The sequence below is a fragment of the Xanthomonas theicola genome (assembly GCF_014236795.1).
Classification (GTDB): domain Bacteria; phylum Pseudomonadota; class Gammaproteobacteria; order Xanthomonadales; family Xanthomonadaceae; genus Xanthomonas_A; species Xanthomonas_A theicola.
The window spans coordinates 4,532,672-4,589,894 of record NZ_CP049017.1 but is presented as its reverse complement, the minus strand read 5'-3'; the positions used below and the strand labels follow the sequence as shown (position 1 = coordinate 4,589,894).

47 protein-coding genes and 4 pseudogenes (1 of these 51 only partly in view) are annotated in these 57,223 nt (G+C 69.7%); 21 read left to right on the top strand and 30 right to left on the bottom strand.

Annotated elements, in window-relative coordinates:
• Positions 1–86 precede the first annotated feature (86 nt).
• Positions 87–468: pseudogene (locus G4Q83_RS21390) on the top strand (EamA/RhaT family transporter); the annotation flags it as partial.
• Positions 469–561: 93 nt separating this feature from the next.
• Here the strand turns inward: G4Q83_RS21390 and G4Q83_RS21385 are convergent.
• Entirely contained in the window at positions 562–2,190 is a 1,629-nt protein-coding gene (locus G4Q83_RS21385; protein ID WP_128420229.1) for a dihydroxyacetone kinase subunit DhaK, read from the bottom strand.
• Between the two features lie 147 nt (positions 2,191–2,337).
• On the opposite strand from G4Q83_RS21385, the gene G4Q83_RS21380 reads away from it, so the two are divergent.
• Positions 2,338–3,258, top strand: a complete 921-nt coding sequence (locus G4Q83_RS21380; protein ID WP_128420230.1) for a DUF808 domain-containing protein — start codon at positions 2,338–2,340, stop codon at positions 3,256–3,258.
• Between the two features lie 98 nt (positions 3,259–3,356).
• Here G4Q83_RS21380 and G4Q83_RS21375 read toward each other — a convergent pair whose 3' ends face one another.
• The gene (locus G4Q83_RS21375) at positions 3,357–4,943 is read right to left on the bottom strand and encodes a GGDEF domain-containing protein (RefSeq protein WP_128420231.1); all 1,587 of its coding nucleotides are present in this window, start codon (positions 4,941–4,943) and stop codon (positions 3,357–3,359) included.
• Positions 4,944–5,088: 145 nt separating this feature from the next.
• Between G4Q83_RS21375 and G4Q83_RS21370 the strand changes: the two genes are divergently transcribed.
• Positions 5,089–5,715 carry a ParB-like protein gene (locus G4Q83_RS21370; RefSeq protein ID WP_128420232.1) on the top strand — a complete coding sequence of 209 codons (627 nt, stop codon included), beginning with the start codon at positions 5,089–5,091 and terminating at the stop codon, positions 5,713–5,715.
• Here G4Q83_RS21370 and G4Q83_RS21365 read toward each other — a convergent pair.
• Positions 5,676–6,251, bottom strand: a complete 576-nt coding sequence (locus G4Q83_RS21365) for an MgtC/SapB family protein (RefSeq protein WP_246432194.1) — start codon at positions 6,249–6,251, stop codon at positions 5,676–5,678. The genes G4Q83_RS21370 and G4Q83_RS21365 overlap by 40 nt on opposite strands.
• 47 nt (positions 6,252–6,298) lie before the next feature.
• Positions 6,299–7,225: a carbohydrate kinase family protein gene (locus tag G4Q83_RS21360; protein WP_128420233.1), complete on the bottom strand. Its 927-nt coding sequence runs from the start codon at positions 7,223–7,225 to the stop codon at positions 6,299–6,301.
• Positions 7,226–7,432: 207 nt separating this feature from the next.
• On the opposite strand from G4Q83_RS21360, the gene G4Q83_RS21355 reads away from it, so the two are divergent.
• On the top strand, positions 7,433–8,020 hold the full coding sequence (locus tag G4Q83_RS21355) for a Rossmann-fold NAD(P)-binding domain-containing protein (protein WP_246432193.1): 588 nt from the start codon (positions 7,433–7,435) through the stop codon (positions 8,018–8,020).
• Between the two features lie 112 nt (positions 8,021–8,132).
• Here the strand turns inward: G4Q83_RS21355 and G4Q83_RS21350 are convergent, their stop codons facing one another.
• A complete protein-coding gene (locus G4Q83_RS21350) occupies positions 8,133–8,702 on the bottom strand; it encodes an SDR family NAD(P)-dependent oxidoreductase (RefSeq protein ID WP_246432192.1) in 570 nt (189 codons plus the stop codon).
• 213 nt (positions 8,703–8,915) lie between these two features.
• Here G4Q83_RS21350 and G4Q83_RS21345 point away from each other — a divergent pair, with 213 nt between their 5' ends.
• A complete protein-coding gene (locus tag G4Q83_RS21345; RefSeq protein ID WP_128420235.1) occupies positions 8,916–9,236 on the top strand; it encodes a DUF6172 family protein in 321 nt (106 codons plus the stop codon).
• 560 nt (positions 9,237–9,796) lie between these two features.
• Here G4Q83_RS21345 and G4Q83_RS21340 read toward each other — a convergent pair.
• From G4Q83_RS21340 to araD1, 14 genes and pseudogenes are all read right to left on the bottom strand, one after another.
• A complete protein-coding gene (locus G4Q83_RS21340) occupies positions 9,797–11,377 on the bottom strand; it encodes a M4 family metallopeptidase (RefSeq protein ID WP_128420236.1) in 1,581 nt (526 codons plus the stop codon).
• Positions 11,378–11,776: 399 nt separating this feature from the next.
• Positions 11,777–12,208, bottom strand: a pseudogene (gene tnpA, locus G4Q83_RS21335) (IS200/IS605 family transposase).
• Between the two features lie 320 nt (positions 12,209–12,528).
• Positions 12,529–13,512, bottom strand: a complete 984-nt coding sequence (locus G4Q83_RS21330; RefSeq protein WP_185817191.1) for an IS5 family transposase — start codon at positions 13,510–13,512, stop codon at positions 12,529–12,531.
• A gap of 214 nt (positions 13,513–13,726) precedes the next feature.
• The gene (locus G4Q83_RS21325) at positions 13,727–13,888 is read right to left on the bottom strand and encodes a hypothetical protein (RefSeq protein ID WP_158255078.1); all 162 of its coding nucleotides are present in this window, start codon (positions 13,886–13,888) and stop codon (positions 13,727–13,729) included.
• A gap of 720 nt (positions 13,889–14,608) precedes the next feature.
• Positions 14,609–16,702, bottom strand: coding sequence for a beta-galactosidase (locus tag G4Q83_RS21320; RefSeq protein ID WP_221893097.1), 2,094 nt, complete (start codon positions 16,700–16,702; stop codon positions 14,609–14,611).
• A gap of 68 nt (positions 16,703–16,770) precedes the next feature.
• On the bottom strand, positions 16,771–19,503 hold the full coding sequence (locus G4Q83_RS21315; protein ID WP_128421793.1) for a DUF5695 domain-containing protein: 2,733 nt from the start codon (positions 19,501–19,503) through the stop codon (positions 16,771–16,773).
• 294 nt (positions 19,504–19,797) lie between these two features.
• The gene (locus G4Q83_RS21310; protein WP_128421916.1) at positions 19,798–22,839 is read right to left on the bottom strand and encodes a TonB-dependent receptor; all 3,042 of its coding nucleotides are present in this window, start codon (positions 22,837–22,839) and stop codon (positions 19,798–19,800) included.
• A gap of 87 nt (positions 22,840–22,926) precedes the next feature.
• Positions 22,927–23,292, bottom strand: a complete 366-nt coding sequence (locus tag G4Q83_RS21305; protein ID WP_185817292.1) for a hypothetical protein — start codon at positions 23,290–23,292, stop codon at positions 22,927–22,929.
• Positions 23,289–24,206: a galactofuranose ABC transporter, permease protein YjfF gene (yjfF, locus tag G4Q83_RS21300; RefSeq protein WP_343068503.1), complete on the bottom strand. Its 918-nt coding sequence runs from the start codon at positions 24,204–24,206 to the stop codon at positions 23,289–23,291. The genes G4Q83_RS21305 and yjfF overlap by 4 nt, the downstream gene beginning before the upstream one ends.
• Positions 24,207–24,311: 105 nt before the next feature.
• Positions 24,312–25,367, bottom strand: coding sequence for an ABC transporter permease (locus G4Q83_RS21295; protein ID WP_185817291.1), 1,056 nt, complete (start codon positions 25,365–25,367; stop codon positions 24,312–24,314).
• Positions 25,364–26,878, bottom strand: a complete 1,515-nt coding sequence (locus G4Q83_RS21290; protein ID WP_185817290.1) for a sugar ABC transporter ATP-binding protein — start codon at positions 26,876–26,878, stop codon at positions 25,364–25,366. The genes G4Q83_RS21295 and G4Q83_RS21290 overlap by 4 nt, the downstream gene beginning before the upstream one ends.
• Positions 26,879–26,890: 12 nt before the next feature.
• Positions 26,891–27,883: an ABC transporter substrate-binding protein gene (locus G4Q83_RS21285; RefSeq protein WP_128421897.1), complete on the bottom strand. Its 993-nt coding sequence runs from the start codon at positions 27,881–27,883 to the stop codon at positions 26,891–26,893.
• 97 nt (positions 27,884–27,980) lie between these two features.
• The gene (locus G4Q83_RS21280) at positions 27,981–29,420 is read right to left on the bottom strand and encodes an aldehyde dehydrogenase family protein (RefSeq protein ID WP_128421896.1); all 1,440 of its coding nucleotides are present in this window, start codon (positions 29,418–29,420) and stop codon (positions 27,981–27,983) included.
• A 34-nt stretch (positions 29,421–29,454) separates the two neighbouring features.
• On the bottom strand, positions 29,455–30,462 hold the full coding sequence (araD1, locus tag G4Q83_RS21275) for an AraD1 family protein (RefSeq protein WP_128421895.1): 1,008 nt from the start codon (positions 30,460–30,462) through the stop codon (positions 29,455–29,457).
• Between the two features lie 153 nt (positions 30,463–30,615).
• Between araD1 and G4Q83_RS21270 the strand changes: the two genes are divergently transcribed.
• The 3 genes and pseudogenes from G4Q83_RS21270 to G4Q83_RS23870 form a co-directional block, all read left to right on the top strand.
• Positions 30,616–31,614, top strand: coding sequence for a LysR family transcriptional regulator (locus G4Q83_RS21270; protein WP_128421994.1), 999 nt, complete (start codon positions 30,616–30,618; stop codon positions 31,612–31,614).
• 153 nt (positions 31,615–31,767) lie between these two features.
• Positions 31,768–32,531 (top strand): IS5 family transposase gene (locus tag G4Q83_RS21265; RefSeq protein WP_246432165.1). Its coding sequence is split into 2 segments (ribosomal slippage): positions 31,768–32,083 and positions 32,083–32,531, totalling 765 coding nucleotides; the frame shifts between segments, so codons are not numbered across the junction.
• Positions 32,532–32,586: 55 nt separating this feature from the next.
• Positions 32,587–33,015, top strand: a pseudogene (locus G4Q83_RS23870) (hemagglutinin repeat-containing protein); the annotation flags it as partial.
• A gap of 77 nt (positions 33,016–33,092) precedes the next feature.
• On the opposite strand, the gene G4Q83_RS21255 reads toward G4Q83_RS23870, so the two are convergent.
• Positions 33,093–33,890, bottom strand: coding sequence for an SDR family NAD(P)-dependent oxidoreductase (locus tag G4Q83_RS21255; protein ID WP_128421915.1), 798 nt, complete (start codon positions 33,888–33,890; stop codon positions 33,093–33,095).
• A 174-nt stretch (positions 33,891–34,064) separates the two neighbouring features.
• Here G4Q83_RS21255 and G4Q83_RS21250 point away from each other — a divergent pair, with 174 nt between their 5' ends.
• Positions 34,065–35,789: an IlvD/Edd family dehydratase gene (locus tag G4Q83_RS21250; RefSeq protein ID WP_128421914.1), complete on the top strand. Its 1,725-nt coding sequence runs from the start codon at positions 34,065–34,067 to the stop codon at positions 35,787–35,789.
• Positions 35,790–35,813: 24 nt separating this feature from the next.
• On the opposite strand, the gene G4Q83_RS21245 is transcribed toward G4Q83_RS21250, so the two are convergent.
• The 6 genes from G4Q83_RS21245 to G4Q83_RS21220 form a co-directional block, all read right to left on the bottom strand.
• The gene (locus G4Q83_RS21245) at positions 35,814–36,197 is read right to left on the bottom strand and encodes a hypothetical protein (RefSeq protein WP_128421618.1); all 384 of its coding nucleotides are present in this window, start codon (positions 36,195–36,197) and stop codon (positions 35,814–35,816) included.
• A gap of 96 nt (positions 36,198–36,293) precedes the next feature.
• A complete protein-coding gene (gene purD, locus G4Q83_RS21240) occupies positions 36,294–37,583 on the bottom strand; it encodes a phosphoribosylamine--glycine ligase (protein ID WP_128421619.1) in 1,290 nt (429 codons plus the stop codon).
• 267 nt (positions 37,584–37,850) lie between these two features.
• Positions 37,851–39,437: a bifunctional phosphoribosylaminoimidazolecarboxamide formyltransferase/IMP cyclohydrolase gene (purH, locus tag G4Q83_RS21235; RefSeq protein ID WP_128421620.1), complete on the bottom strand. Its 1,587-nt coding sequence runs from the start codon at positions 39,435–39,437 to the stop codon at positions 37,851–37,853.
• Between the two features lie 267 nt (positions 39,438–39,704).
• Entirely contained in the window at positions 39,705–39,977 is a 273-nt protein-coding gene (gene fis, locus G4Q83_RS21230; protein WP_128421621.1) for a DNA-binding transcriptional regulator Fis, read from the bottom strand.
• Positions 39,978–40,092: 115 nt separating this feature from the next.
• Positions 40,093–40,623, bottom strand: a complete 531-nt coding sequence (locus G4Q83_RS24925; protein ID WP_386272672.1) for a DUF3426 domain-containing protein — start codon at positions 40,621–40,623, stop codon at positions 40,093–40,095.
• Positions 40,624–41,047: 424 nt separating this feature from the next.
• Complete coding sequence (locus G4Q83_RS21220; protein WP_128421622.1) at positions 41,048–41,416, bottom strand: helix-turn-helix transcriptional regulator; 369 nt, start codon at positions 41,414–41,416, stop codon at positions 41,048–41,050.
• A gap of 167 nt (positions 41,417–41,583) precedes the next feature.
• Here G4Q83_RS21220 and G4Q83_RS21215 point away from each other — a divergent pair, with 167 nt between their 5' ends.
• Entirely contained in the window at positions 41,584–42,051 is a 468-nt protein-coding gene (locus G4Q83_RS21215) for a hypothetical protein (RefSeq protein WP_128421623.1), read from the top strand.
• A 55-nt stretch (positions 42,052–42,106) separates the two neighbouring features.
• On the opposite strand, the gene prmA is transcribed toward G4Q83_RS21215, so the two are convergent.
• Complete coding sequence (gene prmA, locus G4Q83_RS21210; protein WP_128421624.1) at positions 42,107–43,027, bottom strand: 50S ribosomal protein L11 methyltransferase; 921 nt, start codon at positions 43,025–43,027, stop codon at positions 42,107–42,109.
• Between the two features lie 184 nt (positions 43,028–43,211).
• On the opposite strand from prmA, the gene G4Q83_RS21205 reads away from it, so the two are divergent.
• The 5 genes and pseudogenes from G4Q83_RS21205 (at position 43,212) to G4Q83_RS21185 (ending at position 46,743) form a co-directional block, all read left to right on the top strand.
• The gene (locus G4Q83_RS21205; RefSeq protein ID WP_128421625.1) at positions 43,212–44,144 is read left to right on the top strand and encodes a hypothetical protein; all 933 of its coding nucleotides are present in this window, start codon (positions 43,212–43,214) and stop codon (positions 44,142–44,144) included.
• Positions 44,141–44,497: a hypothetical protein gene (locus G4Q83_RS21200; RefSeq protein ID WP_128421626.1), complete on the top strand. Its 357-nt coding sequence runs from the start codon at positions 44,141–44,143 to the stop codon at positions 44,495–44,497. The genes G4Q83_RS21205 and G4Q83_RS21200 overlap by 4 nt, the downstream gene beginning before the upstream one ends.
• Before the next feature lie 881 nt (positions 44,498–45,378).
• A pseudogene (locus G4Q83_RS21195) lies at positions 45,379–46,233 on the top strand (IS3 family transposase); the annotation flags it as partial.
• Positions 46,234–46,310: 77 nt separating this feature from the next.
• Positions 46,311–46,496, top strand: coding sequence for an IS3 family transposase (locus G4Q83_RS24920; protein WP_185817229.1), 186 nt, complete (start codon positions 46,311–46,313; stop codon positions 46,494–46,496).
• 100 nt (positions 46,497–46,596) lie between these two features.
• Positions 46,597–46,743, top strand: a complete 147-nt coding sequence (locus tag G4Q83_RS21185; protein ID WP_158255077.1) for a hypothetical protein — start codon at positions 46,597–46,599, stop codon at positions 46,741–46,743.
• 155 nt (positions 46,744–46,898) lie between these two features.
• Here G4Q83_RS21185 and pncB read toward each other — a convergent pair whose 3' ends face one another.
• Positions 46,899–48,083, bottom strand: coding sequence for a nicotinate phosphoribosyltransferase (gene pncB, locus G4Q83_RS21180; protein ID WP_128421757.1), 1,185 nt, complete (start codon positions 48,081–48,083; stop codon positions 46,899–46,901).
• A 650-nt stretch (positions 48,084–48,733) separates the two neighbouring features.
• Positions 48,734–49,579: a glycosyltransferase family 2 protein gene (locus tag G4Q83_RS21175; RefSeq protein WP_128421758.1), complete on the bottom strand. Its 846-nt coding sequence runs from the start codon at positions 49,577–49,579 to the stop codon at positions 48,734–48,736.
• Positions 49,580–50,069: 490 nt separating this feature from the next.
• Between G4Q83_RS21175 and G4Q83_RS21170 the strand changes: the two genes are divergently transcribed.
• From G4Q83_RS21170 to G4Q83_RS21150, 5 genes are all read left to right on the top strand, one after another.
• Positions 50,070–50,360: a hypothetical protein gene (locus G4Q83_RS21170; RefSeq protein ID WP_128421759.1), complete on the top strand. Its 291-nt coding sequence runs from the start codon at positions 50,070–50,072 to the stop codon at positions 50,358–50,360.
• The gene (locus tag G4Q83_RS21165; protein ID WP_128421760.1) at positions 50,357–51,508 is read left to right on the top strand and encodes a phosphotransferase enzyme family protein; all 1,152 of its coding nucleotides are present in this window, start codon (positions 50,357–50,359) and stop codon (positions 51,506–51,508) included. Before G4Q83_RS21170 ends, G4Q83_RS21165 begins: the two co-directional genes overlap by 4 nt.
• A gap of 116 nt (positions 51,509–51,624) precedes the next feature.
• Positions 51,625–53,805 carry a TonB-dependent siderophore receptor gene (locus G4Q83_RS21160; protein WP_128421761.1) on the top strand — a complete coding sequence of 727 codons (2,181 nt, stop codon included), beginning with the start codon at positions 51,625–51,627 and terminating at the stop codon, positions 53,803–53,805.
• 54 nt (positions 53,806–53,859) lie between these two features.
• A complete protein-coding gene (pnuC, locus tag G4Q83_RS21155) occupies positions 53,860–54,441 on the top strand; it encodes a nicotinamide riboside transporter PnuC (protein WP_128420124.1) in 582 nt (193 codons plus the stop codon).
• A 290-nt stretch (positions 54,442–54,731) separates the two neighbouring features.
• Entirely contained in the window at positions 54,732–55,469 is a 738-nt protein-coding gene (locus G4Q83_RS21150; RefSeq protein ID WP_128420125.1) for a UTRA domain-containing protein, read from the top strand.
• A 264-nt stretch (positions 55,470–55,733) separates the two neighbouring features.
• Here G4Q83_RS21150 and G4Q83_RS21145 read toward each other — a convergent pair whose 3' ends face one another.
• On the bottom strand, positions 55,734–56,915 hold the full coding sequence (locus G4Q83_RS21145; protein WP_128420146.1) for an aminotransferase class V-fold PLP-dependent enzyme: 1,182 nt from the start codon (positions 56,913–56,915) through the stop codon (positions 55,734–55,736).
• A 112-nt stretch (positions 56,916–57,027) separates the two neighbouring features.
• On the opposite strand from G4Q83_RS21145, the gene egtB reads away from it, so the two are divergent.
• Positions 57,028–57,223 carry the 5' portion of an ergothioneine biosynthesis protein EgtB gene (egtB, locus tag G4Q83_RS21140; protein WP_128420126.1) on the top strand. It continues 1,094 nt past the right edge of the window, so 196 of the gene's 1,290 nt are visible here — the first part of the coding sequence; it begins with the start codon at positions 57,028–57,030; its stop codon lies off the right edge, out of view.

Sequence of the window (57,223 nt, the reverse complement as noted above, 5' to 3'; positions counted from 1 at the left end):
CGTTTTCTTTCCCCGACCGGATCCACTGCGCGTGGCGTTCGTTCTCCCGAGTGCGGTGTGCAGCGTGCTGGTCTCGGCGCTGCTGAATGATCGACGTACTGCTCAAGCGCATCGCCCAGGCCGGCACGCCGTTCGCTGCGTCGCTGCTGTCGGCGTTCGCGCTCGCCTTCGTGCTGCTGCTCGGCGTGCAGCGGTGGCGGCATCTGCGCGAACACCAGGCACTGGCCTGGCGCAACCTCGGCGCCGGCATGCGGCTGGGAACGCTCAACTTCGGCAACATCCTGTTCTACATGCGCGCGCACCAGGCGCTGCCGGACGGCCCGGCGGCGGTGTTGGCGGCGATGAACCTAGGCGTGATCGGCCTGGACGCATTGCTCGGCATGCCGGCCTTCGGGCGAGCAGACCCGCGCCTGGAACCGCGCCGGGTTGCTGCTGGCGCTGCTGGCGATCGTGCTGATCGCCCTCGGCGCCCTCGGCGCGCGCCGGATCGGCGGCGGTTCTGTCGCGGCTGAAGCCGCTTCTACAGGCACGCGTTTGTCCGGCTGGGCGCATTGCCGGCGTTCATCGATCCCATGCGGCGAATGCACGCGCCACCGCCTCGGCGCCGGGATCGACCACGCCGCGCAGCGCGTCCGCGGGCACCGCGGCCGAGCGGCCGGCACGGGCCCGGGTCAGTTGCGCGGTGGCATCGGCGCCGGCACGTGCCGCGCGCGCCGCGGCGGCGAAGCCATCGCCCTGCGCCAAGGCCTCCAGCGCCGGCAGCAGCGCGTCGAGCATGGTGCGATCGCCGCGCTGCGCGCCGCCGTAGTGTTGCATCCGCGCCACGCCGGCCTGCAGCGCCGCCACCCAGCCGCGCCCGGCCTCCAGGTCGGTGGCTGCGGTGGTGAACAGGATCGACAGCAGCACGCCGCTGGAACCGCCCATGCTGCGCTCGATCGTCGCCGCCAGGCCGTGCGCCAGCGCCGCGTCGGTCCCCGTCGCCAGCGCGTCCGCGTGCAGCGCCTGCTGCAGCGCGTGGGCGCCGGCGGCGAAGGTGCTGCCGGCATCGCCGTCGCCGGTCTGCGCATCCAGCGCGTCCAGCGCCGCCTGCGCGGCGAGCAGCGCCTGCGCGACCCGCGCCAGCGCCGCGCCGCGCCGCGCGTCGCGGGCGCCGTGCCGGTGCGCGTCGCTGCGCGACAGCGCCGGGGCGAAGTGGACGGGCGCGTGCGGCACGCGCACGCCGGGCCAGCCCAGGGTCTGCACCGGCGCCTGCAGCGCGGCGAGCACGTCGGCATCGGCCGGGGCCAGGGTGATGGAGAAGCCGTGCATGTCCATCGAGGTCATCAGCGCCGCCGGCAGCGTCGTCAACGCCACCCGCGCCACGCCGATCCGCTGCAGCGCCAGCCGCGCCAGTACGCCCAGTTCCTGGGTGGAACAGCCGCCCAGGTCGTTGAGCATCAGCACCAGCGGGGCACCGGCGCCGTAGCGCGCATCGGCCCGCGCCAGCAGCGGCTCCAGCACCAGCGCCAGCGCGTCCTGGACCGTGTCCGGCTGCACCTTGCGCGCGCCCGGTTCGTTGTGGATGCCCAGGCCCAGTTCCGGCGCGCGGCGGCCGGCGTGCTGGCCCGGCACGGTGCAGCTGGACAGGGCCATGCCCAGCGACAGCAAGCGGTCGGCGAAGGCCTGGCTGCGGCGCGCCAATTCCGCCAGCGCCACCCCTTCGCGCGCCAGGTGGCCGGCGTACTTGTGCACCAGCACGGTGCCGGCGAGGCCGCGCGGCTGCGCGGTGCCGGGCAGGGCGATGTCGTCGGCGACCAGCACGCTGGCCACGTCGATGCCTTCGGCGCGGGCGCGCTCGGCGGCCAGGCCGAAGTTGAGCCGGTCGCCGGTGTAGTTCTTGATCACCAGCAGCACCCCGGGCGCGTCGGCGCAGGCGCGGATCGCGGCCAGCACCGCTTCCACCCCCGGCGAGGCGAACAGGTCGCCGGCGATCGCGCCGCTGAGCATGCCGGGGCCGACGAAGCCGGCGTGGGCCGGTTCGTGGCCGGCGCCGCCGCCGGACAGCACCGCGACCTGCGCCGGGTCGCGCTCGGCCTGCAACACGATGCGGGTGCCGCTGGCCGGGTCCGAGCGCAGCAGCGGCTGCAGCGCGGCGACGGCGTCGAGCACGTCGTCGACGATGGCGCGGGGGGCGGTGAGGAACTGGTCCATAGAGGTTTCTTCGCGGCGGCAGGTGTCTGCCGCGTACGCTAGCCGAGCCGGCGTGATGCGCGGCTGAGGCCGGGCACGGCGCCGCTCGCCCACCGGGCGCGCGGAATCGGCGAGAATCCCCGCTCCTCCCCCGCATGGAATCCCCGCATGGCCGGCGCCAGCCTGTTCACCCTGCTCGACGATATCGCCTCGCTGCTCGACGACGTGTCCATCCTGACCAAGGTGGCGGCGAAGAAGACCGCCGGCGTGCTCGGCGACGACCTGGCGCTGAACGCGCAGCAGGTCACCGGGGTCACTGCCGACCGCGAGCTGCCGGTGGTGTGGGCGGTGGCCAAGGGCTCGCTGGTCAACAAGGCGATCCTGGTGCCGGCGGCGCTGGCGATCAGCGCCTGGCTGCCGTGGGCGATCACCCCGCTGATGATGATCGGCGGCGCATTCCTGTGCTACGAGGGCGTGGAGAAGCTGGCGCACCGCTTCCTGCACTCCAAGGACAAGGACGCGCTGCGCCACGCGCAGCAGCTGCAGGCGCTGGCCGACGCGCAGGTGGACGTGGTCGCGCTGGAGAAGGACAAGGTCAAGGGCGCGATCCGCACCGATTTCATCCTCTCCGCCGAGATCATCGTGCTGTCGCTGGGCGTGGTCGCCGGGGTCGACTTCACCCAGCAGGTCCTGGTGCTGGTGGCGATCGCGCTGGCGATGACGGTCGGGGTGTACGGCCTGGTCGCCGGCATCGTCAAACTCGACGACCTGGGTCTGTACCTGACCCGCAAGGGCGCCGCCGCGGCGTCGATCGGCCGCGGCATCCTGTGGCTGGCGCCATGGCTGATGCGGGTGCTGTCGATCGCCGGCACCGCGGCGATGTTCCTGGTCGGCGGCGGCATCCTGGTGCACAGCATCGGCCCGCTGCATCACGCCATCCAGGGCATCGCGCCGCAGGGCGCGTGGGGCGGGCTGGTCAGCGGCCTGGGCAATGCACTGGTCGGCATCGTCGCCGGCGCGCTGGTGCTGGGCGCGGTGTTGTTGTTCCAGAAGCTGCGGAACTCCGGACCCGGGACTGGGGACTCGTGAAACGCGGGCGCGGCGGGTGCGGATGGACTGCGACTGCGCGTTGCGGCCCACCGCCGACCGGATCACGCTCTTGCGAGTCCCGGTCCCGGGTCCCGGCCTCAATCCGCCGACACCACGCGGTTCTTGCCGGCCTTCTTGGCCTCGTACAGGGCGCAGTCGGCGCGCTTGACCACCGCGTCCTGGGTCTCGCCGGCGCGGCGCAGCGCCACGCCGGCGCTGAAGCTGACGAACACCCGCTGGTCCTCGTGCACCACCGCGCGCTGGGCCAGGGCGCGCTGCACCCGGGCCACCGCCGCGGCGGCTTCGAAGATGGTGCAATCGGGCATCAGCAGCAGGAATTCCTCGCCGCCGAAGCGGGCGATCGCGTCGCTGCCGCGCAGCGTGGTGCGTGCCACCTCGACCACGTGGCGCAACGCGGCGTCGCCGCCGGGATGGCCGTAGGTCTCGTTGAGCTTGCGGAAGTCGTCCAGATCCAGCATCGCGATGCACAGCGGCTGCGCGCCGCGTTCGGTACGCGTCAGTTCGCGCGTGAACAGTTCGTCCAGCCCGCGCCGGTTGAGGCTGCCGGTGAGCTGGTCGACCCGCACCAGCCCGCTGACGTCCTGCAGTTCCTGCTCCAGGCGCAGGATGCGCTGCTCGGCCGCTTCCACTTCCTGGCGCGCGGCGATCAGGTGGTCGCGCGCGCGCAGCGCCTGCTGCTGCACGTGGCCGGTGTCCTGCAGCACTTCCTGCAGCAGGCGGTTGAGGTCGGCGATGCTGCGCGCGTCGCGCACGGTCTGCGAATAGTCGGCGATGCGGTCGTGGAACTCGCCGGTGCTGATCGCCATGCCGTCCAGGTTCTCGACGAAGGACACCATCATGTCCTTCATCGCCTCCTTGGATTCGGCGATGCCCTGCTTCAGCAGGCCCTGCTTGTAGATCACCTCGCGCAGGCTGCCGCGCGCTTCCTCGATCGAATAGCGGTCCAGCGGGCCGCCGATCAGGTCGCGCACCACCGCGATCTGGCCCTGCAACCAGCTGGTGTCGTCGAGCAGTTCGCCGACGTTCTCCAGCAGCAGGTCGAACAGGCCCAGCAGCAGGGTCTGCTGCTCCTGGCTGTCGCTGGCGCGCAGCGACACTTGGTGGCACAGCTCGCGCACGCGCTGCGCGACCGGTTCCAGCGGCTGGCCGGGACGCCACTGGCGCAGCGCCTCGCCGGCGGTCTCCGACGCGTGCGCCAGTTCCGGCAGGTTGTGCAGCAGCGCGGCCAGCGCGCCGGCCACCGCCTGGCGCAGCAGGTCGCGCAGCCGTTCGGTGTCGCTGGGCCCGGCCAGCGGATCGCCGACATCGATGGTGCGGATGTACTTGTCGATCAGCTGGCGCAGCGCGCGGCCATAGCTGGGCCAGTCGCCGCTGGCGGCCGCCGATTGCAGTCGCCGGCCCATGTCGCCCAGCTCGCCGTGCAGGCTGCCCATGCCATTGGCGAAGGCGCCGAGCAGGTCCAGCGGCTCGTGGGCGTGGTTGAACAGGCGGATCAGCGCCGCGGTGACCGCGGCCGGATCGGCGTGCTCGCCCGGCGCGGGATGCGCGGCACCATGCCCGCGCGGCGCCACCGTGGAGGCGGCCGGCGCCGCCGGCTCGCGGCGGCGCGGCGACAACAGCTTGCGCAGTCCGCCGACGGGTGGCTCGTCGCGTTGATCCGGCATGCTGACGCCTCCTCCCAAGTAAACGCGCCGCCCGTGGCGACATCAGGAACAGGATATCGGCGCCGATGGCCCGCGCTTAAGCTAGCATGACGTCGTCGCATGGGCGCGGGCGCGACACCATCGATCCACGGAGACCCAGAACGCCATGGCCACTGCCCGGGAACCGATCCTGCAACCCGTACCGATCCTGTCGCTGCGTCCCACGCAGATGACGGTGGGGATGCGCGAGGTGAAGGAAAAGCGCAAGCGCTGGCGCGCCCACAAGTCCAAACGCAAACAGGCTGAACTGCTCGGCAAGCACATGATTCCGGTCGTGCTGGGGCCGGACGGCAAGTATTACGTCGTCGACCACCACCATCTCGCGCGGGCGTTGCACGACGAAGGGGTGAAGGACATCCTGGTCAGCGTGATCGCCGATCTCAGCGTCGTCGACAAGGCCGCGTTCTGGGGCGTTCTGGATCATCTGCACTGGGCCTATCCCTATGACGCCAAGGGTGAACGCCGTCCCTTCAAGGCGATCCCGACGTCGATCGCGGACCTGAAGGACGATCCCTACCGCAGTGTTGCCGGCGAGGTCAGGCGCGCTGGAGGCTTTGCCAAGGACACCGCCCCATTCAGCGAATTCCTGTGGGCCGACCTGTTCCGCCGCCAGCTGCCGCGCCGCGAGGTCGAAGCCGATTTCGCCCGCGCCGTGGAAGCCGCGCTCGCGATCGCCAGGAGCAAGGACGCGAGCTACTTGCCGGGCTGGTGCGGCCCGCTGTCCGACGACTGATCGGGAGTCGCTGGCGCAGGCTCCGCTTTGCCGCCGAGGACCTTGTGCAGGACGCGTTCGACGCGGCCGCCGAACAGCAGAATGACGAACGCGATGACCAGGGACACGGCCACGATCCGCCAATGGCCGGCGCCGCACATGATGCCGACGCACGCCGTGAACCAGGCGCAGGCAGCGCTGGTGAGGCCGTGAACCCGGACATGCTTCTGGGTCTGATAGATCACCCCGGCCCCGAGAAAACCGATGCCAGTCAGGATGCCCTGGATGACGCGGCTGCCGGCATCGGTGAAGCCGCCGTTGCCGATCGGATCGGCCAGCACGACCACCATCGCGGTGGCCAGGCCGACCAGTCCCAGCGTGCGGATCCCGATGGGTTTGCCGTGCAGATCGCGGTTCAACCCGATCGCGGCGCCGGCCAGGGCGGCGGCTCCGAGACGCAGGGCAATGTCGGACAAGTCGATCAATGGACGTTTCCCGGCCGATGTCTCGAGGTCGGCAGTCGGCTCATCATATAGACACCCGGCGTTCGGTTTCATGCCGAACGCGCAGGAAAGGCGATCCGCCCTGGAATGGACGATGCCCCTCAGAACGCGGCGCGGACCTCGTCCAGGCTGGGCGGGTTGGCGCCGGCGCGGGTGCAGTTGATCGCCGCCGCCGCCACGCAGAACGCCAGCAACGGCTGCAGCGCCGCCGCCGACCGGCCCAGCGCGGCGAGCGCGGCCAGGTCGGGCAACTGGTGCAGCAGGGCGGCCTGGAAGCTGTCGCCGGCGCCGACGGTATCGGCCACCCGCACCGCGCGGCCAGGCACGCGCGCCTCGGCATCGCCGCTCCAGGCCACCGCGCCGGCACCGCCCAGGGTCATCACCACCAGCGAGGGGCCGTGCTGCAGCCAGCCGCGCGCGATCGCGAACGGGTCCTGCTGCGGGTACAGCAGCTCGATGTCCTCCTGGCTGACCTTGACCACGTGCGCCAGCGCGATCCAGCGCGCCAGCCGCGCCCGCCACACCGCCATGTCCGGCTCCACCGTCGGCCGCACGTTCGGGTCCAGCGAGATCAGCCGCCGCGTGCGCTCGCGTTCGGCCAGGGCCTGGAAGGTGCTGGCGGTGGTCTCGGCGACCAAGGTATAGGAGCCGAAATGCAGGCCGCCGACCGCGGCATCGAGCACCGGCAGGTCGGCCATGGTCAGCGCGCGATCGGCGCAGCCGGTGCCGTAGAACGAATAGTTGGGTACGCCGTGCGCGTCCAGCGCGACCATCACCAGGGTGGTCGCCTCGGCCTTGTCGACGCAGTGCGCCAGCGCCACGCCTTCGCGTTCGAGGGTGCCGCGCAGCTGGCGGCCGAGCGGGTCGGCGGACAGGCCGGCGAACAGCGCCGACGCCGTGCCCAGCCGGGCCAGGCCGATCGCCACGTTGAACGGCGAACCGCCCTGCCGCGCGGTCATGCCGACCGAGGTGCCGGCGTAGCCGTCGATGAAGATGTCGTACAGGGCCTCTCCACACACCACGAACATCGAACGGCTCCTCGGTTGGCTGCAGCGGCGCCGGGCGGCGCGATGGCCGGCCATTGTGGCGTACAAGCCGCGGCGCGGCGACCGCGGCGACCGTGCAGCGACGGCGCCTTGCCTGCGCACCTACGATAGTCGCGGCTTCTCCACCCCGCACAGAGACGCTCCGATGAGATCCTGCTCGCCGGCGCCACCGGCCTGGTCGGCCGTCACGTGCTGGCGCAATTGCTCGCCGCGCCGGCGTGCGGCGCCGTGGTCGCGCCGACCCGGCGCGCGCTGGGCGCTGTCCACCCCAAGCTGTACAACCGGCTCGTGGACTTCGACCGGTTGCCGGCGCAGGCGCGGTGGTGGCGAGCCGACGCGGCGATCTGCGCGCTCGGCACCACGATGCGCCAGGCGGGCTCGCGCGAGGCGTTCCGCCGCGTCGACCATGCCTATCCGCTGGCGATCGCGCGGCTGGCGCGGCAGCACGGGGCCACGGCGTTCGCGCTGACTTCGGCGATGGGCGCCGATCCGCATGCGCGTTTGTTCTACAACCGGGTCAAGGACGAACTGGAACGCGATCTGCAGGCGCTGGGTTACCCCGCGTTGGCGCTGATACGGCCGGGGCTGATCGGCGGCGAGCCCGCGCAACCGCGTGCCGCCGAACGCGCCGCCGCCGTGCTCGGGGTGCTGGGCCCGCGGTTGCCGCGGCGCTACCGGATCAGTCCCGCCACCTGCATCGCCGCCGCGCTGGTCGCCCACGCCGTGCATCCGCGCGCCGGGGTCCAGGTGGTGGATGCGGCGCAGCTGGCGCAATGACCTGCGGCGGCAGCGTTCCTGCAGCTGTTGGCATGCGGTCGGGGCGTGCGCGAGCGCATTCGGGCGGACGCGCGCGGTCCGGTCGCGGAAAGCGGTCGGGCTGGAGCCCCTCCTACAGGGTTGCCGGGGATGCGGAGGACCGCTGTCGGCGCGGTTTCAACCGCGACGGGCGGAGGCGTTGGGTTGCCCGGTCGCGGCAGCGGTCGGGCTGAGCCGGCTTGCACGGTCGCCGGCGCGCCATGCGCGTGACTTCGTACCGGTGTCGGGCGCCCAGCGACGGCCCGCCGTCCACCGCCAGTATCTGCCCGGCGCTCCAGCGCGCCTGCGGCGCGGCCAGGAACAGTACGGCGTGGGCGATCTCCTCCAGCGTGCCGGGACTGCCGAACCCAATGCCGCCCGGAGGCGCCGGTACAGCGCCGGCCGTTGCTCCCGGCGCTGGTCCCATCGGCCGCCGGGGGAACGCGATCGAGTCGGGCGCGATCGCCTTGGCCCGGATCCGCTCGCGCGCCAGTCCGGCCGCCCGTGTAGTCGTGTCGCGGTGGAGCGCGGGCTTCGCCGCCGAGTACGCCGGCACCCGCGGCGTCGGCCGCAGTGCGTCGATCGAGCTGATGTTGAGGATGCCGCCGTGGCCGCTGGCGCGCCGCAGCGGCAGTGCGGCGTGATTGCAGCGCACCGCGGCCATCAGGTCGATGTCGAATCCGGCCTGCCAACTGGCGTCGTCGTCGCCATGGCCGTAAGCGGAGGCGTTACCGGCGTGCGCCGGGCGCCGATCATCGGCCAATCCGCAGCAAGGCCGGGTTCTGGCACCATGGCGGCCCGCCGTGCACGCACGGCCGCCGGCAGGCCCGCGCGCTTGCGCCGCCGCCGCGCTCCCTCTTTCCAGGACCCTCCCGCAATGAAGAAGACCTACCAGCTCCGCATCGAAGGCAAGCATCCCGATCGTCTGCTCGACGCCAGCAAGCACGACATCCGCAAGTACATCCGCCGCGAACGCCGCAAGACCCTGCCGGCCGGCGCCGACTACTGGGACTTCGACACGCTGTTCGGCGCCGACGAGGCCAGCGCCGCGGTGGTGCCGCCTGCCGAGCTGCTGCGCGCGATCGACGCACTGGTCGCCGCTGGCGGCAGCCAGTTCTACGTGGAAATCCGCAGCAAGGCGGGCAGGCGCACGCCGCGGCCGAAGGGCGATGCCGCGGCCGATCCGTTCGACGCTTGAGGGCGGGCCGCGCATCGCCGACGGCCGCGACGCGGATGGCCTGGGGCCATCCGCCGCGACGGACGGGACCGGCGAGTGCCTTGCGATCGCGCGCGACGAGCGCCTTGCACGATGGCCGGCGCCGCGGTCCCTGGCGGCAGCCGCGCCCGGTCCGCTCGGGCCAGCGGCCGCGAACCGGCGCCGCGGCCGCGATCGATCCTGCATGGCGACCCGCCGCCGCCCTGCGCATTGGCCGCGCGCCGCGCATCCTTCCTGCTCGGGCGCTTGCCGTTGATCCCGCCGGTCTGCGGCGCCGTTCCGGGAACGGCCGGCGCGGGCGCGGCCGGTTCGAAACCGGCGATGCGCTCACGCGGCACGCGCAGCTGCTGGCGCTTTTCGATCAGGCCCCCGGTCGCTGCCGCGGCCGTGGACGACCGGGACGTCCGAACATGCCCTGCCATGCGAGCAGATGCCGCAGCAAGGCGAGCGAGGGGCCGGACCGGACGCCGCCGCAGACCCGCACGACCGACGCACGGCCATCCGGACAGATGGCCGTGCGTCGGTCGTACCGGGGGCGGCGCTTACTGGTTGCAGGTCACCCCAACCGAAGCGAACGCGGCGCGCACCGAGGCCACCGAGCGGTCCAGGTCGCTGGCCGCGGTCTGCACGCCGCAGGCGCCGCTGTTGAAGTCGGTGCTCGGGGTCCAGTACAGGCGGTTGGCGCGCGCGAACACCTCGAAGGCGGTGCGCGTGTTCCAGCCGGGGGTGGTGACCAGCATGTAGAACGCCTTGTTGTAGACGCCGGAGGAATAGTGCACGTCCAGCCCGTCGCGGTAGTTGGCGGCGTTGTCGATCGATTTGCCGTCCTGCGTCGGATTGGCCATGTAGCGCAGCGCGCCGTTGGACTTGAAGATTTCCGGGCCGACCATGAAGTCGTTGCTGCCCCTGAGGTAGTACTCGGTCGCCTCGCCGGCGATGTCCGAAAACGCCTCGTTGATGCCGCCGGGCTGGTCGTAATAGACGAGGCCGGAATTCTGCTCGGTGAAGCCGTGCGAGACCTCGTGCCCGGCGACGTCGGCGCTGACCAGCGGGTAGAAGCGGGTGTTGCCGTCGCCGAAGGTCATCGCCGAACCGTCCCAGAACGCGTTCTCGTAGCGCGTGCCGTAGTGCACCCGCATCACCAGCTGGAAGCGCAGCGGCGCCACCCCGGCATAGTTGCGGTACATCTTATCGACGATGCCGCCGAAATAGTGCGCATCGTTGATCGGCGAGTAGGCGCCGTTGATGGCCTTGTAGGTGTTGCGCGGGCAGGTGAACTGGTAGGGGGCGCTGGAGAACCCATAGCTGCCACCGAGGTCCACCGTCTTGACGTTGCTGTTCTGCATGCGGCAGCTGTCGTCCATCTCCAGGAAGCCGTGGATGCTGCCGAGGGTGCCGTATTCGTACTGACCGGTCTTGGCGTTGCCGCCGGGGCCGGTGGCGTCGCGCTTGGTCAGGCCCTCCCATTGCCGCAGCACCGCGCCGCTGCGCGCGTCGACGATCACGAACGGTCGGGTTGGTGCGCCGCCCTGCGGCGCGTCGGCGAAGAACGACACCACATAGGCCATGCGCGCGCGATCGTCGTCGTCCAGGTAGATCATCTGCGGCGCCTGCGCGCGCTCGACCCGGCGCGCGGCCAGCGCGTCGCCGAGCGCGGCGCGCTTGGCCACCTCCAGCGCGCGGCTGGCCGGCAACAGCGTCGCGGCGGCGGCCGTCGCGGTGGCCGGCAGTTCCCTGGCCAGGCCGGCGACCGAGTGCCCGAACAGGCTGCGCACGCTGCCGTCGCTGCGCTCGCTGACGATGACCTGCTCGCCCCAGACCGGCACGCCGCGGAAGGTCTGCTGGTAACGGCTGTGCACGGTGCCGTCGCTGTCCGTGCTGCTGGTCAGCAGGGTCAGCGCGGACTCGGCGTCCAGGCCGACCACCTCGGCATGGCGCACCGCGGCGGCGGCGGGCACGCCGCCGAGGCTGGTGGTGGCAGTCTTGTACTGCGTGTTGAGCGTGCCGAGATGCTTGCTGTGCAGATCCACGCGCTCGGCCGCGGTGGCGGAGGTGGCGGCGAGGGCGATCAGTAACGACGGCAGCAGCGCCAGCGGGCGCTGGCAGCGGATGGACTTGGTCATCTTCGGCTTCCTTGATGAATAAGAGGGACTGTCTTGCCAGCGCGGCAGCGCCTGGCTGCCACGTGTCGTTGCGATTTGCGCGTCAGGATCACGGCGGCGTTGCGACCGCGTGATGGCGCGGTGCCGTGTCCTGGCAGCGAACATAACAGTGCGATGACAGACCACGGTAGACAGCTTATGTTCACGTTTGCGATATGGAATGGCGAATCCGGATGGGCGCTTCGTCCACGGGCCGCCCGACGTCCTCCCGGTTTTGAGTAGCGCAGCGGTTTGGAGTCCAATTCCCTATCCGAGTAAATATCCCCCGGCAAAGCCGGGGGCTTTAGAGATGTGAGCCGCTCAAAGCGGCTGCGGGAGCGCTACGCGCCTCCCTTGTTAGGGCCACCTGAAGGTGGCCGACTACCTCAGCAACTGCAATTGGTCCAAGCGCCGATCTTCCGCCTCTTGGTTCTGGATGTATGCCCCGATCAACCCTTCATCCCAACCTACCCTCGTAACGAAGTAACCTCGCGCCCAGAAGCTCTGCCCTACAAAGTTCCGCTTCCGCTCCACATACACCCGCGCTAGGTGGATGGCGCTCTTGCCCTTGATATAGCCCACCACCTGCGACACCGCCTACTTCGGCGGAATCTTCAACAGCATATGGACGTGATCTGGCATCAGATGGCCCTCCTCGACCCGGCTCTCCTTCTGCTCGGCCAATCGCCGGAACACCTCTCCTAGATGCTTCCTCAGACCCACATACAGTGTCTTACGGCGACACTTCGGTATGAACACAACGTGGTACAGACACTCCCACCTGGTGTGACTTAAGCTCTCAAACTCATCCATCTCGGTTTCTCCGTCTCGTGTGCTTGGCCGCTCACGTTGCGGAGTCTCCGGGATGGACTCCCGGATACGTCAAACTTCTACTGCCTCCCCGGCAGAGCCGGGGGAACTCTCAGGTTGGTTTAGTGTTAACAGGCCCTAATTCGCCCCCATGCTTAATTCGTCGATAGCATCGCCCAGGCTGCCCGTGAAGATTTTTATTCATTTAGGGATAGTCTGATCAACGCGGTCGGAGGATGAGGCAAGCCATATCGACCACGCCCACGGCGCTCAGACCCTCGGTTTTTCGCCGTTTCCGGCGCATTTCCGGGGTATTTCCCGGATTACAGGCACACCCTCCCCACGACAGGCAGCAACTGCTTTCGCTTCAGCCACAGGTTCGACAGCGCAAACAGCGTCAGCACTTGCGCCGTGTTCTTCGCCAGGCCGCGATAGCGCACCTTGACGTAGCCAAACTGGCGCTTGATCACCCGGAACGGATGCTCCACCTTCGCCCTCAGGCTGGCCTTGGCGTGCTCCCAGCGCTGTGCCCACTTCAATTCGCGCTTGCTCTTGATCTGCTTCAGCTTCGAGGGCTTCTCCGCGATCAGATAGCGCAGCTTGCGCTTGCTCGCCATCTCCTCGCGCTTGGCCAGCCCGGTGTAGCCGCTGTCGCCGCATACCGTGTCTTCCTTGCCGTGCAGCAGCTTGTGCGCCTGGGTGATATCTGCGGCGTTGGCCGCCGTGCATTCCAAGTGGTGCACCAGCCCGGACTCATCGTCCACGCCGATGTGCGCTTTCATCCCGAAGTAGTACTGATTGCCCTTCTTGGTCTGGTGCATTTCCGGGTCGCGCTCGCCGTTCTTGTTCTTGGTCGAGCTGGGCGCGGCAATGATCGTGGCGTCCACGATGGTGCCGCCGCGCAGGCTCTGGCCCTTGCGCGATAGGTGCGCGTTGACCCGGTTGAACAGCGTGCGCGCCAGATCGTGCGTCTCCAGCAACCGGCGGAAGTTGAGGATCGTGGTCTCGTCCGGCACCTCATCCAACCCGCCGATCCTGGCGAAACGGCGCATCGACGCCGTGTCGTACAAGGCTTCTTCCGCGCCCGGGTCGCTCAGTGCGTACCACTGCTGCAGAAAGTGGATGCGCAGCATTGTCTCCAGCGGGTACGGCTGACGGCCCGGATGGCCCGACTTCGGATAGTGCGGCGCGATCAGCGCCAGCAGGTCTTTCCACGGCACCACCTGATCCATCTCGGCCAGCAACCTTTCGCGCCGCGTCTGCTTGCGCTTGCCGTTGTACTCCGCGTCGCCGAAAGACAATTGCATCGTCGTTGTCCTGTTGGGCTTTGTACGATTGTCGCAGGATCAGAGGGAGTTGTTCAGACCATCCCTAGGCATGCATTCCTCACCCAGATCGACGAGGACCATGCTGGAGGCGTCATCGCAGGTCGCCCGCACCTCGATCTTGGACGCTTGGCCGCGCAAGCGCTTTTTATTTTTCACAAATCTCTGCAAATCCGCTTGTAGCACGGGCTGAAATTCAGCCCAAATTGTTTCCGCAACTTGCATAGGCTTTTCCGGCAGATGCTGCGTTGGGCCAAAGCACGCAGAGAGCCCCCGCCATCGCCAGACATGCAATAAGTGAAATTTCCAAAATACTGCGAAAACTGGAAACGCTAGGGTCTGCAAATTCGAGATTCATCGACAACTCCCTTTGCATTGATCCTCTGCGCTTGAAGGGCATCAGAACAGCGGCTGGCTGGCGAATTCATTTTCTCTCGTCGTTTCCGCTTGCGTAACCATACTACCCGTGCCTTCAATTGTCGAACGCTGTTCGGGCGAATGATGCTGCGGTTCTCGGCGAACGCTGGCAGCTCGGTGCTGGTTGTCGCTGTGAGGCTGCTCTTCGTACCGGGCACGTTCGCCAGGCGCGTGGGCGGGCGACTGCGACGCCATCCTGACCAGCCCACAGGACAAGCAGATGCGGGGCGACTGGCGAGCCAGTATGGAGCGACAGCGCACACCCTGTCGTGTCTGTTACGGCCGAACTCACGGTTCCGCTTCAAAGCGTGGCGGCAATAGGCGCGGGTGATGGCGGCAAATCCGTGACAATCGCGGCATTGGGACTGGCTACGGACATGCCAGACACGCTTGGAATGTCGGCCAGCCGTTACGCTACGGCAGTCGGCAGAATGCGCGCTTGTCCTGATATGACGCAGAAGTTGTCTCTTTGCACGAAGCGGCCCGCTCCAGCCTGACGAGCTCGCGCTTCCGCCGCGCAACGCGCATTGACCGGCACGATCGGCTCAGGCGGTCCCGCGCCGGCCGGCCCCGCGGCCAGCGCGACGAGGACGATCATCGCCCAACGCAACAGCTTCGGCGGGGACACCCCTGCGATCGATCAGCCATTCCGGCAAGGCGGTCATCGGCGCGGCGATGCCTTGCCCTCCTCGGCGATCACCACGCCCCAGGCGGGTATGCTCATCGTCGCCCCCTTGGCAAGCGTGCGGCCCGACAGCAGGTCGCGCGCGTCGCCATGGGCATAGGCCACCGTCACCGGCTCGGAGGAATAATTGAACAGGAAATGCAGGGGCCGGCCGGCGCGGCTGGTGGCATGCTTGATCCGGACGCTGGCTGGCAGTTGCTGGTCGGCGCCATACAGGCCGAGCCGCTTGAGCTCCTCGGTCAGGATCGCGGCCTGCACCTTATCGTCGAGCACCGTGCCCTCATAGATCAGGCTGCCCTTGCCATAGCCGTGGCGCGTCACCGCCGGCCATTGCCCGAAGAAGGGATGGTCGTAGGTGGCGAGCGCCTCGGCACCCTCCAACTTCAGGAACTCGGCGATCGTCGACGCGCTATTGCCCCGGCCGACGTTGAACGGATCACCCTTGAACTTCAGCGGGTTCGGCAGGGTCGAGACCTCCTGGTAGCTGACTCCGGCCACCTCGCGCAGCGGCCCTGGCGCGGTGTCGGTACGGACCATCGATTCGCCGTTCGCGACGCCGCTCTTGAAGGTCATCACGACATGGCCACCCTGCCGGACGAAATCGCCGATCTTCGCGAGCAGCGCATCGTCGGCGATGTAGAGCGCGGGCACGATCAGCAGCTTGTAGCCGGTGAAGTCGGCCTCGTTGGCGGCGATGAAGTCGGTGCCGACGTTCGCCTTGTACAGTGCCTGGTGGAACTGGCGCATCACCCCGAAATAATTGGGATCGCCATAGGGCATGAAGGTCAGCGCGTTCATCGAATCGACGCTGTAGAGGATCGCGACCTCGTTCTTCTTCGTCAGGTCGACCAGTTCGGGGCCGACGCGCTTCAGGTCGTTGCCGACCCGCGACACCTCGGCATAGGCGCGGTTGGGCTTCAGGTCGTGGCCGAGCACGCCCTTCCAGTAGATCTCCTGCCCGTTGTGCAGCGACGCCCAGTGCCAGTAGGACACCATGTTGGCGCCGTTGGCGACGTTGGCGAACACGTCCTGGTACATCTGCCCGTCGTAGGGCGGCAACTGGCGCCGCGCGTCCCAGCCGGTGGTCTGGGCGTTGGTCTCGACGACGAAATAGTTCTTCTTCTTGACCGACCGCGCCAGGTCGCCCTGCAGCGTCTGGGTCCAGCCGTCATAGGCGCCCTGCCATTCGAAATAGATGTCGGTGCCGGTGACGTCGGTGGCCTTGTCCATGGCGTGGGCGTCGACCTCCGGCTCGGTCTGGTGCGTGTGGTTCTGGAACACGAACTGGTCCGCGCGTGCATTGCCCCGCACCAGCTCCGCCTGCCAGGCGATGAAGCGCGAGGCGCGGAACTGCTGGAAGCGCGACCAGGCGAGCTTGTAGCTGGGGTTGTTGGCCTTGTCGCGGGTGGGCATGTTCTCCCATTTGTCGACGTTCTGGCCCCAATAGGTCAGCAGCCACGCGTCGTTGAGCGCCTGGGTGGTCCCGTAGCGCGCCTTCAGCCATTCGATGAAGTCGCGGTGGACGCTGGGATTGGACGACCCGTAGGCGCTGGTCTCGTTGTCGAGCTGCCAGCCGATCACGGTCGGGTTGTCGCGGTAATGGCGCGCCAGCGCGACGACGATCCGCTCGGCGTAACGCCGGTAGTTGGGATCGTCGATGTTCATGTTCTGGCGCATGCCATAGCCCGTCTCGCCGCCGCCGAGCGGGCGGGCGAGGATGTCGGGGTGCTTGGCGTACATCCAGACGGGAATCGAATAGGTCGGCGTGCCCAGGATCACCTTGATCCCCGCCTTGCCCATCGCCGCGACGATCCGGTCCATCCAGGCGAAGTCGATCTGCCCTTCCACCGGCTCCCACGTCGCCCAGGTCGACTCCCCCATCCGCACGACGCTGATCCCCGCCTGCTTCATCAGTGCGATGTCCTTCTCCAGCCGGCCTTCGCGAATGGAGACGGGGACATATTCGTTGTAATAGGCCGCGCCGTACAGGATCGTGTCCAGCTTGACCGGGTGCGGCGGCTGCGCATCGGCGAACGCGGGGATCGGCAGCAGCAAGGCGAGGATTGCCAACCAGCGACGGAAAGGGCACATGTCGATCATCATCCTTTTTGAGTGTCGTGGAAACCGGAGCGGCGCCATCAGTGAACGGCCAGCGTGATGGTGCGTGGCCCCGTGGCGAGAGGCACGGTGTAGGCGCCGCGCTCGAGCCGGCCATCGACGACCATCATCGGCGTCGCACCCGCCACCGTCGCCTCGACGAGCACCCGCGCCGCGGGGGTGAAACGGTCGACTGGATCGAGCGTCAGCGTAATCCGCCGCAGCGCCGGGTCCCAGGTCGCGCTCGCGATCTTGCCCGCTTCCAGCGTGATCCACTGCCCGGCGGGCGCGACGAACAGCCGCGACCGGCTGGTGTCGCGCGGCACGATGCGCACGACACCCTTCGCCTCCGTCACGTCGCCGCCGAAACCGAGCCAGCCGAGCGTCGGGTCGTTCACAACATAGGTCGCAGCGGCATAAGCGTGGCCGAAGAAGCCCATGCCGAAGTCGCCGCTGTACGGATCGGGCTTCATGATGTCGGGCCAGGCATGGAACGCAGTCGAGGAGAATCCATCGCGATCGATGTTGGCAATGCCGCCCATCGTCCCGCCATAGGCGACGCGCAGCAGATGGAGGTCGGCAGGATTGCGGCGGAACGCATCGAACAGCGGTACGGCGTTCAGCGCCGATCCGTAATGGTGGATCTGCCGCTCGGTCCGCTCCCACTTGCCTGCGGTGCCGAAGTCCCAATAGCGCCGCGCGTTGCCGTTATAGCCCCAGTTCGGCACCGTCGGGGTGTAGGCGAGGATGACGTCGCGCGTCTGGTCGGCCTGCGTCTGATAGCCGAAGTAGCGCATCCAGGCATAGACTTCGGGCTGGCCGGTCGAATCCCACGGCATCTCCGACCCGAACGGGTACTTCAAGCTGCGCCAATGCGTCGCGCGCGCCTGCATCAGCCGGGTGAGCGTGTCGGCTTCCGCGGTCATCCCCTCACGCTTCAGGTCCTTGAGGATGTCGACGAAGACGTCGCCTTCCATCAGTCCGAACTCGGCGTAGAGGCCCGCATCGCGCATCATCGCCACGATCGTCAGGTTCGCTTGGGCGAGGTACCAATGCCAGTCGTGGCGGGTGACGAGTCCGTCGTGGTTGCGCGCGAGCCGGTACATCACCCAGTAGGCGGCGGCAAGGTGCGGATAGTTGTACGAGCGGTCGAGCCGATCGGCCTCCTTCTTGTCCCACGCCCAGCGCCATTTCTGGTGATCCTGATCGGGATAGAGGCCGGGAAACTTGACGGGGTCGTAATAGAACAGGCTCTTGCGCACCGCACCGGCATGCTTGCCGTCGGCGATCTGGAGCCGACCGACGACGGTCTCGTCGATCAGCCGTTCGATCTTCGCGATCTCGCCGGCATCGGGATTGTCGAGCTGCTTGGCGACCGCCGCGACCCAGGGGCCGGCGCCGCCCTCGTCGCTCATCCCCGCGATCCACACGCGGTGGTCGACGGTGACGATCTTCTCGGCCTCGCGGTCGTAGCTCAGGATCGCCGGCGACCGACCGAACGGGTCGTCCTTCCCCTCGAACCATTGTTTCGTCGTCGAGAAGCGGCCGAGATCGGCCATCGCCTGCGCCAGCGGCTTGGTGACGAAATAGTTCACCGTCTGCCGCTCGCCATTGGCGTAGTGCAGCGTCAGCCGCACCCGGCCCCATCCGCGTCCCCGCACCGCCAGGCGCGTCCAGCCGCCACGCGCGCCATCGGGGGTCACGGTCATGGCGCCCGCCGGATGAACGTCGATCCCCGCGATCGGACTGGGCGCCTTGACGAACAACTGCGCACGCTGGTCGGTCGGCACGACATAGCCGGGGACACCGATGGTCACCGGCCGGCCGTGTGCGGCCAGCGTCGCGTCGATCGCGGCGACCCCAGCGGTCTCGGCCAGCCGCACACCGACCTCGATGCTCTCGCCGGCGCGCAGCGTCCGTGCGGTCGGCGCGTTCCACTGCTCGCCGGCATCCTTCCACTCGCGATCCGCGAAGCCCGCCGAATGCACCGTCCAGGCGTAGAAGCCCTCGAACGACTGCGATCGCGGCGTCTTCTCGGTGAATACAGCCCCCGCCGCCTCTTCCTGCGGCATCTTGAGCGGGACGTACGCTTCCAGCGGGCTGTCTTTCGCCGGCAGCACCAGCAGTGCCGGCCCCCGGCCGTTCAGCCGCGTGACCTGCAGATAGCCGGCATCGCGTCCGATATAGGGGTCGACGAAGCTCGCCTGGGTATGCGCCTGGTCGAGGTTGCGGTCGGTCAGGATGTTGTCGAACACCATCGGCATCGCCAGCGCACCGATCTCCAGCGGGGCACCCGATGTGTTGGTGATGCGGAAGCGCAGCGCGAGCAGCCCGTCTTCATCCACCCAACGTCGCTCGACCGCAAAGGGCGGCGCTGCACCCATCGATGCGGTGATGTCCGCCGCGGCGATCACCTTGCCCGTGACGGGAAGTGTGCGGATGACTTTACGCGACCATGCCGAGGCGAAATCGCGCCACGCCCCACCCGGCGCCCGCACGCGCAGGTCAAGGTCGCCGATATGGTTGAAGCCGTCTCCCGCCCGCGCCGCCGCGCGCGATGTCGGCACGAAACTGAAGTCCGGCTCGACCGAAGGCGACAGCCGCTCCAGCGTCTGCGTATCGGCACGCAGGACGATGCGGAACGGGCCGACGCGGTGCTCGGTCGCGCGCGTTCGGGCCGATTGTCCCGCTGCCGGCGCGTCGGCGGCCCATGCCGCGACGATCGAACAGGACAGCAACAGCCACGCGGCGCCAGACAGTATCTTCATCTTCATTCTCCCTTCCCCTGCATAATGGTGTCGGTCCATCCCGACGGACTAGGCGGTTTCGTGACCCCATACGCGCAACCGACCAGGCTTGATCGGCGGCACTGGCACCTGTGGGCAGATCGCGGGACGCGAGTCTTCTCGAAATGCCCTTGTTTGCGCCGTCACGCCCCGCGCCAATTGCCTTTCCCATCGCCGTCGATCTATCCCGGATGACGGGCGACGACAATCCATACCATGGTTGCGTTGCCTGCCGAAGGTCGTCCAACGCCAGCTCGGCAAATACTCGCACATGGCCGCGGATCAAAACTTGGCGCCGATCTCGAACGTCACGGTGCGCGGCACGTAACTGATATCGCCGGTCTTGTTGATGGTGATGTTTGGATCCAGGCGACCGTTGCTCCCAAAGCCGTTGTAGACGTACGAGGCATAGTTCTTGAAGTTGAAGGCGTTGAGCAGGTTGATGCGTGCCGACAGCTTGAAGTCGTTGTACACGGTGAAGTCCTTGCTGGCCTGGAAATCGACCGTGCGATAGCGCCAGATCTTGCCGCCGAGCAGGAACTTGCCGCTGCCCGGCGGCACCACGCCGATCTGCTGGCAGGTGCCGCCATCCGCGTCGACCTTGCCGTAGCAGGCGATGGTGTTGATCGGCTCGGGCGTGGCCAGCACCACCTTGGCGCCGAAGGTGACGCCCCACGGGCCGTCGATCGAGCCGGAGGCGACGAAGCGGTGCGCCGCCACGGCATTGGACTTCACGAACGGATAGTCGTGGATCGTCGCCTTGTCGAGCGCGTACGGTTCGTCGATCTGGCGGTTCTGGCGCGCGCTGGTGTGAGTGTAGGCCAGGGTCAGGCCCCAGCCCGATTCCTTGGTGTACGGCTTCTCCGCCGACAGCAGCACCTGGCTGCTGCGCTGTTCCAGCCCGTTGTCGCCGATGATGGTGTTCTGGTAACCCGGCACCGGCTCGCCCCAGGGGATGCTGCCGTTCTGGAAGTAGGACCCGTCTGGATAGCGGTTGATCAGCGACATGACGAAGCCGTCATAGCTGAGCACACGCTGGAAGGTCATATCGGTGAACCAATCGCCGACCTGGTTGCTGATGCCGATGCTGTATTGATCGCTGTACGGGGTCTTGAGCTTGTTGTTGAACATGAACATCTCGCCGTTGCCGCTGACGCCGGGGATCGAGGTCAGCTGACCCACCCCGTTGAGATAGCGCGGGTCCCACGCGGTGCAGATCCGGTCCGCCTTGTAGCAGGTGCCGGTCGCCGGGTTCTGGAAGTACACCGCCACCGGCGCCAGGGCGCCCTTGCTGGTTTCCAGCGCCAACTGCTCGAACAGGTTGCGGTCGTAGGAACGGCCGGCGCCGCCGTGCAGCACCGCGCGCTCGTCGCCGAAGAGGTCGTAGGAGAAGCCCAGGCGCGGCGCCCAGGCATCCTTGAAGTTCTTGCGGTTGTGGCCGGTGCTGATGTAGTCGGCCACGTCGATGCCGCTGGGCAGCAGGCGGTTGGCCCAGGGCTGCTGGCCGGGAAGGTCGGGGTCGTCGCCATACAGCGCGTCGACGAAAGCCTGTGGGTGACGGAATCGGGTATAGGCCGGGGTGTCCTCGTAGTCATAGCGCACACCGGCGTTGATCATCAGCTTGTCGGTGGCGGCCCAGTCGTCCTGGATGTAGATGCCGTACTGCCTGGACGGCGACTCCACCGTGGCCTTTTGCCCGGGGACGTTGTACGGGCCGACGAAATCCACCCGGTAGGGCGTGGCGGCCACGCCATTGGCATCGACGGCATAGGCGAACTGCGGATTCACCGCTGCCGCGTCTTGCGCGATCAGTTTGACGTCCTTGTAGCTCACACCCATCTTGATGGTGTGCTCGCCATGCCACTCGAAGCTGGTGAAGGTCAGGTCGTTCTGCAGGAACCAGCCCTTCTGGCTCTTGCGCTGCACACTGAGACCACCGGCCGGGCCAGTGAGCAGGAACGGGTATTCATCGATATCGTTGGAGTTGGCGCGCGGCGACAGATAGATGTAGCGGATGCCATTGCCGAAGTTTCTGGCCGTCGGATTGTTCTTCGAGTCCTCGGTGCCCACGATCAATTCGTTGAACCAGTTGTCGCCGCTGTGCTGCCAGCGCAGGTTGGAGCGCTTGTCCTTGTTGATCTTGTCGACGGCCTGCTCGGGCGTGCTGAAGCCGCCGATGTTGGCAATCTGCGTCTCGTCCCGATACAGGGCGCTCAGCTCGATGCGGTCGCGATCGGTCGGCTCGAAGTCGATCTTGCCGAAGAACAGATCTTCGGTGAACGGCAGGTTCGCCGCGCCGTACTGGCTGGACAGGTTGGACGGCAGGAAGCCAACGTAGGGCAGCGCATTGGCCTGGGCCTGCACGCTCTTGGGCACCACGTTCTCCTTGCCCTCGTAGGCCACGAAGAAGTGCATGCGGTCCTGGATGATCGGGCCGCCCAGGGCGAAGCCGTACTCCTTGGTCTGCGAATCGATCTTGCCGTTCTTCTCCTCGTCCGGACGCTTGTCGCGCAGGTCCTGGTCGGTATAGCGGTAGAACGCCTCGCCGTGGAACTGGTTGCTGCCGGACTTGGTCGCCGCGGTGATCGCCGCGCCGCTGATCTGGCCGTACTCGGCCTTGTAGTTGGACGTGATGACCTTGTATTCGCCGATCGCCAGCTGCGGGAACGGATTGCCCTGGGTGTCGCTCTGGCCGGCGATGCCGCCGCTGCGCACGTAGCTCTTCTGGCCGACACCGTCGATGTACAGGTTGCCGGCGCTGGCGTTGGAGGCGCCGCCGCGCAGCTTGGTGTTGCCGCTGCCGTCGACGGTGAACACCATGCCCGGCACGGTGTCGGCGAACTCGAGGAAGTTGCGCGTGGCCTGCGGCAGCTGCTGGATCTGGTGCAGCGACACCACGTTGCCCACTTCCGAGGTCTTCACGTCCTTGAGCGTCGGCGGCGCGGTGACGGTGACCGTGTCCAGCGTGGTCGCGGCGCCACCCGGCGCGGCCGTCGTGCCGGCATCGAGGTCGACCGTGGACGAGGAGGCGACCTGCAGCGTCACCGTGCGGCTGACGCCGTTGGCCTCGACCGTATAGGTCCCCGGCGGCAGGCCGACAATGGTGTAGTTGCCGTTGGCGGCCACCTGCGCGCGCCGCACCGAGCCGGTGGCGGTGTTGGTGACGGTGACTTCGGTGCCGGCCTGGGCGGCGGCCACCTGGCCGCGCAGGGTCGCGCTGCTGGACTGCGCCAGCGCCGGCATCGCTGTGAACAGGCAGCTCGCCAGGGCGCAGCACAGCAGGCTGCGCGCGGGCAGATTGGAACCGCAACGCGTTCTCTTCATGACAGTACCCCTCCCAGGGCGGTAAACGGGATCGTTACGCTTTGTACTAGCTTAGGTGCCGGTGGCGGCCGAACGCGGCGGGCGGTGTCAGTCCATGGCGGTTGGCAGGTCCAACGCGACGATCGGCAGTGGCATGGCCCACGCGCCGAAGCCGGCGATGTCCACGCGCAGGGGAGGCAGCGCCGGGGGCACGTTGCGCGCCAGCACCGTGGCCGTGTTCCAGAAGACGTCGGCGATCCGCCGTTGCCGCGGATCGCCGTCGATCTCGTCGTCACGCGCGGCGGCGACCAGCGCGCCGGCCTTGCACCGTACCGACTCGCCGCCGGTGGCGGCATACAGCAACACGCAGGACGACAGATAGTGGCGGCCGGCACCGCCCCCAGCGAGGCGCCGCCGTAGTGCAGGAACGCGCGCCGCGCGCAGGTGCCCGCATGGGTTCGGATGTCCGCTCATGCGTGCTCTCCGGTGGTCCGAGGGCGCCGGGTCAACAGCCGCTGCAGCAGGCAGAACAGCAGCAGCAGCGCGCCGATCACGATGCGCGTCCACCACGCGCTGAGCGTGCCGTCGAACACGATCAGGGTCTGGATCACGCCCAGGATCAGCACCCCGAACAAGGTGCCGATCACGTAGCCGCTGCCGCCGGCCAGCAGGGTGCCGCCGATCACCACCGCGGCGATCGCGTCCAGTTCCAGGCCCAGCGCGTGCAGGCTGTAGCCGGACAGCATGTAGAACGTGCACACCACCCCGGCCAGCGCCGAACAGCCGCCGCTGAAGGCGTAGACCTTGATCTGGAGGGCGGCCACCGGCAGGCCCATCAGCCGCGCCGAGGCCTCGCTGCCGCCCAGGGCGTACACGCCGCGGCCAAAACGCGTGCAGTGCGCCAGCCACATGCCCAGCGCCACCGTGGCCAGCGCGATCAGCGCGCCGATCGACAGCGAGGCGCCGGCGCCGATCGGCACCCGGAACTGGGCGATGGCCACGTACAGCGGCGCGTCGATCGGGATCGAGTCGACGCTGATCAGATAGCTGGCGCCGCGCGCCAGGAACATGCCGGCCAGGGTCACCACGAACGGCTGCAGCCGGTAGCGCTGGATCAGCATGCCCATGAACGCGCCGAACAGCGCCCCGAGCAGCAGCACCAGCGGGATCACCGCCAGGGGCGACCAGCCGTGGCGCTGCACCAGCGAGGCCGACAGCACTGTGGTGAAGGCGATCACCGCGCCCACCGACAGGTCGATGCCGCCGCTGAGGATCACCAAGCTCATGCCAACCGCGGCGATGCACAGGAAGGCATTGTCGATCAGCAGGTTGGCGAACACCTGCGGCGACAGGAAGCCGTCGTAGAGCACGCCGCCGGCGCCGGCCATGGCCGCGAACAGGGCCACGGTGATCGCCAGCGGCAGGCGCGCGCCATGCAGCCGCGCGCCGACGCCGCGCAGGCCGCGTGCGCGCTGGACCGGCGCCCCGCGCGCTCATCGCCCCGCTCCGACGGGCGCACGCCGCACCCAGCCGCGCACGCTGGCGCGGAACCGCGGCGATTGCAGCAGCATCACCGCGAACACCAGCAGCGCCTTGATCAGCATGGTGACCTGCGCCGGTACGCCGATCGCGTAGATCGTGGCGGTCAGGGTCTGGATGATCAGCGCGCCGATCAGGCTGCCGGCCAGGCTGAAGCGGCCGCCGTCGAGCAGCGTGCCGCCCAGGGTGACCGCCAGGATCGCGTCCAGCTCCATCAACTGGCCGGCGTTGTTGGCGTCGGCGCTCTTGACGTTGGAACTGATCAGCAGACCGGCCAGGCCGGCGCTGAACGCGCAGAACACGTACAGCAGCACCGCGATCCGCCGCGCCTTGATCCCGGCCACGCGCGCCGCGCGCGGGTTGTGCCCGATCGCGCGCACGAACAGGCCCAGCGCGGTGCGCCCGAGCAGCAGCTGCAAGGCCACGAACACCGCCGCGACCACGAACAGCGCGAACGGCAGGCCGAGCAGGTAGCCGTTGCCCAGGTAGAAGTACGGCCGGGAGTAGATGGTCAGGATCTGGCCGTCGCCGATCAGCTGGGCCACGCCACGCCCGGCCACCATCAGGATCAGCGTGGCGATGATCGGCTGCATGCCGACCTTGACCACCAGCAGCCCGTTCCACAGTCCGCACGCGGCCGCGACCAGCAGCGGCGCGGCGATCACCGCCCACAGCGGGAAGCGGCTGTGCGCGCCGCCGCCGATCATCCACGCCGCCACCGTGGCGGCGATCGCCACCACCGCGCCGACCGAGATGTCCAGCCCGCGCACCGCGATCACCAGGGTCATGCCCAGCGCCACCAGCGCCAGCGGCGCGGCGCGGTTGCCGATGTCCACCAGATTGCCGTACAGGTGCCCGTCGCGCCATTGCAGCGCCAGGAAGCCGGGATTCCACAGGCCGTTGCCGAGCAGCAGCAGCGCCAGCGTGGCCAGCGGCCAGAACAGCGGGTGGGCGAGCAGGCGCGCCGGCAGCCGCGGCGCGCTCGGCGCAGGCGTGGCCGCCGCGCTCATGCCGCCGCGCTCCCGGCGATCAGTTCGAACACCGCGCGCTCGCCGCAGCCGCCGGGCAGTTCGCCCACCAGGCGGCGTTCGCGCAGCACCGCGATGCGGTCGGCGATGCGCGCGATCTCGGCCACTTCGGCGGAAATGAACAGCACCGCCATGCCCTCGCGGGCCAGCGTCAGGATCCGGGTCATGATGTCCTGTTTGGCGGCGATGTCGATGCCGCGGGTGGGTTCGTCGAGGATCAGCAGCCGCGGCTGCGTCGCCAGCCAGCGCGCCAGCACCACTTTCTGCTGGTTGCCGCCGGACAGCAGGCCCACCGGCGTCTCCACGCTGGCGGTCTTGATGTCCAGCGCGTCCACGTAGCCCTGCGCGAGGCGCAGCTGCTCGGCCAGCGGCAGGAACCGGCGCAGGCCCATGCGCGCCTGCAGCGCCAGCACGATGTTCTCGCGCACCGACAGCTCGGCGACGATGCCCTCGGTCTTGCGCTCTTCCGGGCACAGCGCCAGGCCGTGGCCGATCGCGTCGGGCGGGCCGAGCAGCGTCACCGCCTGCCCGTCGATGCAGATGCGGCCGCCATCGGCGCGGTCCAGGCCGAACAGCAGCCGCGCCAGTTCGGTGCGGCCGGCGCCGAGCAGGCCGGCCAGGCCCAGCACCTGGCCGCGGCGCAGTTGCAGGTCCAGCGGATGCAGCTGGCCGCGCCGGCCCAGGCCCTGCGCCTGCAGCAGCACCGGCGCGTCTTCGGGCGGCGCGGCGTCCACCGCCGCCGCCGCCGCCGCGGCCACGTCGAGTTCGCGTCCGACCATCGCTGCGATCAGCCGCGGCGCCGGCAGGTCCGCGGCCAGGTACTCGCCGACCAGGCGACCGTTGCGCAATACGCTGATGCGGTCGGACACCGCGTACACCTGGTCGAGGAAGTGGGTCACGAACAGGATCGCCAGGCCCTGCGCGCGCAGGCCGCGCATGACCCGGAACAACTCGGCGACCTCGCTCCCGTCCAGGCTGGAGGTGGGTTCGTCCAGGATCAGCACCCGCGCCGACACGCTCAGCGCGCGCGCGATCGCCACCATCTGCTGCACCGCCACCGGATAGGCCGACAGCGCGCGGCGCACGTCGATGTCCACGCCCAGGCGCTGCAGGCCCTCGCGCGCCTCGCGCTCGACCCGGCGCCAGTGGATGCGCCGCGGCCAGCCCGTCAGTGGATAGCGGCCGGCGAAGAGGTTCTCGGCCACCGACAGGTTCGCGCACAGGTTCACTTCCTGGTAGACCGTGCTGATGCCCAGTTGCTGCGCCTGCAGCGGCGAGCCCGGCGCGACGGCCTCGCCGCCCAGCGCGATGCGCCCGGCGTCGGCGGCCACCACCCCGGTCAGCAGCTTGATCAGGGTCGATTTGCCGGCGCCGTTCTGGCCCATCAGCGCATGGATCTCGCCGCCGCGCAGGCACAGCGCCACGTCCTCCAGCGCCGCGACGCCGGCATAGGCCTTGCTCAATCCCTGCGCGTGCAGCACGACCGGGGTCATCGCCGCGCCCCGTCAGTACTTGCGCTTGGGCAGCTCGGCGGCGGCCTGCTCCTGGGTATAGACCGACTCCTCGACCACGATGCGCTTGGGCAGCGGCTTGCCGGCCTTGACGTCGCCGATCGCCTGCACCAGTTGCGGGCCCAGCAGCGGATTGCATTCCACGGTGACGTTGAGCTTGCCGGCCTGCATCGCCTCGAACGCGCCCTTCACCCCGTCGATGGAGATCACCAGGATGTCCTTGCCCGGCGTCAGCCCGGCTTCCTCGATCGCCTGGATCGCGCCGATCGCCATGTCGTCGTTGTGCGCGTACAGCACGTCGATGTTGCGCCCTTCCGACTTCAGGAACGCCTCCATCACTTCCTTGCCCTTGGCCCGGGTGAAGTCCCCGCTCTGCGAGCGCACCACCTGGAAGCGCGGGTTGGCGGCGATGATCTCCTTGAAGCCCTTCATGCGGTCGATCGCCGGCGCCGAGCCCACCGTGCCCTGCAGTTCGACGATGCGCACCGGCGTGTCGCCGTCCTTCAGCGGCGACTGTTCGAGCAGCCAGCGCCCGGCCTTGCGCCCTTCCTCGACGAAGTCCGAACCGATCAGGGTGACGTACAGGCTGTCGTCGGACACCTTGACCGCGCGGTCGGTCAGCAGCACCGGGATGTTCGCCGCCTTGGCCTCGCGCAGCACGGTCTCCCAGCCGGACTCGACCACCGGCGAGAACGCGATCACGTCCACGCGCTGGGCGATGAACGAACGCAGCGCCTTGATCTGGTTCTCCTGCTTCTGCTGCGCATCGGAGAACTTCAGCTTCATGCCGGCCTGCTCGATCGCCTGCTTCACCGAGGCGGTGTTGGCGGTGCGCCACTCGCTCTCGGCCCCCACCTGGCTGAAGCCGACGGTGATCGGGGCGTCCTTCCCGGCCGCGTCCTTGCCCCCGCCGGAACACGCGCTCAACGCCCAACCCAGCAGCACCGCCATCCCCAGCACCGCCGCACGCACTCCTGACTTCTGCATAACCCCTCCTCGTTCGTTGCACGCTGGCGGCCGTGCGGCGTTCGGGCCGCGGCGGCCGCCCACCCTCCCAGGCAGGCGCGCGAGTGGATCGATCAGTTCATCCCGCCAATGTATAGGCCGTCTTGACCGTCGTATAAAACTCCACCGCATAGCGGCCCTGCTCGCGCGGGCCGTAGCTGGAGGCCTTGCGCCCGCCGAACGGCACGTGCGGATCGACCCCGGCGGTAGGCAGGTTGACCATCACCATGCCCGCCTGCGCATGCCGCTTGAAATGCGTGGCGTGCTTGAGCGAACGCGTGGCGATGCCGGCGCACAGACCGAACTCGGTGTCGTTGGCCAGCGCCAGCGCATGTTCGTAGTCCTCGGCCGGCATCACCGCCGCGACCGGACCGAACACTTCCTCGCGCGCGATGCGGTGCTGCGGCTGCGCGGCCAGCAGCGCCGGGCGCATGTAGTGGCCCGGGTGCGCGCACTCCAGCGCCTCGCCGCCGTACACCAGCTCGGCGCCCTCTTCCTGGGCGATGCGCACGTAGTCGCGGTCCTGCGCCAACTGGCTGGCGCTGGCCACCGGGCCGATGTCGATGCCGGGGCTCAGCGCATGGCCGATCTTCAGCGTGGCCAGGCGCTTGCTCACGCGCGCGACGAACTCCTCGTACACCGCGCGCTCCACGATCAGCCGGCTGGACGCGGTGCAGCGCTGGCCGGTGGAGAAGTACGCGCCGTTGACCGCGATCTCCACCGCCACCTCCAGGTCCGCATCGGCCAGCACCACCAGCGGATTCTTGCCGCCCATCTCCAGCTGGATCTTCAGCCCGCGCGCGGCCGCCTGCTTGAGCAGATGGTTGCCGGTCGGCACCGAGCCGGTGAAACTCAGCGCGTCGATGCCGCGGTCCTCGACCAGCGCCTGGCCGACGGTGCGGCCGCTGCCGATCACCAGGTTGAACGCGCCATCGGGCAATCCGGCCCGGCTCAGGATCTCGGCGATCGCCCAGGCGCAGCCGGGCACGATCTCGGCCGGCTTGAACACCACCGTGTTGCCGTAGGCCAGCGCCGGGGCGATCTTCCACGCCGGGATCGCCAGCGGGAAGTTCCACGGCGCGATGATGCCCACCGTGCCGACCGGCTCGCGGGTGATCTCCACGTCCACGCCGGGGCGGGTGGAGGCGAGCTTCTCCCCGGGAATGCGCAGCGCCTCGCCGGCGAAGAACTTGAAGATCTGCCCGGCGCGGGCCGCCTCCCCGATGCTCTCCGGCAGCGTCTTGCCTTCCTCGCAGGCCAGCAGCGTGCCCAGCTCCTGCTTGCGCGCCAGGATCTCGCTGCCGACCAAGTCCAGCGCGTCGGCGCGCTGCTGCGGCGTGCTCGCCGCCCACTTGGCCTGCGCCGCATTGGCCGCGGCGATCGCGCCGCGCACCGCGTCGGCGTCGACGCTGCCGACCTCGCCGACCGGCGCGGACAGGTCCGAGGGATTCTCGTCCGGCGCCGCATCCGTACCGGCCACCCACTGGCCGTCGATATAGCTCTGGAAACGTTGGTTCATGCAGTCCTCCTGATGTGGTGGCGGCGCGTGGCGATCACAGCGCGCGCACCCCGCCGAGCGCGAACCCGGTCGGCACCCGCTGCAACGGGTTGACCAGCGCCGCGCCCAACGCGGGCAGTTCGATCTCGAAACGGTCGCCCGGCTCGGCCTGCACGCCGTCGGCGAAGCTCAGCGTGGCGGTGCCGAAGAAGTGCAGGTGCACGTCGCCGGGCACGCGATGCGCAGCGTACTTGAAATGGTGGTACTCCAGATTGGCCAGCGAATGGCACATGTTGGCCTCGCCGGTGACAAAGGGCTTCTCCCAGATCACCGCATCGCCGCGGCGGATGCGGCTGCTGCCGCGCAGGTCGCGCGGCAACGCGCCACTGCGCAGTTCCGGACCCACCGCGCAGGCGCGCAGCTTGGAATGGGCCAGGTACAGGTAGTTCTGGCGCTCGGTGACGTGGTCGGAGAACTCGTTGCCCAGCGCGAAGCCGAGCCGGTACGGCACGCCGTCGGCGCCGATCACGTACAGCCCGACCAACTCCGGCTCCTCGCCGCCGTCCAGCGCGAACTCCGGCGACGGCAGCGGCGCGCCCGGCGCCACCAGGATGCCGCCGTCGCCCTTGTAGAACCACTCCGGCTGCGCGCCGGGCTGACCGTCGCACGGAATCCCGCCCTCCACCCCGAGTTGGAAGATCTTCATCGAATCGGTGAGCGTGCCCAGGCTCGCCTGCTGCTGCAGCTGCTGGTGCATCGCATCGCGGGCCGCAGCGCTGCCCAGGTGGGTCAGGCCGGTGCCGGTGACACGACAGTGCGCCGGGTCCGGATGGGTCAGCGGCGACAGCACGCGGCCGCTGCCCAGCAGGTCGGCGTAGTCGAGCACGCTGTCGCCGCGCTGGCGCGTGGCGTAAGCGTCCAGCGTGGTGCCGGCGGCGAGCGCGGCGTTGGCCAGCGCATAGATCGAACCAACCTCGCGCAGCACGCGCACCTGGGTCCCGGACGCCTCCACCACCCCCACGCAGGGAAGGCCGCCATCGTCGAGCAGTTGGATCAGTCGCATGAATCGGTCGCCTGTCGGAATGCGCTAAGAGCGGCGCGGCAACGGGACCACCCCGCAGCCTCGGATGCGGCTCCTATTCTGGCCGGATGACCTATATACAACAAATATCGTTTTTAGATTAATGTATACCAACATTAATATGCATCGGCCGCCATGCCCACCACCGCCACGCCCTGGTTCGTCCGCGCCCGACTGAAGACCCGGCAATTGATGCTGCTGCTGGCGATCGAGGAAGAAGGTAACATCCACCGCGCCGCCGAGACCCTGAACATGTCGCAGCCGGCCGCCTCCAAGCTGCTGAAGGACCTGGAGGACATGATGGCCGTGCCCCTGTTCGAGCGCATGCCGCGCGGCATGCGCCCGACCTGGTACGGCCAGACGATGATCCGCCACGCGCGCATCGCACTGTCCAGCCTGGGCGAGGCCGGCGCCGAGATCCAGGCGCTGAAGGCCGGCCACTTCGGCAGCGTCAGCGTCGGCGCCATCGCCGGGCCAGCGATGGCCCTGCTGCCGGCCGCCCTGGCCCAGGTCACCACACAACACCCGCTGCTGCGCGTGGCCCTGCGCGTGGACAGCAGCGACGTGCTGCTGGAGCAACTGGCGCAGAACAAGCTCGACCTCCTGGTGGCGCGGCTGTTCGCGCGCCACGACAAGCGCAACCTGCACTACCGGGCCCTGGCCGAGGAAGACGTCTGCGCGATCGCCCGCCCCGGCCATCCGATCCTGGCGCTGCCGCAGCCCTCGCTGCGCGAACTGGCCGCCGCCGGCTGGATCGTGCCGCCGGACGGCAGCGTGCTGCGCCACCGCTTCGAACTGATGTTCCAGAACGCCGGACTGGAGGCGCCCAAGCGGGTCGTCGAGACCTCCGCGCTGGTGGTGCTGCCGCAGATGCTGCGCCACGGCGACTACCTGGCGGTGGTGCCGGTGGACGTGGCCCGGCATTTCGCCGACCACGGCAGCGTGGCCATCGTGCCGGTGCACCTGTCGTGCCGGATGGACTCGTTCGGCATCATCACCCGCACCGACTGGCTGCTGTCGCCGGGCGCGCGGATCATGCTGCAGGCACTAAAGGACGCGGCCGGGCCCGTGTACGGCTATGTCGCACCGGCCGGGGATGCGCTGGCACCGACGGATGCGCGAACGCATCAATGAGGCCGTCCGCCACACAGACCCGCACGCGTGGAAAGCGCCAAATTGCACCAATTTTCTGGCCTACACGCTGTAATCGGTCAAGCATTACTGAATTTTTCGGAGATAAACTAAGGCCTGTTAACACTAATGGCCCGAGCGTTTAAACTATCGGGCATGGAGATCACGCCAGCACAATTTTCCCTAATCGAACACTGCCTGCCGGCACAGCGCGGCAATGTCAGCATGACCAACCTGCAAGTGGTCAACGCCATCCTTTACGTTGCCGAGCATGGCTGCAAATGGCGCGGCCTGCCCAAGCGCTTTGGCAACTGGCACACGGTGTACACACGCATGAACCGCTGGGCCAAGGCGGGTGTGCTGGACCGGATGTTGGCCCAATTGCAGAAGTCCCAGATCGTGCGCATCAAAATCGAAGCAATCTCGCTGGACTCCACCAGCATCAAGGTGCATCCCGATGGCACGGGCGCATTAAAAAAAACGGTCCGCAGGCCGTCGGCAAGTCCCGCGGTGGATGGAACACCAAGATTCATATGGTTGCCGCAGATGCTCGAACAGCCATCACCTTTGGATTGACGCCTGGTAACGTGCATGACGCACCTGCAGGCCGCACGTTGCTTGAACACCTGGGGCCAGTGGAGCGGCCGATTCATTTGTTGATGGACCGTGCCTACGAAGGCAACCAAACCCGCCAGTTGGCGCTCGATCTTGGCTTCGTGCCGGTGGTCCCGCCGAAATCCAATCGGGTCGAGCCTTGGGAATACAACCGGGAGATGTACAAGCGGCGCAACGAGGTGGAGAGACTGTTCCGTCGCCTGAAAGGCTACCGCCGGATTTTCTCGCGCTTCGAGAAGCTGGATGCCATGTTCCTTGGATTCCTCAGCTTCGTCCTGGTCGTTGATGGGCTTCGGATGTGTTAACAGGCCCTAGTATTTAAGGGAACCTCTAGTAACCCCAAAATCTTGACCAAGGCGCTTGCAAGTCATTGATGGGCAGACTCAACTTCCAAACCGCTGGCGGCCAACTGACCGCCAGCGGCGATCAGCTGCTCAGACTCACCGTCGGCGGCACACTCTGGTACGCGGCAGCGACGTCAAGGCTGGCAACACCCTGCTGCTGGCCGCCGACCACGACATCACCCTGGAAGCGGCACAGAACACCGTCGAGCAGCACAGCACCAGCAAGAGCAAGAGCGCGGCAGTGGGCGTGGCGGTCACCTATGGTGCCGGCGGCGCCGCCGCCGGCCTCACCGCCAGCGCCAGCGGCGCCCACGGCAAGGCCGACGGCATGGAGGTCACCCAGCGCAACAGCCACCTGTCGGCAGGCCACGCCGCCACCATCATCAGCGGCCACGACACCACGCTCAAAGGCGCCGTCCTCTCCGCCGACACGGTGCGCGCCGCCATCGGCGGCGACCTCAACATCCAGAGCCTGCAGGACACCCGCACCTACGCCAGCAAAGACAAATTCGCCGCCGCCGCTCAGCTCCAGCCCGCGTCCACCACGAATTCCTGCGCAGTGATCGCGCGCGATTCGTCCGAGGCCAGGAACAGCGCCATGCGCGCGATGTCCTCGGGCATCACCTTGTCCGGCAGGCACTGGTTGCGCGCCAGTTCGCGCTCGCCGGCCTCGTCCAGCCACAGCGCGATCTGGCGCTCGGTCATCACCCAACCCGGAGTCAGCACGTTGATGCGGATCCGCGTCGCGCCCAGTTCGCGCGCCAAGCCGCGGGTCAGCCCGTTCACCGAGGACTTGGCGGTGGCGTAGACCGGATAGCCGCCGGTCTTGGTCTGCCAGCCGGTGGAACCGAGGTTGATGATCGAGCCGCCGCCGAGCCGCTGCATGCCCGGCACCGCCGCCTGGATGGCGAAGAACGCGGCGCGCTGGTTGATCGCCACGCGGTGATCCCAGTACGCCGGGGTCACCGCCTCCAGCGTATGCCGGTCGTCGCTGCCGACATTGTTGAGCAGCACGTGGAAATCGCCCAGCGCGGCAGCGGCCTCGCCCAGCGCCGCCTGCAGCGCGGGCACATCGGTGACGTCGCAGCGGCGCCACCACGGCCGGCCCAGGCCGGCCGCGGCCAGCCGCTCGGCCAGCGCCGCGCTGGCCTGTTCGGCGATGTCGATGAAGGCGACCTGCGCGCCCTGTCCGGCGAACGCCTCGACCAGGGCCGCGCCGATGCCCGAGCCGCCGCCGGTGATGAAGACGCGGCGCCCGTGCAGGCTGCCGTAGGTTGCATTGCCGGTGCGGGGAGGGGCCACACTTGCCGAGTTGTCCATAGCCGTTTCGCTCTAGGTGGAGAGGTATTCTACATACGAAAAAGAATATCTTTTGGCAGATATTTGTTATTTTTCATGTATCAATATGCCCGCTAGCATCGCCAACGTAAAGTCCCCGGGCCCGGTTGCGCAGGCACCGCTCCGGGCCGACCAGGACGCGAGGATTCCGCCAGCATGGGCTCACCCACCAAACCGGTCCGCCGCAGCCAGGCGTGGTTCGGGCGCGAAGGCAAGCAAGGGTTCTACTACCGCAGCTGGCTCAAGAGCGCAGGCCACCCGCACGACATGTTCGACGGGCGCCCGGTGATCGGCATCTGCAACACCTGGTCGGAGCTGACCCCGTGCAACGGCCACCTGCGCGAACTCGCCGAGCACGTGAAGCGCGGCGTCTACGAGGCCGGCGGGTTCCCACTGGAATTCCCGGTGATGTCGCTGGGCGAGACGCAAATGCGGCCCACCGCGATGCTGTTCCGCAACCTGGCCAGCATGGACGTGGAGGAGTCGATCCGCGCCAATCCGCTGGACGGCGTGGTGCTGCTGATGGGTTGCGACAAGACCACCCCCTCGCTGCTGATGGGCGCGGCCAGCGTGGACCTGCCGACCATCGGCCTGTCCGGCGGCCCGTCGCTGTCGGGCAACTGGCGCGGGCAGCCGCTGGGCTCGGGCACCGGCGTGATCCAGATGTCGGAGATGGTCCGCGCCGGCACCCTGACCCAGGACGAGTTCGTCGAGGCCGAAGCCTGCATGCAGCGCTCCAAGGGCAGCTGCATGACCATGGGCACCGCCTCGACCATGGCCAGCATGGTCGAAGCGCTGGGCCTGTCGCTGCCGGAGAGCGCGGCCATCCCCGCCGTCGATGCGCGCCGCGCGCGGCTGGCGCGGCTCAGCGGCCGGCGCATCGTGCAGATGGTCGAGGAGGACCTGCGCATGTCGCAGGTGCTGACCCGGCGCGCGTTCGAGAACGCGATCAAGGTCAACGCCGCGATCGGCGGCTCCACCAACGCGGTGATCCACCTGCTGGCCATCGCCGGGCGCCTGGGCGTGCCGCTGCGCCTGGACGACTGGGACCAACTGGGCTCGCGGCTGCCATGCCTGGTCAACCTGAAACCGTCCGGCCAGTACCTGATGGAAGACTTCTACTACGCCGGCGGGCTGCCGGCGGTGATGCGCGAACTCGGCGCCGAACTGGACCTGGACGCCCCCACCGTCAACGGCCGCACCCTCGGCCAGAACGTGGCGCAGGCGCCGTGCTGGAACCGCGAGGTGATCCATGCGCTGGACACCCCGTTCCGCGAACACGCCGGCATCGCCGTGCTGCGCGGCAACCTCGCCCCCGACGGCGCGGTGATCAAGCCCTCGGCCGCCTCGCCGCACCTGCTGCGGCACCGCGGCCGCGCGGTGGTGTTCGAGAGCATCGAGGACATGAAGGCGCGCATCGACGACGCGGCCCTGGACATCGACGCCGACTGCATCATGGTGCTGAAAAACTGCGGCCCGCGCGGCTACCCGGGCATGGCCGAGGTCGGCAACATGCCGCTGCCGCCGAAGCTGCTGCGCGCCGGCGTCACCGACATGGTGCGCATCTCCGACGCGCGCATGAGCGGCACCGCCTACGGCACCGTGGTCCTGCACGCCTCCCCCGAGGCCGCCACCGGCGGCGCCCTGGCGCTGGTGCGCGACGGCGACATCATCGAACTGGACGTGCCCGGGCGCTCGCTGCACCTGGAGGTCAGCGACGAGGAACTGCTGCGCCGGCGCAGCCAATGGACCCCGCTGCCGCCCCCCGAGCGCGGCTGGAGCAAGCTGTACGTGGAGCACGTGCAGCAGGCCCACCTGGGCGCCGACCTGGATTTCCTGGTCGGCGGCAGCGGCGACCGCGTGGGCCGCGATTCGCACTGAATCGCGCAGGCCATCGCCCGGCACTCACGCCGGCGGTGCATGCAGATGCGCTGCCTGCGGCACGGCGCGCAACCCCGGACATGGGTCCCGCCCGGCACCGCCGACCGCGGCAGCGGCGGTGGCCGACCGGCACGTCCGGGGGAATACTTCACTGGCTTGCTCATGACGCCATCCTCTCAACAGTTGGAGCCTCCTGGAATCCCGCGGCGGTTCAACAGCAGCAGCTTGATCATCACCAGCGTCGGCCAGGCCGGGCGGCACGCCACGAGTGCCGGTCCCCAGCGATAGCTTCGCGTCCACCGCCTGGGCGATCGCCGCGAAATCGATATGCCGCGACAACAGCGCCAGCCGATCGCCTATCTGCTGGCGCTTGGACTCGCGTTCGTGTGCGGCAAACAAGCGGATCATCGCTGGGCCTCCGTCGTCTTTTGGCCCTATGCTGCCGAAGCAGGGGTTTTTAGCGGTGCCCTGAAGTCGCTTCTGCAGTGAGTGCCGCCGTGCGGCCTATTCGCCGCGTTCGCGCGCGATCGCGCGCCAGCCGATGTCGCTGCGGTGAAATTCGCTGGCCCAATGGATCTTGGCCACGCCGGCATAGGCGTGGCGTTGCGCCTCGGACACGCTGTCGCCCAGCGCGGCCACGCACAGCACGCGGCCGCCGGCGCTGAGCACGCGGCCCTGCGCGTCCAGCACGGTGCCGGCATGGAACACCTTGGCACTGGCCGGCACCGCGTCCAGGCCGTCGATCGGCTCGCCGGTGACCGGCGTGTCGGGATATGGCGCGGCCGCCAGCACCACGCCTAGCGATGTGTACGGATCCCACTGCGCCTGAACCTGGTCCAGGCGGCCGTCCAGCGCCGCCTCCAGCAGCTCCACCAGGTCCGATTGCAGGCGCAGCAGCACCGGCTGCGTCTCCGGGTCGCCGAAGCGCACGTTGAATTCGATCACCTTCGGCGCGCCGCTGGCGTCGATCATCAAGCCGGCATACAGGAAGCCGGTGAACGGCACGCCGTCGGCGAGCATGCCCTGCACGGTGGGGTTGACCACCTCGCGCATCACCCGCGCATGCACGTCCGGCGTCACCACCGGCGCCGGCGAATACGCGCCCATGCCGCCGGTGTTGGGGCCGGTGTCGCCGTCGCCGACGCGCTTGTGGTCCTGGCTGGTGGCCATCGGCAACGCGCTGGCGCCATCGACCATGGAAATGAAGCTGGCCTCCTCGCCATCGAGGAATTCCTCGATCACCACGCGCGCGCCGGCATCGCCGAAGGCGTTGCCGGAGAGCATGTCGCGCACCGCGGCCTCGGCCTCGGCCGGGGTCATCGCCACGATCACGCCCTTGCCGGCGGCCAGGCCGTCGGCCTTGACCACGATCGGCGCGCCTTTGCTGCGCACGTAGGCCAGCGCCGCATCCACCTCGGTATGCACTTCGTAGAACGCGGTCGGGATGCCGTGGCGTTTGAGGAACTGCTTGGCGAACGCCTTGCTGCCTTCCAGCTGCGCGGCCGCGGCGGTGGGTCCGAAGATGCGCAGCCCGGCGGCGCGGAAGCGATCGACCACGCCCAGCACCAGCGGCACTTCCGGGCCGACCACGGTCAGCGTGACGTCTTCGGCCTGGGCCAGCGCCAGCAGCCCGTCGAGGTCGTCGACCTTGACCGCCACGTTGCGGCACTTGGTTTCAATGGCGGTGCCGGCATTGCCCGGGGCGACCAGCACTTCGCTGACGCGCGGGGATTGAGCGAGCTTCCAGGACAAGGCGTGTTCGCGGCCGCCGGAGCCGATGACGAGCAGTTTCATGGGGGCGAATTGTCCATGCCAATAAGGATGAGGAATACCAACCAGAGCAGCCACTTGAGAAAACCGAGCCAGACTTCGAGTCTGCGTATCTTCTCGGTGGTTTCGGTGGGATTGCCGCGATGGTCGGTGCAACGGAGCTTGCGATTTCCTGTCATGGCCAGTTCCTGTAGAGGTCTGACCAGACAAGCTAAACATCTTCTACGAGCGATCAACGGGCAGGCATTGTAAAAGTTCCGCCTACAGCGGCCGTGCCCGGATCGACGCTCCTCAATGCCTGAAATGCCGCACGCCGGTGAACACCATGGCGATGCCATGCTCGTCGGCCGCGGCGATCACTTCGCCGTCGCGCATCGAGCCGCCGGGCTGGATCACCGCCTTGATGCCGGCCGCCGCGGCCGCGTCGATGCCGTCGCGGAACGGGAAGAACGCGTCGGAGGCCATCACCGAGCCTTCCACCACCAGGTCCGCGTCGGCGGCCTTGATCCCGGCGATGCGCGCCGAATACACCCGGCTCATCTGCCCGGCGCCGACGCCGATGGTGCGGTGGTCCTTGGCGTAGACGATGGCGTTGGACTTGACGTACTTGGCCACCTTCCACGCGAACAGCAGGTCGGCGAACTGCGCCTCGCTCGGCGCCAGCCGGGTGACCACCTTCAATTCTTCGCGTGTCACCACGCGGTCGTCGGCGCTCTGCATCAGCAGGCCCGAACCAATCCGCCTTGTGTCGATGAAGCCGCTGGAAACCGGTGCGAGCGCAATGCGCAGCACGCGCACGTTGGCTTTCTTCCGCGCGTACTCCAGCGCGCCGTCCGCGTAGTGCGGCGCGATCAGCACCTCGACGAACTGGCGCTCCAGGATGACCTGGGCGGTGGCTGCGTCCAGCGTGCAGTTGAAGGCGAGGATGCCGCCGAAGGCGCTGGTCGGGTCGGTCGCGTAGGCCAGGTCGTAGGCGTCGCCGCAGCCCGCGCCGACCGCCACGCCGCAAGGGTTGGCGTGCTTGACGATGACGCACGCCGGCGCCTCGAACTGGCGCACGCATTCCCACGCCGCGTCGCTGTCGGCGATGTTGTTGTAGCTCAGCGCCTTGCCCTGCAGCTGCTCGGACGTCGCCAGCGATCCGGGCACCGGGCGCAGGTCGCGGTAGAACGCCGCGCGCTGGTGCGGATTCTCGCCGTAGCGCAGGTCCATCACCTTGACGAAGCTGCCGTTGGCCTGCGCCGGGAACGCGGCGCGCACCGGCACGTCCTGCGCGGGATCGACCACCGCCGAGAGATAGTTGCTGATCGCCGCATCGTACTGGGCGACGCGGTTGAACGCGGCCACCGACAGCGCGAAGCGCGTGGCCGCCGACAGGGCGCCGTCGTGGGCGTCCAGTTCGGCCAGCAGCGCGGCGTACTGGTCGGGCGCGGTGGCCACCGCCACCCGCGCGAAGTTCTTGGCCGCCGAGCGCAGCATCGCCGGTCCGCCGATGTCGATGTTCTCCACCGCCTCGGCCAGCGTGCAGTCGGCGCGCGCGGTGACCGTCTCGAACGGATACAGGTTCAGCACCAGCAGGTCGATCGGCGCGATGCCGTGCGTGGCCATCACTGCATCGTCGGTGCCGGCGCGGCCGAGCAGGCCGCCGTGCACCATCGGGTGCAGGGTCTTGACCCGGCCGTCCATCATCTCCGGGAAGCCGGTCAGCTCGGCCACGTCCCCGACCGCCAGGCCGGCCTCGCGGATCGCCTTGGCGGTGCCACCGGTGGACAGCAGTTCCACGCCGCGCGCGGCCAGCGCGCGGGCCAGGTCGACCAGGCCGGTCTTGTCGGAAACGGACAGCAATGCCCGGCGCACGGGCAGGAAATCGGAGGACATGAGGCAGGGCACGCATCGCAGCGGAGTCGCCGGCATTGTAGGCTGCCGCGCGCCGGCATGGACCCACACTCCCGCGCAACGGGTGCGCTCCGCGCACCGAAACGCCTCGTTGCGCAAGCTGCGCGGCCGGCGTCGCCGTGCGCCGCCACTGATGCCGCTCCTGCCCGAAACCGGCGATCGGCGGCTGCCAGACGCCTGCGCTTGCGCCGGGCCCCGGCGATCTTTTCGCCGGCTCGCTTGGCACAACCTGCGCCGGCTGGGCGTGGCTCAGGCCAACCCGTATTCCTTGAGCTTCTTGCGCAAGGTGGCGCGATGGATGCCGAGCATCGCCGCGGCGCGGCTCTGGTTGCCTTCGCAGTGGTTGAGCACTTCCACGAACAGCGGGATCTCCATTTCGCGCAGCACGATCTCGTACATGTCGTCTGCATCGCAGCCATTGAGGTCGCGTAGATAGCGGCGCACGGACTGCGCCACGTGTTCGCGCAGAGGCGGCTTCGGCGCGCCGCGACTGGAGTCAGGACGAGTGGTGGCGGCGTTCAAATTCGGCGGGTCCACGGATGACGGCGGCGCCGGAAGGCTGGAGGCCGGCGCAGGGGGGACGAGTCTAGCGCGTGGCCTGCCTGGCTGCCATGGTGGATCGCGGCGCCGCCGCGTCTCAGTGGAAGTCGAAACTGAATGCCGCGGTTCCCGCCGCCGGCTCGCGCACCTGGAACGTCGCCTGCGCGCTCTGCCCGGGCGCCAGTGTCGCCGCGTCGGGGCGGTTGCGGCCCAGATACTCCTCCGGGCGCAGCACGCGACTGCCCACGGTGCGGCCGTCGGCGTCGGCCAGCGACAGCTGCAGCAGCGGCCAGGCCTGCGCCCAGCGCGCGTCGTTGCGGAACGTGGCCTGGATCTGCAGCGTGCCGGTGCGGCCGGGCAGCGGCCGCACTTCGCGGCTGAGCATGGTGAACGCGCCCGGCTCGCGCCACGGCGGCAGGCTGCAGCGCAGGACCAGGCAGACGCCGGCTACCCATGGCCGCCAGCGTGCGTTGGCGCCCAGCCGTTGGCGGTCGGCGACCAGGATCTGCACCGCCAGCGACAGGCCCAGCCCGGCCAGCGCGATCCACTGCCAGGGCGCGGCGCGCGGCCGCGGCCGCCGCGCGGCGCCGCGTTGCATGAAGCTGGGCGCGGGGAGGGCCGTTGTCACGCCGGCTGGCAGGGCGATTGGCGCCGGGGCCGCTGGCGCGGCGACGATGTCGGCCGTGCCGCGCTCGGACGCGGCAGGCGCGGGGGAGCGGGCCGCAGCGACGAGCGGCGCCGGGATGGACGCCGGCGTGGCGTCGCTGCGGGGCGCAGCGGGGCCGTCCGTGCCGCTGGCCTCGGTTGCGCCGGCCGCGCCCGCACCGGCGTCCGCTGGCACGGCGGCAGCGGCCTGCTCCGGTGCCGGCCGCTCGGGCTGGCGCAGCAGGGTCGCGAGGCTGGGGCGGGGCGGGGCGGGATCGGGCATGCGCGAGGCGACGGCGACGAGAGCGCTATTCAAGCACGCGCCGGCGTGGGCTGCAGCGCCGACGGATGTGCCGAAAGCGGCTCCAGCACGCCGCGCACGCCGTTCGGATGTCGCGGCGCCGCGCTCAGCGCCGGTTCTTGCCGGCGCCGATCAGGTCCAGCAGCCCGACGCGCTGGCGCGGGCTCAGTTTCTCGAAGCCTTCGAGCAGGCGCGCCTGCTGGTCGGACAGCTGCCGGTAGTGCGCGGCTTCCTCGGCGAGGGACAGGGGTTCGCCGAACACGCGTTCGCCGCGGCCGGTGGCCAGATATTCGAAGGTCATCCCGCTGCGGCGGGCCAGGGCGATCAGGTGCTCCACCGCCGGCGCGGTGCCGCCGGCCATCTCCCACTGCGCCACGGCGCTGCGGGTCACCGCCAGATCCAGTGCCAGCGCTTCCTGGGTCAGGTGGGTCAACTTGCGCGCCTCGCGCACCCGTTCGTACAGCTTGCTTCTCACGCTCACCTCCGCAGGGGGAGGCGAGGTATAGCCGCGTCGACCGCGCAGGTTGGTTCGTACGTCTTTCAATCGAGCCTTTGTTGTTGATACTGTCAGCCACGACGGGTGGGCCCGGCGAAGACGCCGCGGCGCCCGTCGCATAGTCCATTCGACCGGGACCCGCTGCCATGGAACAGGACGCGCCGATGCACAGGCACGATGCCCCCCGTTGTCATTCCACCCCCGCGCCGCTGCGCGCGTGCCGCCGGCCGCCGCCGGGGATCGGCGCGCATCGCTACCGGATCTGGGCCGACGCCGGCGGCGGCCTTCGGGCGGTCAGGCACGGCTGGTCGTGGCAGGTCTTCGCGCTGCCGTATCCGCCTACGCCGCCGTCACGGCTGCCGGCGGCAATGTGGCTGCTGCCGCACGCCGCGGCCTGGGCCGTCCTGGTGCAGGCGCTGGGCGCGCCGGTGCTGCTCGGGATGCTGCTGGAACTGGCCTGGCGGCTGCCGCGGGCGGGGCGCGGCCATCGCTGGCACGCGCGCCGCCTGCGCGCGCAGGGCTGGCGACCGTGCGCGCGGGTGCTGGCGATCCATGCCGAGGCGGCGCTGCTGACGGCGGCGATCCGCGGCACCCCCACGGCGCGGGGCCGCTGAGCGCCGCCGCGGCCCCGGCCCCGCGGCGGCGGGAGGCGACGTGCAGGCGCCGGCCTCATCCGCGGCGGACGCCGTCGATGCGCACCCAGTCGCCGTCCTGCTCGGTACGCAGCTGCCCGAACCAGGGCGCATAGCGCTGCAGCAGCTCCTGTTCCTGGCCGTGCAGGATCCCGGACAGGGCGATGCGCCCGCCCGGCGCCACCCGTTCGGCCAGGGTCGGCGCCAGCGCGTCCAGCGCCGCGGCCAGGATGTTGGCAACCACCACCGGATAGGCGGCCGGCGGCTCGTCGGCCGGCGGGTACACCGCCAGGCGCGCGCCGACCGCGTTGCGCGCGGCGTTGTCGTGCGTGGCCAGCAGCGCCTGCGGATCGTTGTCCACGCCCACCGCCGCCGCCGCGCCCAGCTTCAGCGCGGCCAGCGCCAGGATCCCGGAGCCGCAGCCGAAGTCGAGCACGCGCGCCTGCGCCAGGTCGCCACTGGCGGCCAGCGCATCCAGCCAGCGCAGGCACAGCGCGGTGGTCGGGTGGGTGCCGGAGCCGAACGCCAGGCCCGGGTCCAGCCGCACCACCGCGGCGTCGGCGCCGCGCGCGTCCTCGGGCAGGGCGTGGTTCCACGGCACGATGAAGGTGCGCGCGCCGAAGCGCAGCGGCTGGAACTGGTCCAGCCAGGCGCGCTCCCAGTCCTGGTCGTCGACCTTGCGCAACGCCGCCTGCGACCAGTCCAGGCCGGGATCGAACGCTTCCAGCGCGGCCAGCAGCAGCAGCGGGTCCTGCTCCTCGGAGAACAGCGCGCTGAGCACCAGTGCGCCCCACAGCGGGGTCTCGCCGACCCCCGGTTCCAGGATCGCGCGCTCGTTGCCGGTGTCGGCCTCGGCGTCGAGCAGGGTGACCGCCAGCGCGCCGAGGTCCTCCAGCGCGTGCTCGTAGCGGGGCTGGGTGGCGTCGGTGCAGCGCACAGTCAGTTCGAGGAACGGCATCGGTCGGGCGCAGGGGGGGGGGATGGCCGCGCATCTTAGACGACCGCTGCCGCGCCGTGGCAGCGGCCGGCACCGTGCGTCCTCGGCGGCCATCGGCTGCGCTAGACTGCGATATTGCGGGGGACAAGCTCCAACTGGAGCGGTGGCCCTCGCCGTCTGCCGCCGCCTCATCGAGCCTTCGCGCATGTCGTTCGCCGTGTCCCGCACAACTTGGCTGTTGCTGGCGCCGGCTGCGCTGCTGCTCGGCGTGGTTGCGTATCGCGCCACGGTGCTGGCGGCGGCGCCGGCGGTGCCGGCGGCGGCCATGCCCGTGGACGCCGCCCAGGCGCTTCCGGCGCCGGTGCGCCTGCACGGGCAGCCTGTCGCGGCAGCACCGCCGCAGTCGCCCGACCGCCGCGTCGCGCTCGAGCGCAGCGCCGACCTGTACCGCTATGCGCAACGGTTGTCCGCCGCCACGGCGCAGGGCGACGCCGAGGCGTCCTGGCTGCTCAGCCGTATCTACGACTACTGCGCCGGCTATGCGATGGACCCGGCCGGCTATGCCGCCGACACCCGCGCGCTCGGCACGGCGCAGCTGCCGGCTGCGGCACGCATGATCGCGGCGCGTGCGCGGGTCGGCGTCCGCTGCGCCGGCTTCGTGCCTGGCGACGGCCTGACACGCCAGGCCATCCTCGCCCAGCGCCTGCGTGCCGCGCGCGGCGGCAGCCTGGCCGCGGAAGCGGCGCTGCTGGCACTGGGGCAGCCGCTGCAAGCGTCGGCCGGCTACAAGCGCACGCTGATCGAGCGGGTGCGCGCCTCCGGCGATCCGGACGCCTACGTGGCGCTGGCGCCGGCGATGGGCTTGGCCGCCAGCGGCGACGACAGCCTCGACGAGCGCATTGCCGGCACTGCCTTCACCGAACTGGCCTGGCAACTGGCCGCGTGCCGGCTGGGGTTGGATTGCGGCCCGGACAGCGATCTGATGACCCGCTACTGCGCCAATGGCGGGATCTGCGCGCAGGACCCGACCCAGGATTTCAGCAGCTTTGTTTACGACGCCGCGGTTCCGCGGCAAGGCAGGGATACGATGAACGAGATGGTCAATCGTTTGGCGGACACGACAGGAGCGGGCTCATGAAGTACCGGCGATGGCTGCATGGCGCCAAATTCTGGTTCTGGGTGCTGGCCCTGGTGGCCTATTCGGCGGCGGCGGCCGGCTTGCTGCTGATCGACACGACCGAGCGACGCTACCGCGGCCTGTCCAAGGTCGAGCTGACCACCGCGCACGCCGACCCCGACCTGCGCCGCGCCGGCGCCGCGCAGGTGGCGGCGATCTACCGCGCCCGCAGCGGCATGCCGTTCTCCACCCTAAGCCCGGGCAGCACGTTCCAGATCGTGTGGCCGGATGGCTCCACCGAGACGGTGATGATCGTCAGCCCGACCTCAAGCCTGGGCGCCGAGCCGGTGCCGGGCACCCAGCAGGGGAAATAGCCGGGATTTTGCGCTGACCAGCCATGCGGCTGCGGAAAGACGTGGATTCGCAAAGGCAGCCTCCCGATCCCGATTGCCGCATGACCACCGTGGGCCGTGCGCGCCCTGGGGCAAGCCTAGCTGCTCTTGTCGGGGGCTTCAGTCCCGACCGCCGCCCGCACTCTTCGCCGGGATAGCTGCCCGGATTGCCGGGATCGACCGGCAGCACGCTCTCCCGGCTCCCGCTGGGTTGTGCCCCGCGCCGAGGCGCGCAGTTCCTGTAGGAGGGGCTTCAGCCCATCAGCGCGAACTGAACGCTGCCATGCATGGCGGACTTTCGCCCTGCTGGAAGACAAGCAATCCGGGACCGCAGGTGAAGAGGACGGATGGGATCTGGGCACGCGGCCCGACGGCCTGCCGGAGTGGGCCGTGGTGGAGCGCCTGCTGCCTTCTGGTTGGCGCGCCGCGCCGCGGCCTGGCGATGAAAAGCAGGGGCGGCCGCAGCACCCGCGCGTCGGTGCTTTTGCGCATGTTGCCGATCCACCTGCTCCAGGGCGGCTCGCTGCGGGAAACGGCCCGACGCGCCGGGCAAGGTGGATTGGCCGATGTCTCGGACGTGGCCGTGCTCAAGCGCCTGCGCGGCAGCGGCCCGTGGTTGCGTTGGATGAGGCAGGCGATGATCGGGCGCCTGTCCGTGACGGCCAGGCCGGTGGCGGCGGGACGCGCCGTGAAGCGGGTCGACGCCGGTGTGGTCGGCGAGCCCGGGGCTGAACCTGCCCCGCAGGAACGTACGCCAGGAAGCGATACTTTGATCGCATCCTGGAGGTTTCCATGCAACACATTACTCGTCGTCGCTACACGGACGACGCTACACAAACGACTTCAAGGCTCAGGCTGTCGGCCTGGCTGAGTCGATCGGGCCGGCCAAGGCCGCCCGGCAACTGGACATGTCAGCCAAGACACTGGCCAACTGGCTTGGTGCATCCCGAGCCGGCCAGCCGCTGAGCTCTCCCAGCCGCAAGCCGGTCAGCGAGATGGAGAGCGAACTGGCCCGGCTGCGGGCCGAGAACGCCACGCTCAAGATGGAGCGCGAGATCCTAAAAAAAAGCGACGGCGTTCTTCGCCAGGGAGTCCAAGTGAGGTACGCCTTCGTCGCACGTGAACGGGCTCGCTATCCACTGCGGATGCTGTGCCGCCTGCTGGCGGTGTCGGTCTCCGGCTTCCACGGCTGGCTACAGCGTCGGGATCGCCCGGACCCCGAGGCGGCCCTGCGTGCCGACCTGCGCACGCTGCATGCTGGCAGCCGCGGCACGTATGGGCGGCCGCGCATGGTGCGGGCGCTGCGCGCCTGTGCCCACGCGGTGGGCCATAAGCGCGTGGCCCGGCTGATGCGCGAGGAAGGCCTGTGCGGCAAGACCAAGGGCCGCTTCACGCCGCGCACCACCGACAGCCGGCATGGCCGGCCGGTGGCCGGGAACCGGCTGGATCGGCAGTTTGCCGTGAACAACCCGGTGCCGGCCTGGGTGGGCGACATCACCTGCTTGCCGACCCGCCAGGGCTGGCTGTATCTGGCCACGGTCATCGACCTGCGCACCCGGCAAGTGCTTGGCTACAGCTTGTCCGAGCGCCTGCCCGACACGCTGGTCCAGCAAGCCTTCCTCAACGCCTGGTCGGTGGCACCGGTCGGTGCTGGCGTGCTGTTCCACCCCGATCGCGGCGCCCAGTACGCCAGCGGCGACTTCGGCAAGACCTTGGCCGCGCACGGCTTCGTGCCCAGCATCAGCCGCAAGGGCAACGGCTGGGAGCGCGCAGCCTGCCCTCGGGGCACAACGCCGTGGCCGAGAGCTTCTTCGCCACGCTCAAGAACGAAGAGGCGACCGGCGTGTACGAAACCAAGGCGGCCGCCCACGCCGCTATCGCCCGCTACATCCACGGCTTCTACAATCCCACCCGCCTGCACTCGGCGCTTGGCTACCTGTCGCCCAACGACTACGCCAGGAAAATGAAGCACGCCGCTTGACCTCGTGCTTCTTGGCGTCCGTTCTCTGGGGGCAGGTTCAGCCGCTTCCTGCCCCGTGCCGAAGACGCCACGACGATGCCGCCGGCGCGGGACCGCGCGGATGCGCCGCCTGCTGCTGCAGGCCATCGATCCGGTCCTGTCGCGACCGCATGGCCTGCGTGGCTGGAATGGGATTGCCGCCGATCTGCGCGAACGACCTGGACGCAGACAGTATCGGCAGCACGCGCTGTTCGATATTTTCAGTTAGCACTTATGGGATGAAGCCCCTCCTGCGGGATCACTCGGCCCGCGCGCACGGCAGCGCGTGCCGGCGGCCCGGGCTGCCGCGGGCCTGCGCCTGGGTTGCAGATACCCAGCCGCCCCGTGCAGAGCCACGGGCCGGGAAGTCGGCCAGCCCACGGCTCAGGATCGGCGGTCGGCGGCCACGTCGAAGACCTGGCGCAGGTAGGCCAGGTAGGCGGGGTCGTCGCACAGGTCCTTGCCCGGCGAGTCGCTGAGCTTGGCCACCGGCTGGCCGTTGCAGCGGACCATCTTGATCACGATCTGCAGCGGCGCCGGCCCCAGGTCGTTGGTCAGGTGCGTGCCGATGCCGAAGGCGAGCATGCAACGGCCGTGGAAATGCGCGTACAGCCGCATCACCTTGTCGATGTCCAGGCCGTCGCTGAACACCAGGATCTTGCTGCGCGGATCGACCCGATGCCGCTGCAGGTGCGTCAGCACGCGCTCGCCCCATTCGAACGGATCGCCGGAGTCGTGGCGCATGCCGTCGAACAGCTTGCAGAAGTACAGGTCGAAGTCGCGCAGGAAGGCGTCCAGTCCGACCACATCGGACAGGGCGATGCCCAGGTCGCCGCGGTACTCGCGCGCCCACGATTCCAGCGCGGCGGCCTGTGCGTCGCGCAAGCGCGGGCCCAGCGCCTGGAACGCTTGCAGGTACTCGTGGGCCATCGTGCCCAGCGGGGTCAGTCCGTAGCGGTAGGCGAAGGACACGTTGCTGGTGCCGACGAACTGCGCTCCCAGGGCCTGCTGCAGCGTCGGCAACAGTTCGCCATGCCAGGCCCGCGAGTAGCGGCGGCGGGTCCCGTAGTCGGCGATCGCGCAGCCGCCGTAGCCGCTGCTGTCGCGCAGCAGCGCGATCTTCGTTTGCAGCCGGCGCAGACCCTCAGCGTGGTCGTCGCCGCCGGTGTTGCGGAACCAGACCTCGTTGACGATCGCCAGCAGCGGCACCTCGAACAGGATCGTGTGCAACCACGGCCCGCGGATGTCCAGTTCGATCTCGCCCGGCACCGTGGCCGAGGCGCTCAGCTGCAGATACTTGCGATCGAGGTGGAACAACCCCAGGAAATCGACGAAGTCCGGCTTGATGAAGCGCAACCCGCGCAGGTAGTCCAGTTCCTCGTCGCGGAAGCGCAGCGTGCACAGCGCATCGATCTCGGCGGAGATCTGCTCCAGGAACTGCGCCAGGTCGATGCCCGGTGTGCGGCACTTGAAGCGGTACTCCACCTGCGCGCCGGGATGCTGGTGCAGCACCGCCTGCATCATGGTGAACTTGTAGAGGTCGGTGTCGAGCAGCGAATCGATGATCATCGCGCGATTATGCGCCACCGTGTCGCAAGCCCCGCCTCTCTCTGCAGGGGCGGCTTGGGCCGCGACCGGCCTTGCCGATAGCGCCGGTCGCGGCCCAAGCCGCTCCTGCAGGATGCGTCAGGACGTGGGGCGCCGCGCCAGCACGCCTGCGCCGGCGTGTGCTGCACGGCGCAATCGCGCCGGGTGGTCGCGCGTCCGGCAGCCACCTCGCGCCAGTCCTGGCAGCCGTCGCCGGGAACCAGCGCCAGCAGCTGCGCCGCGCCCTGTCACGGGCCGTCGCGGCCGTCGCGAGCCAGGCGCTAGAGCACTTTCGATCCAAGTGATTCCACATTTGTGGGAAAGAAACACGGTGCGGCCACCGCTGCGGCGGCCAGGCCCAGCGCCGCGCGCCGGCGCGTGCGGCGCCGCGCACGCCCATGGCCTGGCGCGGAAGGGGGGATCGACAGATGCCCGCAGCCACGAGCGCGCACCATACGCCTGATTGAGTGCGAGAATTCCTGGTGCGATCCCTGGAACGGGAGCGGAAACGAACCGGTGCCGGCATCGTGACGGAACCGCAACACCCTGCCCTTGATTCACATCGCGAAGTGGATGGATTTCTCATCGCGCAGACAGCGTGACGCGGCACACGCACCAAGATGGTGCTGCGGTCAGCCAGGACGCCGCCAGCACAGCCTGGCGAAGGTGGCCCAGGCATGCAGCCAGATCGCCGACCACACCGCCGCACGCACCGGCAGCGCGCATGCCGGCGCCTCGAACTTGCGGAAGTAGCGCCACAGCCCGCGGTGCTTGTGCCATTCCACGAACCATGGCCGCTTGCGGCTGGAAACTCCGCGCACGTGCAGCACGCGCACGCTGTTGAGCACCGCCACTGTGGCCCCGGCCTGACGCGCGCGGCGGCACAGATCCAGGTCCTCGGCATGCAGCCGGTAGCCGGCGTCCCAGCCGCCGATCCGTTCGAACAGCGCGCGCGGCAGCAACAGCAGCGCGCCGGACAGCGCTTGCACGCGCTGCAGCGGTTGCGCCGGATCGGCGGCCACCGCCAGCCGCGAACCGGCCAGGGGATGCCGCAGCATCGCCGCGAAGTCCGGATCGCGGCGGCGCACCGCCGTGTCGGTGCGGCCGTGCTCGTCGACCTGCTCTACGCCGAGCAGCGCGTCGCCGAGCATGGCCGCCTGCGCGCGCAGCAGCGCCAGCGTGTCGGCTTCGACCATCAGGTCCGGATTGACGAACGCCAGCCATGGCGCATCGCTGGCCGCCGCCCCCTGGTTGCAGGCACTGGCGAAGCCGGGATTGTCGGGATTGGCGATGAAGCGCACGCGCGGATCCTCCAGCGCATGCCGTTGCACGATCGCCAGGGTGGCGTCGCGCGAGGCGTTGTCGACCACGCGGATCTGGGCGACGCCGGCCGCCGCGCGCAGCCGCTGCAGGCAGGCGTCGATGGTGCTGCCGCTCGCGTAGGTCACCACCACCACGGCCATCTGTTGTTCGCTCATCCGCCGATTATCCCGCAACGCGGCAGCGCCGACGCGCCGCAGGCGTGGCAGAGCGCCCGATTGCCGCGCATACTCTGCGGCCGTCGACGCGCGGCCCGCCAGGCAGCAGGCCGTCGTCCACGGGGCTGCGGAGCCCTCCGCGTCTCTTCATTCATTACGCACAGTGCAGATGCCGGCCAGCGCTCGTCCCTGTCCAACGCTGCCGCCACGCCCCAGAAACCGCGCACGCCGCGCCGGCCTGCGCGCGTGCCCACGGCCCGGCGGCGCCGTCGCCCGTTCAGCCAATGGATCCATCGGGCGCAGCGATCACCGCGCAGGCCATTGGTCTAGACCAGGTTGCGGCGCAGGCAAGCGCGGCCGCTCCGCGCCGGCCGGCCGCGCCCTGCGCCCACTGCGCGCCATGCCGGAAGGCGTCCATCGGCGGCCGAACCCGGCCGGCTTCCAGCCGGCGCGCGAGCCCGGTTGCTCCCGCGAAGGCGGCCTGCCGCCGGTGCCACAACCGCCCCAGCCCTGGCTTGGCCACGGCCTGGCCCAGTTGCTGCGCGGCCACTGCGGCTTCGCCGCGTTGCCGCGCAGGCACCGGCTGGCGCGCCGCACCGGCAGGGAACCGCGGCGCGCGATCGCGCCGGCCGCGCTGCACGCCGCGCACCGGGGACCGATGCGCCGGCCGCTGCCGCAGGCCCATGCGCAATGGCTGGCACAGCCGCACGGCGTGCCGGCCGACGCCGGGGCCTGGTACCGCGCCATGGCCCCGCGCTGGCCCGCCGCGGCTGCGGCATGAGCGCGCGCCACCAGATGCACGGCATGAGCGTGGCCACCGCGGCCGCCGATTGGCCGCTGCTGCGCGCCGACGAGGTGGACGCGCTGCTGCGGCGCTTCGCACTGCCCGATGCCGTGCGCGCCTTGCGCTGGCACAGCCCGCGCCCGTTCTCCGCGGCGGCCGAGGTCGAGACCAGCGCCGGCACGCTGTTCGTCAAACGCCATCACCGCCGCGTACGCGACGTGCGCACGCTGGGCGAGGAGCATCGCTTCATCGCGCACCTGCGCGCACGCGGCGCGCCGGTGCCGACCCTGCTGCGCACCGCGGAGGGCGCCGGCGCGGTGCAGTCGGGCGACTGGACCTACGAGGTGCACCGCGCCGCCGAGGGCGCGGACAGCTACCGCGAGGCGATGTCGTGGACCGCGTTCACCGGCACTGCCCACGCCAGCGCCGCCGGGCGCGCGCTGGCCGGGCTGCACCGTGCCGCGCACGGCTATGCCGCGGCGCCGCGCAGCACCACGCTGCTGGTCGCCAACCTGCGCCTGTTCGGCCAGCCGCAGCCGTTGCCGGCGCTGCAGCAGGACCTGACGCGGCGGCCGGCGCTGGCCGCCTGGCTGCAGCGCCGCGACTGGCGCGGCGATCTGCGCGCGCACCTGCTGCCCTGGCACACGCAGGCCTGGCCGCTGCTGCGCGCGCCGCCGTCGGCACTGTGGACGCACGGCGACTGGCACGGCTCCAATCTGCTGTGGCGCGGCCAGGGCGATGCCAGCGAGGTCAGCGCGGTGTTCGACTTCGGCCTGGCCGACCGCAGCTTCGCCCTATACGACCTGGCCACCGCGATCGAACGCAACCTGGTGCCGTGGCTCGATCTGGACGAGGGCCGCCGCGCCGTCGCCGAGCTCGACCAGCTCGACGCACTGCTGCACGGCTACGCCGCGGTTCTGCCGCTGGACGCAGCGCAGCTGCGCTTGCTGGCGGCGCTGCTGCCGCTGGCGCACGCCGATTTCGCGCTCAGCGAGATCGAGTACTTCGCCGGCATCACTGGCTCGGACGCCAATGCGGACATCGCCTACCGGCGCTACCTGCTCGGCCATGCCGACTGGTTCGGCGACGACGAGGGCCAGCGCCTGCTGCGGCACCTGCGACGGCGCGCGGCGGCATGGCGATGACCGCTCCGGACACGCCGCTGGCGGCCGCCGCACTGCCCGCGCCGCGCCGCGCAGGCGCTGCCGCGATCGGACGCCGCGCCGCTCCCTTCCCCCCTTGCATCCGTTCGAGGTTCCGCATGGTTCATCCTTCTCGCTCCACCGCGCCGCTCGCCCTGACGCTGGCGCTGGCCATCGCCGCACCGGCACGGGCACTGGCCGCAGACGCCGCCGGCCCCGGCGATGTCCCGCAGACGCCGGTCGAACTGGAGACGGTCAACGTGCAGGGCGAGCCTCCGCGCAACCGCTCCGCGCTGGCCGGCTACGGCGACGCCACGCTGCTGGACACGCCCGCCGCGATCGCAGTGATCGACCGCACCCAGTTGGACGACCGCCAGGTGCGCGTGCTCAGCGAGGTGCTGCGCGCCGACGCCGCGGTCGGCGACAGCTACGCACCGATCGGCTACTACGAGAACTTCGTCGTGCGCGGCTATTCGCTCAACGCCGCCAACAGCTACCGCATCAACGGCCTGACCGTCACCGGCGAGCAGAACGTGGCGCTGGAGAACAAGGACCAGGTGCAGGTGCTCAAGGGCCTGTCCGGCCTGCAATCGGGCCTCGCCGAGCCGGCCGGGGTGATCGACTACGCGACCAAGCGCCCGCAGCAGGTGCGCTCGCTGTTACTGGGGATGGACGACGACGGCGGCCGCTACGCCGCCGTGGACCTGGGCGACTGGTTCGGCCGCGACCGCCAGTTTGGACTGCGCGTCAACGCGGCGCACGAGGACATCCGCAGCTACGTCGCGCATGCCGACGGCCATCGGAATTTCCTGTCGCTGGCCGCGGACTGGAAGATCGACCCGCAATCGACGCTGCAGCTGGACGTGGAATACCAGGACCGCCAGCAGCGCTCGGTGCCCGGCTACCAGTTGCTCGGCGGCGAGCGCGTGCCTGCCGACGTGTCGGTGCACCGGCTGCTGGCCTACCAGCCCTGGTCCAAACCCGTCGGCATCGACGCGCTCAATGCACAGCTGCGCTACCAGTACCGCTTCAACGCCACCTGGCACGCGCAGCTGGCGGCAGCGCACAGCCGCGCGGCGATCGACGACTATTCCAGCTTCGCCTGGGGCTGCTACGGCGCGGCCAGCTGCGCCGGCGACGCGGTCCCCAACCATTTCAGCCGCGAAGGCGACTACGACATCTACGACTACCGCAGCCCCGACGACACGCGCCGCAACGACCAAGTGCAGGCGACCGTGTCCGGCAGCTTCGCCACCGGCCCGCTGCAGCATCAGCTCAACGCCGGCGTGGACTACCTGCACCGCACCATCGACCAGCATGGCTCGATCAACGAATGGATCGGCAGCGGCAACATCGACGCCGATCCGCCGCTGCTGGCCCAGGCCGAGGCCGCGCTCGATCCCAAGCGCCGGCGCCTGGACAGCACGCAGAAGTCGCTGCTGGCCAGCGACCGGATCGGCATCGGCGATGCCTGGCAGTTGCTGCTGGGCGCGCGTCAGGTGCGCTACGACGAGCGCGCCTGGGACCGCAACGGCCGGCTGACCCGACAGACCCGTCGCTCGGAACTGCTGCCGCAGGCGGCGCTGCTGTTCAAGCCGCAGCCTGCGCTGGCGCTGTACGCCAGTTTCGCCAAGGGCCTGACGCCGGGCGGCACCGCCTCATGGTTCGCCCGCAATGCCGACGCGATCCTCGCCCCGACCAGCGCCTACCAGCGCGAGGCCGGCCTGAAGTACGAACGTGCCGGCCTGGCGCTGGGCGCGGCGCTGTTCGACATCCGCCAGTCCTACCAGTACGCACAACCGCAAGCCGACGGCAGCTTCCTGTACCTGCAGCAGGGCCGCCTGCACAACCGCGGCATCGAGCTGTCGGCCGACGGCGCGATCGGCGCGGGGCTGCATGTGCAGGCCAGCGTCGCCGGCATTCGCGCGCGCGCCGAGGACACCGGCGCGCCGGCCTACGAAGGCCACCAGGCGCTGAACGTGCCAAGGCTGCGCGCCAGCGCCCAGGCCAGCTGGGACGTGCCCGGCGCGCGCGGCCTGGCGCTGCTGGGCGGCGCGCAGTACAGCGGCGCCAAGTACGCCGACCGGATCGGCCACGTCGCCGTCGGCGGCTACACCGTGTACACCTTGGGCGCACGCTACGCGACGCGGCTGGGGACGGTGCCGACTACGCTGCGGCTGAGCGTGGACAACCTGGCCGACAAGCGCTACTGGCGCGACGTCGGCGAATACCTCGGCGACGACTACCTGTTCCTGGGCGCGCCGCGCACCGCGCGGCTGGCGGTGCAGTTCGATTTCTGATCCGGTCCCCGGTCCCCGTTCCCGACTCCCCCCACTCCAACCATCGAGCCCCCCATGTCCCCCCTCGAACTCCTCGCCGTGCTGGTCAACGTGCTCGGCGTGTGGCTGACCGCGCGCCGGATACGCTGGTGCTGGCCGGTCAACGTCGTCGCGGTGCTGCTCTATGCGTGGCTGTTCTACCAGTGGAAGCTGTACTCGGACATGTTGCTGCAGGGCGTCTACGTGTTCCTGCAGGGCTACGGCTGGTGGCGCTGGAGCCAGGGCCGGCTGGAGCACGGCAAGGTGCATGTCGGCCCGCTGCCGCTGCGCGAAGGCGTGCTGTCGCTGCTGGCCGGCGCCGCCGGCGCGGTGCTGCTGGGCTGGCTGATGCATCGCCACACCGATGCCGCGCTGCCGTGGCTGGACGCGGCGCTGTCCGCCTTCAGCCTGGTCGCCAGCTTCTGGGCGGCGCGCAAGCGCATCGCCAACTGGGGGCTGTGGATCGTGCTCGACTGCGTCTATGTCGGCGTGTTCGTGTACAAGGGGCTGTATCCCACCGCGGCGCTGTACGCCGGCTTCGTGGCGCTGGCGGTCTACGGCCTGCGCCTGTGGCAGGCCGAGCGGCGGCGCGCCGGCGCCGTGCCACCGCTGCCATGAGCCGGCGCATCCGCATGCGCCGCAACCGATGCAGTTTGCGCACCCTGCTCGCCAGCCCGACGTGCCGGGTGCGTCGCCGCGCCACGCACCCCATCGTCATCGCTATGCTGAAGCATTCTCGGCCCGGGCATTTGCAATGAGCGCAGCGTTGCGGGAGCCAGACCAGTCGCGACGGGCTTTACGAACCCGCCCGGTCGCGATCGATGGCCCGAGGCGACCCGGAGTCGCTCCCACACGTTTCGTTATCTGCAACCACAGGAAGAAAAGCGCAGCGCCGCCACGGAGAACCGATGCCCACGCCATTGAATCCCGCCGCCGGTTTCGGCCAGCGCATCGTCGATGCGCTGCTGGCGCGCATCGCCGGCGGCGAATGGGCCGCGGATCAGCGCCTGCCGGTGGAGCGCGAGCTGGCCACGCTGTTCGGCTGCACCCGCATCACCTTGCGCGAGGCGCTGCAGCAACTGGAATCGGAGGGCCGCATCTACCGCGAGAACCGGCGCGGCTGGTTCGTCAGCGCGTCGCGCGTGCGCCAAGATCCCACCAGCATCGCCGGCTTCATGCAGTACGTGGCCGCGCAGGGCGGCGCGCCGCGCACCGAACTGCTCGGCGCGCGGCGCCAGCCGGCCGGGCCCGCACTGGCGCGGCAGCTGGAACTGGACGATGCCCAGGCCGAGGTGTTCGTGCTGCAGCGCCGGCGCTGGATCGGCCGCCGCGCGGTGTTGCTGGAGACCAATGCGATCCTGGCCGCGTGGGCGCCGACCCTGCTCGAGCACGACCTGGCCGGCTCGCTCAGTGCGGTGCTCGGGCAACGGCTCGGGCTGCGCCAGGCGCGCAGCCGGCTGTCCATGTATCCGGCCACGCTGGACGCCGAGCAGGCCGCGCTGCTGCAGTCCACCGCCGGCACGCCGTGCTTCCGGCTACAGCGGGTCAGCTACGCCGCTGACGGCCGCGCGGTGGAATTCGACATCGAGTCCTGGCGCCACGACGTGCTGGAAGTGACGGTGGCGGTGCAGGCGCCGCCAGAGTGAGACCGGGCTGCGCAACATTGGCAGCGCAACGCGCCAACGCAGATCGGCGAGGCGCCGTCGATGCGGCCAACGAACATCCCAAACTTCGCAGGGGCACGACGCACCTGGAACTTGTGGGAGCGACTCCGGGTGGCCTCAGGCCATCAGTGGCGACGAACGAAGCAGCCAACCTCCCGTCTGCAGTCGCCGTCGGGGCCGACGGCCCGAGGCCGCACAGAGCCGCTTCCCCATGGAAGCGCCGCGAACGCGTTTCGAACGGACCGCTCAACCGCGCGCCGCTGCGACCATCTCCCGCGCCAAACCGCGCATCGCCTCCGGCGTCAGCTGCAGGTACGGCGCGATGCGCAATGCGCCATGGCGGTGGGTGCAGATCACCTGCGCGCGCTGCAGCCACGGCAGCAAGGCCTGCATGGCCGATGCCGGCGGGCGCAGCGCGCTCAGGTGCGGCGCATGACCGGGCACGGTCCAGTCACCCGCGCCTTGCGCCTGCAGCTCCGTCTCGAACGCCGCACCAAGGTCGCCCAGCCGCGACGCGATCCGCGCCGGCTGCCAATGCCGCACTTGCCGCAGCGCCGCAGTGGCCATCGCCAGCCGCAGCGGCTCGGCGACGCCGCCGGCGTCGAAGCGGCGCGCGCCGGCGCGAAACGGGGGCGGCGCCTCGGCCGGGAAGCTCCAGTCGGCACCCGGGTCGCGGGCCTGCCAGTGATGCTCGATCGGCACGCCGTGCGCACGCCATTGCGGTGCGGCCCACAGCCATGCCAATCCCATCGGCCCCAGCAGCCACTTGTGCCCGACCGCGACCACGAACTGCGGCCGCCATGCCGCCAGCCGCGCCGGCAGCACGCCCAGGCTCTGACTCAGATCCAGCACCAGCGCCGCGCCCGCCGCGTGCACCCGCGCGGCGATGCGGTCCAGGTCCAGCAACGCGCCGTCGCGCCAATCGGCATTGGGCAGCGTCGCGATCCGCACCCGCGGCTGTGCGTCCAGCGCCGCCAGCACCGCCTCGGTCCAGTCCTGCTGCGGCCCGCACCGGACCACCGCCAGGTGCGCACCGGTCTCGGCGCAGCGCTGCTGCCACAGCAACAGGTTCGACGGAAACTGGCCATCGAGCAGCAAAATCGCCTCGCCGGCCGCCAGCGGCAATTGCCGCGCCGCGGTGGCCAGGCCGTAGGCAGCCGACGGCACCATCGCCACGCCGTCGACATCGCCCTCGAACAGGGTCGCTGCGGCCAGGCCGCGCAGGGTCTCGATCTGCACGCGCCAGGCCTCGAAGGACAGCGCCCACGGCGTGGTCGAGGCGGCCAGCGCCGCCTGCCCGGCGGCGAGCACGCTGGCCAGCCGCGGCCCCTTGCTGGCGGTGTCCAGGTAGCGGACCCCGCCGGGCAGGGCGAAGGCGTACGGCGCCTCGGCGAGGTCGACCGGGACCGCCGGCGCTGCGGCGGCCATGGATGCCGGCGTGGAGGCGTTGGACAGGGCTGCTGTAGACATGTGCGTTAGCGTAACGCGACGTTCCAGCGCACGTGAAGGCATGTTCACGGACTTCCCCTAAGCTGGATCGATGCAAGCGACCTCTGCGGCGCCATCCTCCTTGCCCGTGGCGTCCAGCGTGTCGCTGGCGGCGCGTTTCCGCAGCGTGCGCCAGTACAGCAGCCAGCTCGCCGCGCCCCTGAGCGAAGAGGACGCCATGGTGCAGAGCATGGACGACGCCAGTCCTGCGAAATGGCACCTCGCGCATACCACCTGGTTCTTCGAGC

Coding starts and splice junctions, on each gene's coding strand:
- G4Q83_RS21385 (WP_128420229.1), bottom strand. CDS start 2,190: ATGGACCAGTTCCTCACCGCCCCCCGCGCCATCGTCGACGACGTGCTC.
- G4Q83_RS21380 (WP_128420230.1), top strand. CDS start 2,338: ATGGCCGGCGCCAGCCTGTTCACCCTGCTCGACGATATCGCCTCGCTG.
- G4Q83_RS21375 (WP_128420231.1), bottom strand. CDS start 4,943: ATGCCGGATCAACGCGACGAGCCACCCGTCGGCGGACTGCGCAAGCTG.
- G4Q83_RS21370 (WP_128420232.1), top strand. CDS start 5,089: ATGGCCACTGCCCGGGAACCGATCCTGCAACCCGTACCGATCCTGTCG.
- G4Q83_RS21365 (WP_246432194.1), bottom strand. CDS start 6,251: ATGAAACCGAACGCCGGGTGTCTATATGATGAGCCGACTGCCGACCTC.
- G4Q83_RS21360 (WP_128420233.1), bottom strand. CDS start 7,225: ATGTTCGTGGTGTGTGGAGAGGCCCTGTACGACATCTTCATCGACGGC.
- G4Q83_RS21350 (WP_246432192.1), bottom strand. CDS start 8,702: ATGGCCGCGGTGCGCTGCAATCACGCCGCACTGCCGCTGCGGCGCGCC.
- G4Q83_RS21345 (WP_128420235.1), top strand. CDS start 8,916: ATGAAGAAGACCTACCAGCTCCGCATCGAAGGCAAGCATCCCGATCGT.
- G4Q83_RS21340 (WP_128420236.1), bottom strand. CDS start 11,377: ATGACCAAGTCCATCCGCTGCCAGCGCCCGCTGGCGCTGCTGCCGTCG.
- G4Q83_RS21330 (WP_185817191.1), bottom strand. CDS start 13,512: ATGCAATTGTCTTTCGGCGACGCGGAGTACAACGGCAAGCGCAAGCAG.
- G4Q83_RS21325 (WP_158255078.1), bottom strand. CDS start 13,888: ATGAATCTCGAATTTGCAGACCCTAGCGTTTCCAGTTTTCGCAGTATT.
- G4Q83_RS21315 (WP_128421793.1), bottom strand. CDS start 19,503: ATGAAGATGAAGATACTGTCTGGCGCCGCGTGGCTGTTGCTGTCCTGT.
- G4Q83_RS21310 (WP_128421916.1), bottom strand. CDS start 22,839: ATGAAGAGAACGCGTTGCGGTTCCAATCTGCCCGCGCGCAGCCTGCTG.
- G4Q83_RS21305 (WP_185817292.1), bottom strand. CDS start 23,292: ATGAGCGGACATCCGAACCCATGCGGGCACCTGCGCGCGGCGCGCGTT.
- yjfF (WP_343068503.1), bottom strand. CDS start 24,206: ATGGCCGGCGCCGGCGGCGTGCTCTACGACGGCTTCCTGTCGCCGCAG.
- G4Q83_RS21295 (WP_185817291.1), bottom strand. CDS start 25,367: ATGAGCGCGGCGGCCACGCCTGCGCCGAGCGCGCCGCGGCTGCCGGCG.
- G4Q83_RS21290 (WP_185817290.1), bottom strand. CDS start 26,878: ATGACCCCGGTCGTGCTGCACGCGCAGGGATTGAGCAAGGCCTATGCC.
- G4Q83_RS21285 (WP_128421897.1), bottom strand. CDS start 27,883: ATGCAGAAGTCAGGAGTGCGTGCGGCGGTGCTGGGGATGGCGGTGCTG.
- G4Q83_RS21280 (WP_128421896.1), bottom strand. CDS start 29,420: ATGAACCAACGTTTCCAGAGCTATATCGACGGCCAGTGGGTGGCCGGT.
- araD1 (WP_128421895.1), bottom strand. CDS start 30,462: ATGCGACTGATCCAACTGCTCGACGATGGCGGCCTTCCCTGCGTGGGG.
- G4Q83_RS21270 (WP_128421994.1), top strand. CDS start 30,616: ATGCCCACCACCGCCACGCCCTGGTTCGTCCGCGCCCGACTGAAGACC.
- G4Q83_RS21255 (WP_128421915.1), bottom strand. CDS start 33,890: ATGGACAACTCGGCAAGTGTGGCCCCTCCCCGCACCGGCAATGCAACC.
- G4Q83_RS21250 (WP_128421914.1), top strand. CDS start 34,065: ATGGGCTCACCCACCAAACCGGTCCGCCGCAGCCAGGCGTGGTTCGGG.
- G4Q83_RS21245 (WP_128421618.1), bottom strand. CDS start 36,197: ATGATCCGCTTGTTTGCCGCACACGAACGCGAGTCCAAGCGCCAGCAG.
- purD (WP_128421619.1), bottom strand. CDS start 37,583: ATGAAACTGCTCGTCATCGGCTCCGGCGGCCGCGAACACGCCTTGTCC.
- purH (WP_128421620.1), bottom strand. CDS start 39,437: ATGTCCTCCGATTTCCTGCCCGTGCGCCGGGCATTGCTGTCCGTTTCC.
- G4Q83_RS21215 (WP_128421623.1), top strand. CDS start 41,584: ATGGAACAGGACGCGCCGATGCACAGGCACGATGCCCCCCGTTGTCAT.
- prmA (WP_128421624.1), bottom strand. CDS start 43,027: ATGCCGTTCCTCGAACTGACTGTGCGCTGCACCGACGCCACCCAGCCC.
- G4Q83_RS21205 (WP_128421625.1), top strand. CDS start 43,212: ATGTCGTTCGCCGTGTCCCGCACAACTTGGCTGTTGCTGGCGCCGGCT.
- G4Q83_RS21200 (WP_128421626.1), top strand. CDS start 44,141: ATGAAGTACCGGCGATGGCTGCATGGCGCCAAATTCTGGTTCTGGGTG.
- G4Q83_RS21185 (WP_158255077.1), top strand. CDS start 46,597: ATGCGCCGCCTGCTGCTGCAGGCCATCGATCCGGTCCTGTCGCGACCG.
- pncB (WP_128421757.1), bottom strand. CDS start 48,083: ATGATCATCGATTCGCTGCTCGACACCGACCTCTACAAGTTCACCATG.
- G4Q83_RS21175 (WP_128421758.1), bottom strand. CDS start 49,579: ATGAGCGAACAACAGATGGCCGTGGTGGTGGTGACCTACGCGAGCGGC.
- G4Q83_RS21165 (WP_128421760.1), top strand. CDS start 50,357: ATGAGCGCGCGCCACCAGATGCACGGCATGAGCGTGGCCACCGCGGCC.
- G4Q83_RS21160 (WP_128421761.1), top strand. CDS start 51,625: ATGGTTCATCCTTCTCGCTCCACCGCGCCGCTCGCCCTGACGCTGGCG.
- pnuC (WP_128420124.1), top strand. CDS start 53,860: ATGTCCCCCCTCGAACTCCTCGCCGTGCTGGTCAACGTGCTCGGCGTG.
- G4Q83_RS21150 (WP_128420125.1), top strand. CDS start 54,732: ATGCCCACGCCATTGAATCCCGCCGCCGGTTTCGGCCAGCGCATCGTC.
- G4Q83_RS21145 (WP_128420146.1), bottom strand. CDS start 56,915: ATGGCCGCCGCAGCGCCGGCGGTCCCGGTCGACCTCGCCGAGGCGCCG.